We start from the raw sequence: 49080 nt of genomic DNA, 5'->3' as shown, positions 1-49080 counted from the left end.
GCGGAGTGGGCGCGGTCCGCCTCGCCGGCGAACAGCTCCGCCGCGGCCAGCGCCGCGCGCCGGGCCGCCACCTCGGCCAGCACCGCGGCCCAGTCGCACGCCTCCGGGGCGCCGGCGGCGGCAGCGCCCACAGCTCCGCCGGCACCCAGGGGTGGACGGGGCGGTCCGCCAGGGCCAAGGGCAGCCGCGCGACCACGGTCCACCCGCCCGGGGCCGCGTCGCCGGGCGCCACCCCCTCCCCGGCGTCCAGGCGCTCCTGCAGCGCGCCGGCGGCGCGCAGCAGGGCGGCTTCGTCGTCGTGGCGTTCGCTCCTCACGGTCGCGTCCCCCCGTCGCGGCGCCGCATGGGGACCGCCGTCAATACCGGCCGAGGCCAGTGGTGGGCAGATCGGGCACGCCGAAGAACGCCCGGGAACGAGCCTCCAGCGCGTTGACGCACTCCCGCGTGCCGGCGAGGCGGCCGGGGTCGTCCTCGCAGCGCTCAAGCGTCGCCCGCCGCGCCTCGCGGTCGCGCAGGAACCAAGCCACCGTGCCCTGCTCGGGATCCTCCGCCCGCGGCGGCCCCGGGCGGGGGCCGCTCCGCCGCCGGCGCCCGCGATCCCTGCCCGTCCGGGCGCTGACCCCGTGCCATGCCCGGCGCGGACACGGCCAAGGCCGCCGCCAGCAACGCCGGGCCCACGCCCTTCGCACGCCGCCCCATGCCTTGTCCCTCCGTTGGTTTTTCGGCGATGCCGGCGGCGCCGTTCACGCGTCGTCCTGCCACCCGCCACTCACGGACCAGGTCCGCGACGGCGCGCCGCGACGCGTCGGCCCGGCACCATGCTCCGGCAGAATATCCCATTTTGGGTTTTTCGCAACGCCGGCCGTAGCCGGGCGGTATCGACAGCAAAGCGCCGCCGCCCGATGCCACGCTCGCGCCGTTCGCCGCGCCGAGCGCGGCTGCAGGAACTGCTCATCGAAGGGCGCCGCGCGTCGGGCCTGACGCAAACGGACTTGGCGGCGCGCCTGGGCCGGCCGCAGAGCTTCGTCTCCAAGTACGAAACCGGCGAGCGGCGGCTCGACGTTGTGGAGTTCCTCGAGGTCGCCGAGGCGCTCCGGCTGGACGCGGCGGAACTGCTCGCCGAAGTTGCCCGCGACCCTACTTGACGCGGCGGAACAAAGCTTCGCGGGCCCTCTGAACCCATCGCCCGCGTCGGCGCCAAGTTACCGAAAGGTGAGCCGGCGCCGGCATGCGCGCGCAGAGCGTGGCCTGCACAGGGCGGAAATCCTCGGCATTGGGTAGCAGCCGCCACCAAACGCCTTCGGCGAACAATCGGCGCCTTTCGCGCGCCTTAAGTTCGCTCTGCGTAGGGGTGTTCGTCGTAGCCGGAAGCGGTGCCGTCGCGGCGGGCGCGGACGCAGAAGTTCGTCTAGCTGTCTGGTTGTGAGACCTCCTTGGCGGCTTCGGCGATGAGGCGAGCGTCCGCGATGGCGGCCCGTCGCGCCCGGCCCCGCCTGGCGGCGGTGCCCGGCGAGGCGGAGGTGCTGCAGGTAGGCGAAGGCGACGCGGCCCATCAGCGCGTGGCGGTGCAGCCCGGTCCGGGAGCGCCCCTCGAAGCGGCCCAGGCCCAGTTCCTGCTTGAGCTGCTGGTGCGCCTGCTCGCAAACCCAGCGCGCCTTGATGGCGGCGGCGAGGGCGCGCAGCGACGTCCCGGGCGGCAGGTTGGAGAGGTGGTATTCCCGCTCGCCCGACGCGCGGTGTTCGCCACCAGCCACGCCTCCCCGCCCGGCAGGTGGCGGTTGTTGCCCCAGGTGGCGCCGTCGCCGACGCGGACCCGGACCGCCGCGAACCGGGCGGCGAGCGTCCCCTTCGTGCCGCGCCGCTAGGCCACGCGCCGCCCGCCCGCCCGGCGTGCGCCGGGCTGGTTGGCAGGAATGAACGGCGGCAGCGCCGATTGCTGCCCGTCTAGAAGCCAGCCCAAGTTCGCCATCACCGCCCCCGCGGCGGCCACACGGGATCCCGATCGCCTTGGCGGATCGAGCCGCTGATTGGGCTCCGATCCTGGCCCATTCCGTGGCCACGGCCCGCGGCTCCAATGGGCACCCAACTCAGGGGCCGCCGGCGGCTGGTTGCCCACGCGGCGAGCAACCGATCCGTGACCACCCGCGCCTGAACGAGGCAACGTGAGTGTTTACGGTTCCCTGATTCAAGGATTTGGGTGCTCGCGTGATACTTTATGGTTCCCTCTAGACAAGCTCCCAGGGCCGAAACCCCCTACACGTCCAAATTCGCTACCTTCAACGCATTGGTCACGATGAAGTCGCGCCGCGGTTCCACGACATCGCCCATCAAGGTGGAGAACACCGTTTCCGCGTCCTCCACGTCCTCCACGCGCACGCGCAGCAGGACGCGCGCCTCGGGGTCCAACGTGGTCTTCCAGAGCTGGTCGGGGTTCATCTCGCCCAAGCCCTTGAAGCGATTGATGGCCAATCCCTTGCGGCCCTGCGCCAGCACGCGGTCGAAGGCCATGACCGGCCCGTGGACCGCGGCTTCGGCGCCGTCCAGCACCAGGGTCGCGGGGGCGGCGCCGAACTCGCGCGCCAGCACCTCGCGCCGCTCGTCGAGCCACCGCGCCTCGGCGCTGCGCAGGGCCGTCGGGGTGAGCGTGTGGCGCTCGGCCACGCCGCGCACCGTGCGGGCGATCTGCAGGCCGTCCGGGCCGGCGGCCACCTTCCAGCCGCGCTCCGCCGGCGGCGCCAACGCGTCCAGCCGCGCCGCGAGCGCTTGGCCGGCGGCCAGGGCGCGGTCCTCATCGGGCGTCAGCGCGCCCGCCACCGCCGCCTGCTCCACGATCTCCACCGGCACGTTCGCCGCCAAACGGCGCACCCGCGCGGCGAGCTGGCGCATCAGCTCCACCTCGGCCCGCAGTTCGTCGCCCGCGGCCTCGCGCCCGTCGGCCAAGCGCAGTCGCGCGCCGGACAGCGCCTTCTCCAGCAGGTAGTCCTCCAGCGCCCGGTCATCCTTCAAGTAGCGCTCCTCGTTGCCGCGCTTGGCGCGGTAGAGCGGCGGCTGGGCGATGTAGAGGTTCCCGCGCTCGATGAGCTGCGGCATCTGCCGGAAGAAGAAGGTCAGCAAGAGGGTGCGGATGTGGCTGCCGTCCACGTCCGCGTCCGTCATGATGACGATGCGGTGGTAGCGGAGCTTGTTCGGATCGAACCCGCCCTTGGCCGGCTCGCCCGGGCCGATGCCGGTGCCGAGCGCTGTGATGAGCGTGCCGATCTCGGCGGAGGACAGCATCTTGTCGATGCGCGCCCGCTCCACGTTCAGGATCTTGCCCTTGAGCGGCAGGATGGCCTGGAACACGCGGTTGCGGCCCTGCTTGGCGGAGCCGCCGGCGCTGTCGCCCTCCACCAGGAACAGTTCGCACTTGCTCGCGTCCTTCTCTTGGCAGTCGGCTAGCTTGCCGGGCAGGGTCGAGATGTCGAGCGCGTTCTTGCGCCCCACCTTCTCCCGCGCGAGCTGCGCCGCCTTCCGCGCCGCGGCGGCGAGCACGACTTGGTCGAGGACGTTGCGCGCCTCCTTCGGGTGCGTCTCGAACCAGTGCGAGAGCGCGTCGGCCACCGCCGCCTGCACTACCGGCTGCACCTCGGAGGAGACGAGCTTGTCCTTGGTCTGGGAGGAGAACTTGGGGTCCGGCACCTTCACGGACAGCACGCAGGTCAGGCCCTCGCGCATGTCCTCGCCGGACAGCTCGACCTTCTCCTTCTTCGCCAAGTCTTCGGCGTACTTCATCACCACGCGGGTCAGCGCCTGCCGGAAGCCGGCCTGGTGGGTGCCGCCGTCGCGCTGCGGGATGTTGTTGGTGAAGCACAGCGCCACCTCGCGCGGGCTGTTGTTCCACCACATCGCCAGCTCGACGCGGATGCCGACGTCGGTGTCCTTGCTGACCAGCGAGATGGGCGGCCGGAACAGCGGCTCCTTGCCCTTGTCCAGCCACTCCACGAAGGCGGTGAGGCCGCCGCGGAACTGGAAGAACACCTCCTGCGCCGGGACGTGCCGGTCGTCCTTGAGGTTGATCGCCAGGCCGGAGTTGAGGAAGGCCAGCTCGCGCAGCCGCCGCTCCAGCACGGCAAACTCGTACTCGGTCTTGGTGAAGGTGCCGGAGGAGGGCTTGAACGTGACCTCCGTGCCGGGGCGCTCGTCCGAAGGCCCAACCACCGCCAGCGGCTGCACGGTCTCGCCGTGGGCGAAGCGGATCAGGTGCTCCTTCCCGTCGCGCCAGATGCGGACGTCCATCGTTTCGGACAAGGCATTGACCACCGCCGCGCCGACGCCGTGCAGGCCGCCAGAGACCTTGTAGGAGTTCTGGTTGAACTTGCCGCCGGCGTGGAGGCGGGTCAGCACCACCTCGGCCGCCGAGACGCCTTCCTCGTGCATGTCCACGGGGATGCCGCGTCCGTCGTCGCGCACCGTCACGCTGCCGTCGCCGTTCAGGGTGACGTCCACCCGGGTGGCGTAGCCGGCCTGCGCCTCGTCCACGGCGTTGTCGATGATCTCGAAGGCCATGTGGTGCAGGCCCGAGCCGTCGTCGGTGTCGCCGATGTACATGCCGGGCCGCTTGCGGACGGCCTCCAGGCCCTTGAGGACGGTGATGGACGCGCTGTTGTAGTCGGCGCCCCCGTTGGCGCCTTCGGCACCGGGGAGGGCGGCCTCGGCGCGCGCGGCAGTGTTGCTCATGCCGGCGGCTAACTCCTTGGGAAATCGCTGCGGGAGACTATCGCCAATATAGTGATTCAGGACGCTCCCGGCACGGGAAAATCGCCGTCCGGAACGACGGCGCCGGGCGCGGCGCGGAAGGCCGCGGCCACGCCGCGGAGGGGGGCGAAGACGCCCGGATCGGTACCGGTCAGGAACACCTGGGCCGGCAGGGCCGCCAGGGCGGCGAACAGGGCTTCCCGCCGCGGCGCGTCCAGGTGGGCCGCCGCCTCGTCCAGCAGCAGCAGGGGCGCGAAGCCCCGGGCCGCGGCGATCAGCGCCGCGTGGGCCAGCACGATCGAGACCAGCAGCGCCTTCTGCTCGCCGGTGGAGCAGAGGGCGGCCGGCACCCCCTTGGCCGAGTGGGTGGCGCCCAGGTCGGCGCGGTGCGGCCCGGCCAGGGTGACGCCCGCGGCGGCGTCGCGGGGCCGGGACGCTTCCCACTCCGCCCGCAACCGGTCCTCCACCGCCAGGGCCGGCGCCCCGTCCAGCGCCGCCGCCACCGGGCAGAGCAGTTCCAAGAGCGCCACCGGGAAGGCGCCCGTGACGCCCTCCGCCAACGCCGCGTTGAGCCGGGAAACCAGGACGCGCCGCGCCGCCGCCAGCGCCACCCCGTGCCGCGCCATCCCGTCCTCCAGCGCCGACAGCCAGCCCGGGTCGGCGCGAGGGCCGCTCCCCGCCAGCAGCCGGTTCCGCTGCGACATGGCGCTTTCGTAGGCGGCGACTTGGCGCGCGTGGCCGGGCTCCAGCGCCCAGACCAGCCGGTCCAGGAAGCGGCGGCGGTCGCCCGCGCCGTCTTGGAAGAGCCGGTCCATCTGCGGCGTCACCCACACCGCCGCGACCCGCTCCGCGAGGTCGGCGCCGCCCCGCACCGGCTGGCCGTCCAGCCGGAAGCCCCGCCGCTCCAGCGGCCCGCCTTCCGGCGTGCCCGTGCCGATGTCGAACTCGCCCCAGGGCCCCCGGAACCGCCCGGCCGCCGCCCAAGGCATCCGCCCTTCCGGCGCGATCCGCGCCAGGTCGGCCAGCTTCGCGCCGCGGAGGCCGCGGCCGGGGCCGAGCAGGCTGACCGCTTCGAGGAGGTTCGTTTTGCCGGCGCCGTTCTCCCCCGCCAGCACCACCACGCGGCTGTCCAAGCCCAGGGTGAGCGCCGGGTAGCTGCGGAAATCCCGCAGCATCAACCGGGTCAGGGTGAGCGGGGGCGGGGGCGGCATCGCGGAGGGGCCGGTCCGCCCCGGATCGCCATCCGAGGAGGGCTCAGCCCTCCTCGTCGCGGTCGCCGCCGACCTCGATGTCCTCGTTGTCGTCCTCGAGCTCCTCGGCGTCCTCGATGGTCTCGTCGGCCTCCACGTCCTCGATCTCCACCTCGTCGGCCTCGAGTTCGGGCTCCGCGGCGCGCTTCTTCACCTTGTCCTCGGCCGGCAACGCGGCCGCGGCGCGGCGCAGCTTGGGCTGCTCGGCCGGCTGTTCGGTGCCGCATTTCGGACAAATGGCGGGGGCGCGGGTGAGGTCGTAGAACTTGGTGCCGCAGGCGACGCAGACGCGCTTGAGACCCAATTCGGGCTTGGCCATGGGTTGGATGCACCTTGATCGGTGTGCCCGGCGGCGCCCGCCGGAGCGCGTGGCGGCGACGGGGCGCCAAGCGGCTGGCTGGACGGGGGCCGGGCGGGGAAGCGCGGCGCATTGCCACGGGCCGGCGGGGCGTGTCAAACGCCGCCCCCATGCCCGATCCCGCGCCCGCGGCGGCCCACGCCGAGCCCCAGCCGAAACCGCTCCGCGGCGCCGCCCCGGGCTCCCCGCTCCGCGGCCGCGTCCGGATGCCGGGCGACAAGTCCATCAGCCACCGCGCCCTCATGTTCGGGGCGCTGGCCGTCGGGACCACGCGCATCGGGGGCCTCCTGGAAGGCGAGGACGTGCTCCGCACCGCCGCCGCCATGCGCGCGCTCGGCGCGTCGGTCGAGCGCGCCGGCCCCGGCGCCTGGGAGGTGGCCGGGCGCGGCATCGGCGGGCTGGCGGAGCCCGCGGACGTGCTGGACATGGGCAACTCCGGCACCGCTGCGCGGCTGCTCGCGGGGCTGCTCGCGGGGCACCCGCTCTTCGCGGTGATGACCGGCGACGCTTCCCTGCGGAAGCGGCCCATGCGCCGCGTGACGGAGCCGCTCGCCGCCACGGGCGCGCGGTTCTGGTCGCGCGAGGGCGGGCGGCTGCCCCTCGCGGTGCAAGGCGCCGCCGAGCCGCTGCCGCTCGACTACACCCTCCCCGTCGCGTCCGCGCAGGTGAAGTCCGCCTGCCTGCTGGCCGGCCTCTGCGCCCGCGGCACCACGCGCGTCACCGAACCCGAGCCGACGCGCGACCACACGGAGAACATGCTGCGCCACTTCGGCGCCGTCGTGCGCGTGGAGGACACCCCGGCGGGCCGCGTGGCGGAGGTGGAGGGCCAGCCGGAACTCGCCGCCGCGCCCGTTTCGGTGCCGGGCGACCCCTCCTCCGCGGCGTTCCTGGTGGTGGCGGCGCTGCTGGTGCCCGGCTCGCGCCTCACGGTGGAGGGCGTCGGGCTCAACCCGCTCCGCACCGGGCTGTTCGCCACCTTGCGGGAGATGGGCGCCGACCTCGCCGTGGAGAACGAGCGCACGGAGGGCGGCGAACCGGTGGGCGACCTGGTCGCGTCCCATTCGGCGCTGCGCGGGGTCGAGGTGCCGCCGGACCGCGCGCCCAGCATGATCGACGAATACCCGATCCTCGCCGTGGCCGCCGCCGCCGCCGAGGGCGAGACGCGGATGCTCGGCCTGCGCGAGCTGCGGGTGAAGGAAAGCGACCGCTTGGCCGCCACCGCGGCGCTGCTGGCCGCGAACGGCGTCCACGCCGCGGCCGGGGAGGACGAACTCGCCGTGCGCGGCACCGGCGGCGCCGTCCCGGGCGGCGGCGCGGTCGTCACCCACATGGACCACCGCATCGCCATGAGCGCGCTGGTGATGGGCCTGGCGGCGCGGGCGCCCGTCTCCGTGGACGACGCCTCGTTCATCGAGACCAGCTTCCCCGGCTTCGCCGCGCTGGTGAACGGGACGGCGGGCGGCGGCGCCATCGGCCCGGCATGAAGCCGCCCGTCATCGCCATCGACGGCCCCGCCGCGGCGGGCAAGGGCACGCTGGCGCGGCGGATCGCGGCGGAACTCGGCCTGCCGCACCTCGACACCGGCCTCTTGTACCGCGGCGTCGCCCGGCGCGTGCTGGACCGCGGCGCCGACCCGCGCGACGCCGCCGTCGCCGAGCGGGAAGCGCGCGCGCTGCTGGCCGCCGACCTCCGCCGCGGCGACCTGCGCGGCCCGGAAGCCGACATGGCGGCGAGCGCCGTCTCCGCCATCCCCGGCGTGCGTGCCGCGCTGCTCGACTTCCAGCGCCACTTCGGCCGCGAGGGCGCCGTGCTCGACGGGCGCGACATCGGCACCGTGGTGTTCCCGGACGCCCTGGTGAAGCTCTTCGTCACCGCCTCCGTCGAGGCGCGCGCCCGCCGCCGCTTCGAGGAGCTGCGGTCGAAGGGCGTCCCCACCGACCCTGAAACGGTGGAAGCGGAGCTGCGCCGCCGCGACATGCAGGACGCGGCCCGGAGCGTCGCGCCCCTGCGCGCGGCGCCGGACGCCCTCGTGCTGGACACCACGACGCTGGACATCGAAGCCGCCTTCGCCGCGGCGCTGGCGCTGGTGCGCGAGCGAATGGCAGTGGAAGCGCGCCCCGGCTGAACGACCGCCGGCCGGCACACGCCTCGGACGGCCCGGCCCCCTCACCGGCACAGCGGCCGGTTGCCGATGCCGGCGTTGCGCCGGCTGTCGTCGCGGTGACGTGACGTCCGAGCCGCCGTCACGCCCGCGACGCGCCGTGATTGGGGCCGGCCGGGCGCGCTAAAATCCGCGCCAAGCAGGCGGGCAGTCCTGCAGCGCGGGGAGGCGCTCAGGGCGCGCCTTTCCGGGGTCGGGCCCTTCCGCCGTGCAGGCCCTTTTCGCTGCGGCGGACGGCCGGCCCCGGCGCGCCCGCCGCAAACGCGACCGGCCTCGCGCGTGAGCCATTCACGGGCGAAGGGAGGTTGCGATGTCCGTCCACCAGACGATCCGCAAGGCGCTGCGGCCGGCCCTGCTGGCCTCGGCCTGCGCGCTCCTGCCGTTAGCGCCGGCGCCCGCCGCGGCCCAACCGCACCAGCAGCACGGCGACGCCGGGAATTTCGGCCGCGTGCATTTCCCGACCTCCTGCAGCCCGCAGGCCCAGGAACGCTTCCACCACGCGCTGGCGATGCTGCACTCCTTCCACTTCCCGGCCACGGGGCAGGCCTTCGCCGCCCTCGCGGAAGCGGAGCCCGACTGCGCCATGGCGTGGTGGGGCGTCGCGGTCAGCCAGCGCCTGAACCCGCTGGTCCCGCCCTTCCCGCCCGCGGCGCTCCAACGCGGCTGGCAGGCCATCGAGCGCGCCCGCGCCGCGCCGCCGCGGACCGAGCGCGAGCGCGACTGGATCGAGGCGCTGGCGGCCTTCTTCCAGGACCACGAGCGGGTGGACCAGCGCACCCGGACGCTCGCCTACGAGGCGGCGATGGAGCGCCTGGCCGCGAAGTACCCGGACGACGACGAGGCGCAAATCTTCTACGCGCTCGCCATCAACGAGGCCGTGGACCTTTCCGACAAGACCTACGCCCGGCAACGGAAAGCGGGCGAGATCCTCGAACGGGCCGACGCGCGCGTGCCGAACCACCCCGGCGTCGTGCATTACCTCGTCCACACCTACGACTTCGCGCCGCTCGCCGAACGCGGCCTGCCGGCGGCGCGGCGCTACGCCGCCATCGCGCCCGCCTCGGGGCACGCGCTCCACATGCCCTCGCACGTCTTCTCCACGCTCGGGCTGTGGAAGGAGGCGATCGCCGCCGACCGCGCCGCCATCGCCTCCTACACCGCGTATTTCGGGCGCCTCGACCCGCGCGTCGCCGGCAAGCCGGAGCTGATCGCGCGCAACTACCATTCGGTGGATTTCCTCACCAATGCCCACATGCAGATGGCGCAGGACAAGGCAGCGGCGGAACTCCTCGCGCCCTACCGGGCGGTTTCCGAGCCGCCGCCGCTGATCTATCCGTTCCACACCGGCTTCAACGCCGCCTTTGTCCGCCACGCCCTCGACCGCGGCGCCTGGGCGGAGGCCGCGGCGTTGCCGGTGCCGAAGACGCCCTACCCAATGGCGGAGGCCATACCGTGGTTCGGGAAGGCGCTGGGCGCGGCGCGCAGCGGCGACCCGGCCGCCGCGAAACCCTCCGTCGAACGGCTGCGCGAGCTGCGCGGCCGCTTGGCCGAGTCGCGCGAGCCCTACTGGGCCGAGCAGGCGCAGATACAAGAGACGGCCGCCACGGCTTGGATCTCGCTCGCCGAAGGACGGCGTGACGAGGCGTTGCGCCTGATGCGCGCCGCGGCCGATCTGGAGGACCGCACCGAGAAGCACATCGCCATGGAGAACCGCCTCTCGCCGATGCGCGAGCTGCTCGGCGAGAGGCTGCTGGAAACAGGCGACCCGGCGGCCGCGCTGCGCGAGTTCGAAGCCTCCCTGAAGGCGGCGCCCAACCGCTACCGCTCCTTCGCCGGCGCCGCGAAGGCCGCGGAGCGCAGCGGCGACCGCGGGGCCGCGCGCCTTTGATACGGGCGGCTGTTGGAGCTGACGGCCGAGGCCGACACCGAGCGGCCGGAGATGGCGGCGGCGCGGCGGTTCCTGGCGGAAACGGCCACGCGGGGCGGCTGAGGGCCGCAGCCACGAATGCTTCGGGGCCGCTCCGGAAGGGGGCGCCCCCGAAGCATCTGGCGCGGGAGGCCCGCGCAGTCTCCGGGGAGAACAACGTCAGTCGGGATCGCCCAACCGCATCCTCAACGCCCGGTTCTCCTCCTCCAGCGCTGCCATGCGCCCCCGCACCGGCGCCAGCGCGTCGCCCAGTTCGTCCAGGGTGAAGCGCTGCGGGATGTGCTGCGGGCAGTTCCAGTCGAAGCCGACCAGGCGCAGCACCGCCGCGCGGTCCGCCTTGGCGCGGTAGCCGGGCACGGCGAGGCGGGCGAGGAGGTCGGGCGCCTCCTCCGCGTCCGTGAACGACAGGTGGCCGAACAGCTTCAGCCGGCGCCGGTTGGGGTAGTCCATCAGGATCAGCGACGCGCGCCCGCCCCCGGCGGAGGCGTTGCCGGCGGACACGAATTGCTGGTTGCCACGGAAGTCCGCCCAGCCGAGCGCCCCTTCGTCCAGCACGCGCGCGAAGCCCGTCGGCCCGCCCCGGAATTGCACGTAGGGCCAGCCGGCTTCCGAGACGGTGGCGAGGTAGAAGCCGTCGCGCTCGCCGATGAACTGCGCTTCGCGCGGCCCGAAGCGGTCGTTCGGCGGGCGCTTGCCATCCGGGTCGGCGTAGGCGCCGCGGCTGCCGGCGCGCTCCTGCAAGCGGCGGACGGCAGGGGTGAAGGCGGTCTCGTGGTAGCGGTTCGTCATCGCGGCGGCTCCTCCATGCGCGAAACGGCGCGGCGGAACGCCGCGGTCGAGCCGGTGCCCCGCGCGAGCACCAGCGCCCCTTGCACGGCGGCGATGCGGTCCTCGGCCTCGTCGCCCGGCGAGCCGGCGCCCGCTTCGGCCAACGCCCCGGCGAGGGCCGCGCGCCAGCGGCCGAGCGCCGCCGCGATCGCCTCCCGCACCGGCTCCGGCGCCTCCGACGCGGCGAGCACGGCGAGCAGGCAGGCGAGCCGGCCGCCGGCGTAGTGGCGCCGGAGCCCCGCCGCGCTCTTCCGCAGCCGCGCCGCCGGATCGCCCGCGGCTTCCAGCGGCGCGACGACGTCCTGCCCGAAGCCCCCGGCCACCCGGTCCAGGGCGGCGAGCGCCATGTCGGCCTTCCCGCGCGGGAAGCGGTGGTAGAGGCTCGCCGACTTCAGCCCGGTCGCCTCGCATAGGTCGCGGACGGCGGCGCCCGCGTAGCCGTCGCGGCGGAAGGCCTCCACCAAGGCGTCCGCCACCGCCTCCTCGGCGACCTTGGCCGGGCGCATCAGGGCCGGCCCAGGGCCGGCGCACGGGAAAGAAGGGTCATGGCGGCCCTCTTGTTTGTCGAACGCTCAATAACTAAGTGGCTGAAGCCGGCGGTCAAGGGCGGCGCGCGCGGTCGAACGAACCGTGCCGGTCCGATTTTCCTTGACGCCCGCCCCGGTGCGGGCCTAGGCCGACCTTGCCGCGCCCTTTCCGGTGCGTGGCGCCCGCGTTCACGGGGGATTAGCGGTTCGCGCCGCCCCTTATTGCCGGGCCGGAACCGGGCGGGCCGACACGCCGCCCATTCAGCAGGGTCGTCGGGTATCGCGTCGGGGGGCGCATGCCGGACCAAGCCGTTCCAGCGCGGCGCCGGGGGGCGCACAGCGCGGGGGCGCAGAACCATGGCCGCGTCGGGACCACACCGGCGGGCCCACAGGAACAGAACGCTACATGGCATCAGCCACCAGCCTCGCCACCCGGGAACAGCCCGGGGCGGGCAGCATGACCGAGGACTTCGCCGCCCTCCTCGACGCCACCCTCGGCGCGGACACGGGTTTCGCCGGCTCCGTCGTGACCGGCCGCGTGGTCCGCGTGGACGACGACTTCGCCGTCGTGGACGTGGGCCTCAAGAGCGAAGGGCGCGTGCCCCTCAAGGAGTTCGCGCCCCCGGGCCAGAAGCCCGAGGTGAAGCCCGGCGACTCCATCGAATTGTTCGTCGAGCGCTACGAGGACCGGGACGGCTCCATCGTGCTGTCGCGCGAGAAGGCGCGGCGCGAGGAAGCCTGGACCAACCTCGAGAAGGCGTTCCAGGCGAACCAGCGCGTCAACGGCGTGATCTTCGGCCGCGTCAAGGGCGGCTTCACCGTGGACCTCGGCGGCGCCGTGGCCTTTTTGCCCGGCAGCCAAGTCGATATCCGCCCGGTGCGCGACGTCGGCCCGCTGATGGGCAGCCCGCAGCCCTTCCAGATCCTCAAGATGGACCGGGCCCGCGGCAACATCGTGGTGTCCCGCCGCGCCGTGCTGGAAGAGACCCGCGCCGAGCAGCGCTCCGAGCTGATCCAGGGCCTCAAGGAAGGCATGGTGCTCGACGGCGTGGTGAAGAACATCACCGACTACGGCGCCTTCGTGGACCTGGGCGGCGTGGACGGCCTGCTGCACGTCACCGACATCGCGTGGCGGCGCATCAACCATCCGTCCGAGGCGCTGACCATCGGCCAGCAGGTCAAGGTGCAGGTGATCCGGTTCAACCCGGAAACCCAGCGCATCTCGCTCGGCATGAAGCAGCTCATGTCTGACCCGTGGGACGGCGTGGCGCTCAAGTACCCGGTCAACGCCAAGTTCTCCGGCCGCGTCACCAACATCACCGACTACGGCGCCTTCGTGGAGCTGGAGCCGGGGGTCGAGGGCCTGGTCCACGTCTCCGAGATGAGCTGGACCAAGAAGAACGTCCACCCGGGCAAGATCGTCGCCACCTCGCAGGAGGTGGACGTGCTGATCCTGGACGTGGACGAGCCGAAGCGGCGCATCTCGCTCGGCCTCAAACAGGCCCAAGGCAACCCGTGGGAGCTGTTCGCCGAGGCGCATCCGCCCGGCTCCGTGGTCGAGGGCGAGATCCGCAACATCACCGAGTTCGGCCTGTTCGTCGGCCTCGGCCCGGACCTCGACGGCATGGTCCACATGTCCGACCTGTCCTGGGACGAGCCGGGCGAGACGGCGATGGCCAAGTACGAGAAGGGCCAGACCGTCAAGGCCAAGGTGCTCGACGTGGACGCGGAGAAGGAGCGCATCTCGCTCGGCGTCAAGCAGCTCGAGGCCGACCCGGCCGCGGACGTGCTGGACAAGGTGCGCAAGGGCGACATCGTCACCTGCGTCGTGACGCAAGTGCAGGCCAACGGCATCGAGGTGAAGGTGGAGGAGGTCCTCACCGGCTTCATCCGCCGCGCCGAGTTGGCCCGCGACCGCGGCGACCAGCGCCCCGACCGCTTCGCGGTGGGCGAGAAGGTGGACGCCAAGGTCACGGCCGTGGACCGCGCTGCGCGGCGCCTGGCCCTGACCGTGAAGGGCAAGGAAGTGGACGAGGAGCGCGAAGCGATGAAGGAGTTCGGCTCGACCGACTCCGGCGCGTCGCTCGGCGACATCCTGGGCGCGGCCATCCGGCGGCGCCGCGAGATGGCCGGCGAGGAGTAGGCCGATCCCGCGACCGCGTCGCCGCACCCCGAGCGGCGGCGCATGCATTGCAGAACCCCGGGCGGCGCGGCCGCCCGGGGTTTTTCTTTGGGCGCTGCCCCGGCACAACCCAAGATAGATTGTCCTCACCAGAGTATACTATATAAAGACAGGGCGGCGCCGAGGGCGCGCGGCTTGAGCCAAGGGGCGACAGCAGAGTGCCTAAACCACCCACGCCCGCGGCGGAGGGCCGCGGCTTGCGGACGCACCTTGTCGCCCTTGTCGCGGCGGCCCTCCTCCCGGCCCTCGCCGTCGGCGCCATCGCGGTCGGGGCGGCCGTGGACGCCTCGCGGCAGGCCTTCGAGGACCGGCTCGCGGGCACCGCCGCCGCGCTCGCCAGCGCCGTCGACACGGAGATCGCCGCCTCCGTCCTTGCCCTGTCCACCCTGGCGACGGCGCACAGCCTGGTGGACGACGAGGGCGACCTGGCCGTTTTCCATGCCCAAGCGAAGCGGACCGCCGCCATGCTGGGCGCCCGCATCTTCCTGGTCGCGCCGGACGCCGGCGTGGCCTTCAACACCGAAGAGGGATTCGGCACCCCGTCCCAACCGGTCCAGCCGCAGACGGCCGCCATGGTGCGGCGGGTGCTGGAGAGCGGCCGCCCGGCCGTGGGCGACCTCATCCGCAGCCGCCGGACGGGGGAAGCCGTCGCGCCCGTCCTCGTCCCCGTCCGGAAGGGAAGCGAGGTGGCCTACGCGCTCGGCAGCGTGGTGGAGGCCGCGCGCGTCTCGCGCCTGCTCGGCGAGCAGCCCTTCCGCGGCGGCGGCTACGCCTCGCTGATCGACGGCGCCGGCAAGATCGTCGCGCGCTCGGACTTCCAGGACCGCCACGCCGGCCAGCAGGTCCGCGATTGGGTGACGGACGGCGCGAAGGCCGGCCCGGCGGGCATCCTGCGCGGGCGGAACCTGAGCGGCGTGGAGATCGCCACCGCCTACCGCCGACTGTCCGCGGCGCCGGGGTGGATCGTCACCGTGGCCGAGCCGCGCTCCGCCTTCCTCGACGGCCTGCGGAGGCCGCTCGCGGCGCTCGGGCTGGGCGGGCTGGCGGCGCTGGCCATCGCCATGCTCGCCGCCGCCCGCATCGGCCGGCGCGTCCTGCGGCCGGTGCAATCGCTCACGGCGCGCGCGGAGGCGGTCGCGGCCAGCGGCGGGAACGCGCCGCCCATGGCGCCCGACGAGCCGGCGAGCGTGCGCGAGTTCGCCCGGCTACAGCAGGCCGTCGAAAGGGCGGAAGCGGCGCTCCGCGAGCGCGCGGCGGCGGTCGCCGCGGGCGAGGCGCGGCTGCGCGCCGTGGTGGACACCGCGGTGGACGCCATCGTGGTGATCGACGAGCGGGGCACCATCCGGTCCTTCAACCGGTCCGCCGAGGGCATCTTCGGCCACGCGGCGGAGGAGGCCATCGGCCGCAACGTGTCCATGCTGATGGGCGCCGGCGACGCGGGCCGGCACGACGCGTACCTCGCCGCGTACCTGCGGACCGGCGAACGGAGGATCATCGGCATCGGGCGGGAGGTGGAGGGCCGCCGCAAGGACGGCTCGCCCGTGCCGCTGGACCTCTCCATCGCGGAGTGGCGCGACGGCGAGGGCCGGCGCTTCTTCACCGGCACCATGCGCGACATCTCGGCGCGCAAGGCGGACGAGGCGCGGCGTTCCCTGCTCGTGGGCGAGGTGAACCACCGGGCCAAGAACGCATTGGCGGTGGTGCAGTCCGTGCTGCGGCTCACGCCCGCGGACGAGCCGCGCGCCTACGCGGCCGCCGTCGGCGCGCGCGTCGCCGCCCTGGCGCGCGCGCATTCGCTGCTCGCCGAGAGCGGCTGGTCCGGCGCCGACCTGCGCGCCGTCGCCGAGCGGGAGCTCGCCCCTTACGCCGCGCCGAAGGGATCGCCGAACGCGCCGCCCAGGGGCCCCGTCGTGTCGCTGGACGGGCCGCCCCTGCCGCTCGCCCCGTCCGCCGTGCAGCCCTTCGCCATGGTGCTGCACGAACTGGCCACCAACGCCGCGAAGCACGGCGCGCTCTCCGTCCCCGGCGGCCGGGTGGAGGTGCGCTGGCGCGCGGGCCGCAGGACGGGGGACGACGGGATGCTGCGGCTCCGCTGGGCGGAGAGCGGCGGACCGCCCTTGCGGGGCGCGCCGGCGCGCCGCAGCTTCGGGTCGCGGATGATCGAGGCCACCATCCGCGGCCAGCTCGGCGGCGCGGTGGAGCGGCATTGGGAAGCCGGCGGCTTGGTGGTCGAGATCGCCGTCCCCTTCCTGCGCGCGGCCGGGCGCGGCGCCGGCCTGCCCGACGACGCGGAGGCCATCCCGAGCGCGGCGTAGCGGGCCGCGCATTTGGCTGGCCAGAGCCGCCGGCCGCCGCATATACCGGCCTCCTTCCCGCAGAAGCCGACCCATGCCCCTCGAAGCCGACCTCCTGATCGACCGCCGCCGCCTCAAGCGCCGCCTCGCGCTCTGGCGCGCCTTGGCGGTGCTGCTCGTCGTCGCCGGCGCCGCCTTCGCCGCGTACCGGTCCGCCGGCGCGGGGCTGCCCGGCGCGGCGCACCTGTCGCGCCTCACCGTGGAGGGCGTCATCGGCGACGACCGCAAGGTGATCGAGGCGCTCGACCGCATGCGCAAGGACTCGTCCAACCGCGGCGTCATCGTCGCCATCGACAGCCCGGGCGGGAGCGCCGGCGGCGGCGAGGCGCTGTACGCCGCGCTGAACCGCGTGCGGCAGAGCGGCAAGCCGGTGGTGGCCGTGCTCCGCGGCACCGCCGCCTCGGCCGGCTACATGGCCGCGGTCGCCTCCGACCGCATCTTCACGCGCGAGGGCACCGTCACCGGCTCCATCGGCGTGCTGCTGCAATCCTTCGACGCCTCCGAGCTGCTGGACCGCCTGGGCGTCCGGCCCGAGCTGCTGACGTCCGGCCCCCTCAAGGCCCAGCCCAACCCCTTCCAGCCGCTCTCGCCCGAGGGGCGCGAGGCCATCATGCGCGTGATCTCCGACCTGCACGACCAGTTCGTGGCCAAGGTCGTCGCCGGCCGCGGCCTGGAAGAGGCCGCGGTGCGCGCCGTCGCCGACGGCCGCGTGCTGACGGGCCGGCAGGCGCTGGAGCGCAGGCTGGTGGACGCGATCGGCGGCGAGCCGGAGGCGCGGGCTTGGCTCGCGGCCGAGAAGGGCGTGCCGGAGAGCCTGCCCGTCAGGGATGTGGAAACCCGCTCCATGGCCGAGCGCCTCTTCCGCTCCGCCTTCCAGGGCGCAGCGAAAACCTTGCTTTCAGAATGGCTTGGCGTTGACTGGCCCTTCCCGGTCTGGCAGCTTCGCCCATGAGAGCGGGGGCTTGGGGATGACGAAGAGCGAGCTGATCGCGCAGTTGGCGGCGGAGAACCCGCACCTCCGCCAGCCCGACGTCGAGCTGATCGTGGCCACCATCTTCGACGAGATCACCGCGGCGCTCGCGCGCGGCGACCGGGTGGAGCTGCGCGGCTTCGGCGCCTTCTCCGCCAAGCGGCGCGACGCCCGCACCGGCCGCAACCCCCGCACCGGCGCCGCCGTGCCGGTGGCCGGCAAGGCCGTGCCCTACTTCAAGCCGGGCAAGGAGCTGCGCGAGCGGATCAACGGCGCGTCCGGCGGCGGCGGCGGCGCGGCGCCCCCGCGGAAGGCCGCCCAAGCCCCTGTGCGCGCCCCGGCGACGGTGGAATGATGGCCCGCATCCTCGGACTCCTCCTGCTGCTGCCCCTGCTGCTGGTGCTGGTGCTGTTCGGCCTGTCGAACCGCCAGGAGGTGGCGCTGGAGCTTTGGCCCTTCGACCTCGCCTGGGTGGTGCCGCTGTCCACGGCGATGCTGGTCCTCGCCGCCCTGGCCTTCCTGTTCGGCGCCGCCGTGACCTGGGCCAGCGCGCTCGCCGCGCGGCGCCGGGCGAGCCGCTACAGGGAAGCCGCGCGCGTGCTGGAAGCGGAACTCGCCGAGCACCGCGCGCGGGCCGCGAAGGACGTCGGCCCGGTGCCGCCCGTCACGAACTTCCCCCGCCTCCAGCGCCCCGCGGCGTGACCGCGGCGGCCCCGCCCCGCGGGCGCTGAACCTGCTCGCGCGCCCCTCCTCCCTCGCGGCGCGGATCGTCGCCGCGCTGGACACGCCCGACCTCCCCCGCGCCGAAGCCCTCGCCGCCGCGCTGGCCCCGCCGCGCTGCGGCGTGCTCAAGGTCGGGCTGGAGCTGTTCGGCGCGGCCGGGCCGGAAGCGGTGCGCCGCGTCGGCGCCCGCGCGCCGGTGTTCCTGGACCTGAAGCTGCACGACATCCCGAACACCGTCGCCGGCGCGGTGTGCGCGCTGCTGCCGCTCCGCCCCGCGATGCTGACGGTCCACGCCGCCGGCGGCGCGGCGATGGTGGAGGCGGCGCGCGAAGCCGCGGAGTCGCAGAGCGCGGAACGCCCCGTCCTGCTCGCGGTCACCGTGCTGACCAGCCTGGGCGCCGAGGCGCTGGCCGAAACCGGCGTCGCCGGCGCCCCGGAGGAGCAGGTGCTGCGCCTCGCGCGCCTCGCCTTGGAGAACGGCGCCGACGGCTTGGTCTGTTCGCCGCGCGAGGTCGCAGCGATCCGCGAGGCGTTCGGCCCGGCGCCCCTGCTGGTGGTGCCCGGCGTGCGCCCCGCGGGCAGCGCCGCGGGCGACCAGGCGCGCACCGCGACGCCCGCCGAGGCGGTGGCGGCCGGCGCCGATTGGATCGTGCTCGGCCGCCCCCTGACCGGCGCGCCCGACCCGGCCGCGGCCGCGGCGGCCGTCGCGGCGGGGCTGCCCGGATGAGCGCCGCCGTGCGCGTGAAGATCTGCGGCGTGAACAGCCCCGTCGCGCTCGACGCCGCCGCCTCCGCCGGCGCCGACATGCTGGGTTTCGTGTTCTTCCCGCCCTCGCCGCGCGCCTTGACGCCCGCCGACGCCGCCGCGCTCGGGGCGCTCGACACCGGCGGCGCGGAGCGCGTCGGCCTGTTCGTGGACCCGGACGACGACGCCATCGAAGCGGTGCTCGCCGCGCTGCCGCTCGACGTGATCCAGCTCCACGGCGGCGAAACGCCCGAGCGCTGCGCCGCCGTCCGCGCCCGCTTCGGCCTGCCGGTGATGAAGGCGCTGGGCGTTTCCTCGCCCTCCGACCTCGACGCCCTCGCCGCCTACGCGCCCGCCGTGGACCGCTTCCTGCTCGACGCCAAGCCGCCCGCCGGCGCCGAACTGCCCGGCGGCAACGCCGCCGCCTTCGACTGGAGCCTGGTCGCGGGCCGCGCCGTGCCCCGCCCCTGGCTGCTCGCGGGCGGCCTGACGCCGGACAACGTGGCGCGGGCGCTCGCCGAAACCGGCGCCCCAGGCGTGGACGTGTCCTCAGGCGTGGAGAAGGCGCGCGGGGTGAAGGACCCGGCGCTGGTCCGGGCCTTCGTGGCGGCGGCGAAGGGCAACTGAGGCGTTTCAAGCGCGGTCAGCGCTGCACGATCTCGACGTGTCGGTTTTGCGGTTCCACGGCGCCATCCCGCGTCGGCACCATGGGGCGGCCTTCGCCAAAGCTTTGTACCGCGATGTTCTCGGGCCGGATGCCCTGGTGCACGAGTTCAGCCGCGACCGCCTCCGCGTGGCGTTGGCTGAGGCGCTGGTTGTAGCTCGGCCCGCCGGAACGGTCGGCGTGGGCGCGCAAATCGATCCGGGCAATCACCTTGTCCGTGACAAGACGCTCGACCGCGTCGGCGACAAGGCCCCGATGCCGCTCGCTGAGTTCGGCGCTGTCCCTGTCGAAGAACAGGAGCGGCCAGCCCCTGCTCACGATCGGCGCCATCGGGACGGACGGCGCCGCTTCCGTTGGTGCCCGCGGCGCACATGCCGCGATCGCTACCAACAACGGGATGAACCGGAGCGGCGGGGCGGACCGCGCTTCCGAGTTTGGGCCGGCAACCGTCAAACAGCCCTCACCGCAGCACGATCCAAACGCCCCGGTTCTGCGCCTCGCGCACCTCATCGCGCGTCGGCACGAAGTTCCGGTCCTCGCCGAAGGCTTGGACGGCGATGCGCTCGCGCCGCACGCCCTGGCGCGCCAGCTCCGCCGCCACCGCCTCGGCGCGGCGCTCGCTGAGGCTCTGGTTGCGGCTCGCCCGGCCGGAGCGGTCGGCGAAGGCCTGCAACTCGACGCGGCCGCTCCCCTCCGCCCCGCCGGCGTTCCGGGCCGCCTCGGCGATGACCTCCCGCCCGCGCGGCCCGATCCGGGAACTGCCCCAGTCGAAGAACACGATGTAGGCCCTTTCCCCGGGTGCGGGCCGCGGCGCCGGGGCGGCGGCTTCCGGGGCCGGGGCGGCGCAGGACGCCGCCAGGGCGGCGATGGCCCCCAGCGGGAGCAGCCGGAGCGCCCCGCGGCGGGCCCTGTCGGGCGGAGGTTCCATCCGTGCACCATACCGCCCGGCCGGCCGTCGGGGCGAGGCCCTTCGGGCGCGCTCGGCCACGGCCGCGGGGGTTACCGCAGCCCCGCCCCGACGCTATGTCCCGTGCTCGATCCGGGGCGCCTCCGCCGCCCCGCAAGGAACGCCGATGGACACGCCGCTGCCGAACTCCTTCCGCCAGGGCCCCGACGCAGCGGGCCGCTTCGGCCCGTTCGGCGGGCGCTACGTCGCCGAAACGCTCATGCCCCTCATCCTGGAGGTGGAGCAGGCCTACAACGAGGCGAAGCGCGACCCGGCCTTCGACGCGGAGTGGCGCCGCCTACTCACCCACTACGTCGGCCGCCCCAGCCCGCTCTGGTTCGCCGAGCGGCTGACGGCGCACCTCGGCGGGGCCAAGGTCTACTTCAAGCGCGACGAGCTGAACCACACCGGCGCGCACAAGATCAACGCGGTGCTCGGCCAGATCCTGCTCGCCAAGCGCATGGGCAAGCGCCGCATCATCGCCGAGACCGGCGCCGGCCAGCACGGCGTCGCCACCGCCACCGCCTGCGCGCTGTTCGACCTGCCCTGCACCGTGTTCATGGGCGCGACCGACGTGGAGCGGCAGCAGCCCAACGTGTTCCGCATGAAGCTGCTCGGCGCCGAGGTGGTGCCCGTCTCGTCGGGCGCCGCCACGCTCAAGGACGCGATGAACGAGGCGCTGCGCCACTGGGTCGCCCACGTGGACGACACCTACTACTGCATCGGCACCGTCGCCGGCCCGCACCCCTACCCGGTCATGGTGCGGGACTTCCAGAGCGTGATCGGCGAAGAGGTCCGCGAGCAGATCATGGCCGCGGAAGGCCGGCTGCCGGACGCGCTGGTGGCCGCCATCGGCGGCGGCTCCAACGCCATGGGCCTATTCTTCCCCTTCCTCGACGACCGGGAGGTGCGGATGTTCGGCGTGGAGGCGGCGGGGCGGGGCCTCGACAGCGGCGAGCACGCGGCCTCGCTCAGCCGCGGCCGCCCCGGCGTGCTGCACGGCAACCGCACCTACCTGCTGCAGGACGCGCACGGCCAGATCGACGAGGCGCACTCCATCTCCGCCGGCCTCGACTACCCCGGCATCGGCCCGGAGCACTCCTGGCTGCACGAGCTCGGCCGCGTCGAGTACGTCGCCGCGACCGACGACGAGGCGCTGGAGGCCTTCAAGCTCTGCTCCAAGCTGGAGGGCATCATCCCGGCGCTGGAGCCGGCGCACGCCTTGGCGCAGGTGGTCCGCATGGCGCCGGGCCTGCCGCGCGACTTCCTGATCGTGATGAACCTGTGCGGCCGCGGCGACAAGGACATCTTCGCCGTCGCGCGGCACCTCGGGGTCGCGCTGTGAGCCGCATCGCCGCCCGCTTCGAGGCGTTGAAGCGCGAGGGCCGCGCCGGGTTCGTCACCTACCTCCAGGCGTACGACCCCGACCCGGCCTGCTCCATGGCGATCCTGCGCGGCTTGCCCGGCGCGGGCGCCGACCTGATCGAGGTCGGCGTGCCCTTCACCGACCCGATGGCGGACGGCCCCTCCATCCAAAGGGCGGCGCAACGCGCCCTGAAGGCCGGCGCCACCCTCGCCGGCGTGCTCGCCATGGTGCGCGACTTCCGCGCCGAGGACGACGAGACGCCCATCGTCCTGATGGGCTACTACAACCCCGTCCTCTCCTACGGCGTCGAGCGCTTCTGCTGCGACGCCGCGGCGTCCGGCGTGGACGGCCTCATCGTGGTGGACGTGCCGCCCGAGGAGGCCGGGGAGATCGCGCCCCACGCCCGCGACGCCGGCCTGGACCTGATCCGCCTGATCGCCCCCACCACGGGCGAGGCCCGCCTGCCGCGCGTGCTCGCCGCGACCTCCGGCTTCGTCTACTACGTCTCCATCGCCGGCATCACCGGCACCCGCAGCGCCACCGCGGAGCACCTGGCGGAGGCGGTGCCGCGCATCCGCCGCCACACGGACCTGCCCGTCGCCATCGGCTTCGGCATCCGCACGCCGCAGCAGGCGGCGGAGGCGGCGCGCCTCGCCGACGCCGTCGTGGTCGGCTCCGCGCTGGTGGACACGCTCGCCGCCGGCCTGGACGAGGACGGCCGCGCGCGGCGCGAGACGCGGCGGCAGGTGCTGGACCAGGTGCGCGCCTTGGCGGACGCGGTGCACGGCGCGCGGCACGAAGGGGGCCGCGACGACCGATGAACTGGATCAGCGAGTGGGCGCTGCCCAAGATCAAGACGCTGTTCGGCGCCCCGCGCGAGGTGCCGGACAACCTTTGGGACAAGTGCCCGAACTGCGAGCAGATGATCTTCCACCGCGACCTGGAGCGCGCGCTCCACGTCTGCACCCACTGCGGCCACCACATGCGGATCGGCGCGCGGCAGCGGCTCGACATCACGCTCGACCCCGGCTGGCAGCGCATCGAGCTGCCGCGCGCGCCCGCCGACCCGCTCCGCTTCCGCGACCAGCGCCGCTACGCCGACCGCCTGAAGGACGCGCAGTCGCGCTCCGGGCAGGAGGACGCGGTGCTGGTGGCGCACGGCGCCATCGACGGCCACCGCGCCGTCGTCGCGGCCTTCGAGTTCTCCTTCCTCGGCGGCTCCATGGGCGCGGGCGTGGGCGAGGCGCTGGTCACGGCCGCGCGCCTCTCGGTGCTGCAGGACAGCCCGCTGGTGGTCTTCACCGCCTCCGGCGGCGCGCGGATGCAGGAGGGCGCGGTCTCGCTCATGCAGATGCCGCGCACCGTGATCGCCACGCGCATGGTGAAGGAGGCGGGGCTGCCCCTCATCCTCGTGCTGTGCGACCCGACCACGGGCGGCGTCACGGCCTCCTTCGCCATGCTGGGCGACGTCCAGATCGCCGAGCCGGGCGCGCTGATCGGCTTCGCGGGCGCGCGGGTGATCGAGCAGACGGTGCGCGAGAAGCTCCCCGAGGGCTTCCAGCGCGCCGAGTACCTGCTGGAGCACGGCATCCTCGACATGGTGGTGAAGCGCGGCGAGATGCGCGCCACCCTGGCGCGGGTGATCGGCCTCCTGCGCGTGCCGGAGGGCGCCGCCGAAGCGGCGGCGCGGCAGGATCTGGAAGCGGACGCCGCCCCGCCGCCCGCGCCGGCCCTCCTCGCGCCACCGGCGGCCGAGCGCGCCGCGCCCGCCGGGTAGCGCCGGCGCCCCGCGCAGAGGCCCCGCCGCCATTTCCCGCGCCGAAGCCATCGTCGAGCGCCTGCACGGCCTCCACCCGAAGCTGATCGACCTCAGCCTCGGCCGGATGCGCCGCGCCCTGGAGGCGCTGGGCCGCCCGGAGCGCGCCTTGCCGCCGGTGGTCCACGTCGCAGGCACCAACGGCAAGGGCTCCTGCTGCGCCTTTCTGCGCGCGGTCGCGGAAGCGGCCGGTCGGCGCGTCCACGTCTACACCTCGCCGCACCTGGTCCGCTTCCACGAGCGCATCCGCTTGGCCGGCGAGCCGGTGGACGAGGAAACCCTGGAGGCCGTGCTGGAGGAGGTGGAAACGCGCAACGCCGGCGCCGAGATCACCGTTTTCGAGATCACCACCGCCGCGGCGCTCCTGCTGTTCAGCCGCGTGCCGGCAGACCTCCTGGTGCTGGAGACCGGCCTCGGCGGCCGCTACGACGCGACCAACGTGGTGGACCGGCCGGCGGCGACCGCCGTCACCTCCATCTCCATGGACCACATGGAGTTCCTGGGCGACACCCTGGAGAAGATCGCCGGCGAGAAGGCCGGCATCATCAAGCCCGGCGTCCCCTGCGCCGTCGGCGCGGTCGGGCCGCTCGCCGTGCTGGAAGCCGCCGCGGCGGAGGCGGGCGCCCCCTTGCTGGCGCGCGACCGCGACTGGCGGATCGGCCCCGCCCCGGGCGGCGCCGGCGGCCTGCGCTACGCCGACGCCGCGGGCGCGCTGGATCTGCCGCCGCCCTCGCTCGCCGGGCCGCACCAAGCGGAAAACGCCGGCATCGCGATCGCCGCGCTCCGCGCCTGGAACCCGCCCTGGCTCACCGCGGAAGCGGTCGCCGCCGGGGTCGCCTCCGCCGAATGGCCGGCGCGGCTGCAGCGCCTGCGCGGCCGCCTCGCCGCCTCGCTGCCCGGCGGCTGGGAGCTGTGGCTCGACGGCGGCCACAACCCCGGCGCCGGCCAGGCCCTCGCCGCGCAGCTCCGCGCTTGGCGCGACGCGGCGCCCGAGCGCCCGATCCACCTCGTCGTCGGCATGAAGCAATCGAAGGCCGCGGCGGGGTTCCTGGCGCCGCTGCTCCCGCTCGCGGACACGACCTGGGCCGTGGCCGAACCGGGCCAGCACCTCGCCATGCCGGTGGAGGGCATCGTGGCGGCGAGCGGCGGCGCCGCGCGGCCTGGGCCGACCGTGGCGGCGGCGCTGGCCGCGTTGCCACGCGGCGGCCCGCCGGCGCGGGTGCTGGTCTGCGGCAGCCTCTACCTGGCGGGCGAGGTGCTGAAGGCGGAAGGGTGAAGGCCGGCCATCAGCCCCCGCTCACGGGCGTCCCGACCAAGCGCGCCGCCGGCGGCCACGCAGCGGCTATTTCGTGGCGGAAGGTCCACAGCGCGCCGAGCGCCAGCAGCACCAGCAGCACGGAGCCTATCCACGCCGCCCGCAAGACGAGGTCGCCGCGCCCGCGGAACCCGGCGGCGTCGTCCACCGGCGGCAGCGGGGGGTCTATCACCTGCGGCGGGCGGCGCAGCATCGGGCGCGTCGGCGGGGGCACGGCCTGGGGCGGCTCGGGCGTCGGCGCGTAGGTGTAGGCGGGCGGGGGCGGGGTGACCGGCATCGCCCCCGACGGCGAAGCCGGCAGCGCGGACGCCGTCGGGGCTGGCGCGGGCTCCGCTTGCAGCAGGGTCCATTCGTGGCCGCAGTTCGCGCAACGCAGGCGGCGGCCGGAGCCGACCAGCCGGTCGGGTATTTCGTATACGGCTTCGCAGGACGGGCAAGTGGCGCGCATGGCGGCCGGACTCTGGTGAAGCGCCGCCGCGGTCGCAAGCAGCCGGACGGCGGGCAGCGGAGTCGTGTTCAGCCGCTCCCGTTCGGCGGTGCCGGGCGGCGCGCCGCCCCGGCCTGAACCACGAGGCAGGAGGAACCCGATGGTGGAAACGGTCTGGCATTGCAACGTGGCCGCCTCGCTGGACGGCAAGATCGCCCGCCCGGACGGCGGGGTGGACGACTGGTTGGCCGCGGAGTACCCGGCCGAGAACTTCGGCTTCGATGCCTTCCTGGCGGACGCCGGCGCGATCCTGATGGGCCGCGCGACCTACGACGCCCTCCGCCGCCTCGGCGACTGGCCCTACCCCGGCAAACCGACGATCGTGGTGACGACCCGGCCGCTGCCCGATCCGCCGCCCGCGGTGGAAGCGCGGTCCGGCGACATGGCCGGGGTCGCCGGGGAGTTGGAAGGCCGGGGCCACCGCCGCGTGTGGATCGCGGGCGGCGGACGGGTGATCCGTTCCATGATCGCCATCGGGAAGTTCGACGTGCTCGAGATGGCCTTGATCCCGACCGTCCTGGGCGAGGGCATACCGCTGTTCCCGCCGGGCACGGGCGGGCTGGACCTCCGGTTGGTCAAGTGCGAGGCCAAGGCCAGAGGGGCGCTGCACCTCGTCTACGAGCGCGTGGCCTGAGGCGGCGGAGCGACGCTCTTTCGGTCCGCCGCCCCCACCGGCGGGCTCCTGAACGGCCCCGTTCCCCGGGCCGGATCGGGGCTGTCCGCCCAAGGCCGCCGTTGCGCGGAGCCGGCCAAGGTGAATAGGCCGTGGCGGTCGCGCACCGGTTCGGAACGGCTTCGACGGCGGCGGCCCGGAAGCCGCCGGCCCGCGGCGGCGCCCACGCTCAGGCACGACCGGCACCAAGGGTCCGGGCGGCGACGCCCGGCGCGGGCCCCGCCGGCCCGGCTTCCCGGCCGCGTGCGGGACGGCAACGCCCCGCCGCGGGCCCGGCGGCGCCCGTCGCGCGGCACCACCCGCGCCCGGTGCACCGCCGCCGCGGCGCCGCGGACGGGCGGACGGCCACCACGTTGCCGTGGGGCTAGGCGCCGCGGAACACCGCGCGCCTTTCCGAGCGTTCTGTGCCGCGCGACCTTTGGGACCAAACATGACGTTCGCAGGCCATCCACCGCGGGTCCGTCGCCGCGCCCCCGAGGCCAAGGCCGGGGCGGAACGGCGCGGCGATGGACCATCGGCCGGACCGGGCCGCACCCCCGGGCCGAGGCGGTCCGGTCAGCGCCGCGCCGTCGCGCGGGCGGCGGCGGCGTTGCTGGCCATCCTGCCGCTGCTTCCGGCCTGCGACGGGAGCGGCGCGCGGCTTTCCCTGGTCGGCCGCGACGGCATCGAAAGGCGGGCCACGGTGGACCGCCCCGCCGCGCCGCCGGCCGCGGCCGGCCCGCGCCCCCTGATCGTCGTCCTGCACGCGGGGCTGCTCAGCGGGGCGCAAACCCGCGACGAGTTGGAGCCGCTGCCGGCCATGGCGCGCCAAGCCGGGGTCGCGCTCGCCTTCCCCGACGCCCAGAGCCTGTTCTGGAACGACGGCTCACTGTCCCGGGCGCTGCCGCCGGCGCTCTCGCCGACCGGCGACGACCTCGCCTTCCTCGACGCGCTGATCGCCGCCCTGGTCGCGGACGGCACCGCCGACCCGGCCGCGGTCCACATCGCGGGTGTCTCCAACGGCGGCATGATGGCGCTGCGCTATGCCTGCGCGCGCGCCGACCGCCTCGCCTCGGTGGCCGTGTTCATGGCGACCATGCCGCTCGGGGCCGAGCGGGGCTGCCGGCCGGCGCGGCCGCTGCCCGTCCTCATGGTGGCCGGCACCGCCGACCCGTTGGTGCGCTGGACGGGCGAGGTGAATCTGGGCGGCATCGTGGGCCTGGAGCGCCGCATGTCCGTGCCCGCAAGCTTCGAATTCTGGCGCCGTGCGAACCGCTGCGCCGGAACGGCTCCGGCGCGGCCGCTGCCCCGGCGGGGGCTGGGCACGCAACCCGACGCCCTGGTCCACGCGGCGACCGGCTGCGCCGGGGGCGTCCAAACGCTGCTGTACGAGGTGCGCGGCGGCGGCCACCGGCTGACCGCGGGCGACGACTGGACCCTGCTCCGGCTCCTCGGCCGCGCCACGCCCGACATCGACCCCGGCGTGCTGCTGCTCGATTTCGTTCTCGAACCAAGCCGCGTGCCGGGGCTGGGGCGCGCCGACCGGCCGCTGGCCCTGGACCGCGAGGGGCCGAGGACCGCCCCGTGACGGCGCTCGGCTCGGTTCGAGAACGCTCGCGTTTCCCGGCCGAAACGCGGCGAAATACAAGCGCCAGCGCCCGAACGGCGTCTTCCACCCGGCACCCGCGAAGGCCCGGAAAGCAAGATGGCAAGCCGTTGAGGCAGTAAGGCGCCGCCCCTCCGCCCGCCCGGTGGTTGGCGCGCCCCGCCCGCGGCGGCATTGTCCGCGCCATGGTCCGGTTCGACCGCGTCGGCCTCCGCTATCCCGTGCCCCCCGGGCCGGAGGGGACGGGGCCGGAGGCGCTGCGCGACGTCTCCTTCGCCCTGCCGGAAGGCAGCTTCCACTGGCTCCTCGGCCCTTCCGGCGCCGGCAAGTCCAGCCTGCTGCGCTTGATGCACCTCGCGCTCCGGCCGAGCCGGGGCGAGGTGGAGCTGTTCGGCGCCCGCCTGTCGCAAACGCGCCGCGCCGCCCTGCCCCGGCTCCGGCGGCGGATCGGCGTGGTCCACCAGGATTTCCGCCTGCTGCCGCACCTGCCCGTGGCGGACAACCTCGCCCTCCCGCTCCGCATCGCCGGCCGGGCGGAGGCGCAGGTGCGCGCCGACGTGGAGGAGATGCTCCGCTGGATCGGCCTGGTGAACCGCGCCGACGCCCTGCCGGCGGCGCTCTCCGGCGGCGAGCAGCAGCGGGTGGCCATCGCCCGCGCCGTGGTGATACGCCCGGCGCTGCTGGTGGCGGACGAGCCGACCGGCAACCTGGACGCGGCGCAGACCTGGCGCGTGCTGCGCCTCTTGGGCGAGATGCACCGCATGGGCACCACGGTCGTGGTCGCCACCCACGACGAGGTGCTGGTGCGGGCCCACGCGGCGCCCGCGCTGCGGCTGGAAGGCGGGCGGCTGGTTTCGCATGGCTGACGGCGCGCGGCGGCAGCGCTTGCGCCGGAGCCGGGGGCGCGACCCGCTCGGCCTGCGCCGCGCGTTGGCGGACCGGCTCTTGCCCGGCTTGGTGGCGGCGATGGCGCTGCTCGGCGCCGTGGCGCTGGGCGGCGCCGAGGGCGCGGCGGAGCTGGCCCGGCGCTGGCAGGGCGGCGCCGGCTCGGCGGTGCTGGTGCAGTTCCCGGCCGAAACGCCCCCGGCGCGGCGGGACGCGGCCCTGGCGGCGCTACGCGCGCTGCCCGGGGTCGTGGACGCGCGAGCCATGGACCGCGAGCGCATGGCGGCGCTGCTCCGCCCCTGGCTGGGCGAGGTCCCTTCGCTGCCGCTGCCGGTGGTGATCGAGCTGCGCTTGGCGTCCCTGCCCGCCTCGCCCGCCGGCTTCGCCGAGCGCGTCGCGGCCGCGGTGCCGGGCGGCGGCGCGTCCGTGGAGGCGCACGGCGTTTGGCTGGCGCGGTTGGCGGCGCTGGCGCGCAGCCTCCAAGGCGTGGCGATGGCGGCCCTGCTGCTGGTGGCCGGGATCGCCGCGGCGGTGGTGGCGGTCGCGGTGCGCGCGGGCATCGCGGCGCGGCGGCAGGCCATCGCCATCCTGCATGAGCTGGGCGCGACCGACTCCGATATCGCCGGCCGCTTCGCGCGCCGGGTGGCGCTGCTGGCGGGCGCGGGCGCGCTCGCCGGGACGACCCTGGCGGTGCCGGTGCTGGCGGCGCTGGCCGGGCTCGCCGCGCCGCTGGTCGGCGGGGAAGCGGCAGTCGCCGAGGGCCTGCCGTGGCGGGGCCTGCCCTGGACAGGCTTGGCGCTGCTGCCCGCGATCGGCGCCGGCATCGGCTGGCTCACCGCGCAGATCGCCGTCCGCCGATGGTTGCGGCTGCTGCCGTGAGCCGGCGGGGACGGCGCCGCGCGGCGGCGGCGGCCCTCGGGGCCGTGGCGTTGCTGGCGCTCGCCCTGCCGGTGGCGGGCTTCCTGTGGTTCCTCCAAGCCGCCGCCGCGCCACCGGCCGGCGGCGCGCTCCGGGCCGAAGGGATCGCGGTGCTGACGGGGGGCGCCGACCGGGTGGAAACCGGGCTGCGCCTGCTGCTGGCGGACGGGGAAGCGCGCCTCATCGTCTCCGGCGCGCACCGGGACGCGACCTTGCAGGATCTGGTGCGCGTCGCCGGGCTGCCGCCGGACGTGGCAGACGCGGTCGCCGGCCGCGCCACGGTCGGCCACGACGCCGCCTCGACCCGGGGCAACGCGGCCGAGATCGCGGCCTGGGCGCGGCGGGAGGGCATCGGCTCCGTCCGGGTGGTGACGGCGGGCTACCACATGCCGCGCGCCCTGCTGGAACTGCGCCGGGCCTTGCCGCCCGGGGTGGCGCTGCTGCCGCACCCGGTGACGCCGGCGCCGATGCGCGGACGCGCCGGCTTGCGGGAATGGCGGCTGCTGGCGGGCGAATACCTCAAGCTGCTCGGGGCTTGGCTCGGCCTTTCGCGGCCCGGCCCGGCCCTGAACCCCGAACGGGGCCTTGCGCCCCGCCCCGGCGCGACGCAGGACGCGCGCCCATGATGGTCTGGTTGCGCTCCGCCCTGTTCAACGCGTTCTTCTTCGGCTTCAGCGCCACCTACGCGACGCTGATCCTTCCCGCGATGCTGCTGCCGCGGCGCCTGCTGCTGGTGCCGATCCGCTTCTGGGCCGGGGTCGTGGTCGGGGCGCTCCGGGTCATCTGCGGCGTGCGGACGGAGGTGACGGGCCGGGAGCACCTGCCGAAGGAGGGCGCGGCCCTGATCGCGGCCAAGCACCAATCGGCTTACGACACCATCGTCTGGCTCTGGCTGCTGCCCGACCCGGCCTACGTCGTGAAGCGGGAGCTGCTCAACATCCCGGTCTGGGGCTGGCTGATGCGCGGCAGCGGCCAGATCGGGGTGGACCGCTCGGCGGGCGCCAGCGCCATGCGCCACCTGCTCAGGGCCGGGCAGCGGGCGGCGGCCGAAGGCCGGCAGTTGGTGATCTTTCCCGAAGGCACCCGAGTCCACCCCGACGAATACCGGCCCTACCAACCCGGCATCGCCGCGCTGGCCGCCGCCACCGGCCTGCCGGTGATCCCGGTCGCCACGGACAGCGGCCTGCGCTGGGGGCGCCGCGCCTTCCACAAGCGGCCCGGCGTGATCCACGTCCACATCATGCCGCCCCTGCCTGCGGACCTGCGGCGGGAGGCCCTGGTGCGGCGGCTGGAGGACACGATCGAGGGCGCGGTGAAGCGCCTGCCGGCCTCCGGCCAACCTGTGGATAAATCCGTGGATTGAGTGCGGAAAGGGCTTCGACTCGGACTCCAAGAAGGCGCATTAAGCCGCTGCGAAGGGACGGTTTTCCCCGCCGTGCGACGTTCTACATCGAATCCATCCACACCCGACACACACACTAATGCATTGTAAAATAAGGGTATTTTGAACTTGTGCCGCCGCGGCTCGGATTCCCGGTCCGTTCCCGTGGCCCGAGGCCGCCGATGTTCTCCCGGTCCCCGGCCGCGCTGTGGATGAACAGAGGGAAAACGCCGGCTCAGCCCGGCGGCGGCAGCAGCGCGGCGATGCGGTCGAGCCCGGCGTCGCGCACGCCCATCGCGCGCAGGTGGGCCACCGTGTTGAGCAGGTATTCGCGGTTGCACCCCATCTGCCCGCGGCCCCGCGCGATGGTCGCCGCTGCGGCGGGGGCTTCCGGCCGGCAGTAGCTGGCGCGCGTCCGGTCGGCGACGAAGGCGACGGCCCGCACCTCCCGGCCGCTGTCGAGCAGGGTCACGCGGAGCACCCGGCGCTCGTACACCGCCTCCTCGCTCGGCGGCATCTCGCGTTCCTGGAGGTAGTCCAGCACGGCCGCCGCGTCCGCCTCCGGCACCCGGAAGGCGACGCCCCGGCACGACCCGCCGCGGTCGAGGCCGAGCACCAGCCCCGGCGCCTCCGGCGTGCCACGGTAGCGCCGGCTCCAGATGCAGAAACGGCGGTGGAAGCCGCGCAGCAGGGCGGGGTGCATCCCGGTGTAGGCGAAGCCCGGCCGCCAGATCAGGGAACCGTAGGCGAAGACGTAGAGGGCGCCGTCGGCGTCCAAGGGCGGCGGTGCGGGAACGGTCATGCGCGGCGGGGAAGGGGGTTGTCCGGACCGCGGCGCGCCTCGCGCGCGGTGCGGGAGGCCCCTATACCGGCCGGCACGATGCCCGCCAAGCCGAGACGGGCTTGGCGGTCCGCCCCCGGCGCCCTCCTCGCCATCGCATTCCTCGCCGCCGCCGGCCACACGGCGGCGTGGCTCTGGCTGTGCGGCAGGCTGGAGGATGGTTTCGCATCCTGGGCCGCGACCCGAGGAGCGGAGGGCTGGCGCGTGGAACACGGGCCGCCCCGGCGCGGCGGCTGGCCCTTTTCCGCCTCCCTGGCGCTGCCGGGTTTCCGCATGGAGGGAGGCGCCGGCCTCCTGCCGGGCGGCGTGGACTGGCGGACGGAAGCGCTGACGCTGCGCGTGTCCCCGTCGCGCCCGGACCGGCTGGCGCTGGAAGCGCCGGGCCGCCACCGCCTGCGCCTGGGCGAGGCGGAATTGCCGCCGTTCACCGCCGGCCGCCTCGACGCGGCGTTGCCCTTGCGGCCCGACGGCGACGGACCCCCGGACGAAGCGGGCGCGACGGCGCGCGCCCTGCGCGTCGGGGCGGTCGAGGTCGCCTCGGCTTCGGTGGACCTCGACGCGCGGCGCGGCGGGGCCTCCGCCGGCACGCTGCGCGCGTCGGCCGCGGGCGTCGTCCTGCCGCCCGCCCTTCCGGGCACGGACCGGCTCGGGCGCGTCGTGCACAGGATCGGGTTGGACCTCGCCCTGACCGGCGCGGTCCCGCCCGGCGGCGACCCGGCCCGGCGCGCGGCGGCGTGGCGAGACGGCGGCGGCGCGCTGGAGGTCCGGGCGGCGGACGCGCGCTGGGGCGAGGCTGCGGCCTCCGCGTCCGCGACCCTGGCGCTCGACGGCGCCTTGCAGCCCGCGGGCACCGGGGTTTTGCGGCTCGCGGGCGGCGAAGCGCTGCTGGAGGCCGCGAGCGCCGCCGGCCTCCTGTCCCCCTTCAACGCCGCCGCCGCCGGCGTCGCGCTGCGGGCGCTGAGCCGCCCGCCGCCGGAGGGCGGGCCGGCCCGGGCGGAGCTGCCGCTGGCGCTGCGGGACCGCACGCTGAGGCTCGGCCCCATCGCCCTGGTGCGCTTTCCGGCCTTGGACTGGACTCGGGCGGGGCCGGGGATCGGGGCCGGCCGGCCTTAGCCGCTTCGTCATGGGGCTTGGAAACCGCGCCGCGCGCGCCTAACATGTCACCGATGCAGCCCCTCCGGCTCCTTTCCGCGCGAATTACCGGCCCGGCCGCCTGAGCCGCGCCGCGGGTTGCGGCGCGTGCCGCGCCGCCGGGTAGCCACCCCGCCTTTCGCGCCTTCGCCGGAGCCCGCCCGCAATGTCCGATCCGTCGCCGTCCGACCGTTTCGTTTCCGCCAGCTTCCACGTGCTCGCGGACACCTGCCCCGGCCTGTTGCCGCGGCTGCTGCAACCCCTCGCCAAACGCGACCTCGTCGCCGACGACTTCCACGCCCGGCGCGAGGGCGACGACACCTTCGTCGAGATGGCGCTGCGCGCCATGCCGGCGGAGATGGTGCATCTCGTCGCCGGCAACCTCGGCCAGGTCGTGGGCGTGCGGGAGGTGCGTGTCGTGCGGCACCACCGCCCGCAGGAAACCTTGCGCGTCGCCGCTTGAACGCGGGCGCGCGGTTGGCGCGCGCGCCGCGGCGGATTATGTGAGCGGCAACCAACGTCGGGACAGCCGCTCATGCTCTGGGACGCCTTGCCGAGCGCGCTCGACCTCGCGCGCTTCCAGTTCGCCTTCACCGTCACCTTCCACTTCCTGTTCCCGGCCTTCACCATCGGGCTGGCGAGCTACCTCGCGGTGCTGGAAGGGCTGTGGCTGTGGACGGGGCGCGAGGCGTACCTCGACGTGTTCCGCTACTGGCTGAAGGTCTTCGCGGTGGCCTTCGCCATGGGCGTCGTGTCGGGCTTGGTGATGTCCTACCAGTTCGGCACCAACTGGTCGGTCTTCGCAGACCGCACCGGGCCGGTGCTCGGGCCGGTGATGGCCTACGAGGTGCTGACGGCGTTCTTCCTGGAGGCGGGCTTCCTCGGCATCATGCTGTTCGGCCTCGGGCGCGTGGGGAAGTGGCCGCACTTCGCCGCCACCTGCCTGGTCGCCGTGGGCACGCTGATCTCCGGCTTCTGGATCCTCTCGGCCAACTCCTGGATGCACACGCCCGCCGGCTACTCCATCGCGCCCGACGGCCGCTTCATGCCGGAGGACTGGTGGGCGATCGTCTTCAACCCGTCCTTCCCGTTCCGCTACCTGCACACCATCACCGGCGCCTTCCTCACCACGGCGATGATCGTGGGCGCGGTGGGAGCGTGGCACATCCTGCGCGAGCGCCGCGACGTGCTCGGCCGCAAGAACGAGCGCGCGCGCATCATGTTCTCCATGGCGATGTGGATGGCCGCCGCCGTGGCGCCGGCGCAGGCCTTCTTCGGCGACATGCAGGGCCTTTGGGCGCTGGAGCACCAGCCGCAGAAGGTCGCCGCCATGGAGGGCCACTGGGAGACGCAGCGCGGCGCGCCGCTGATCCTGTTCGGCATGCCCGACATGGAGCGCGAGGAGACGAAGCTGGCGTTGGAGATCCCCTACCTCGGCAGCATGATCCTGCGCCACGATTGGAACGCGGAGATCAAGGGGCTGAAGGACTTCCCGCCCGACCAGAGGCCGACCAACGTGCCGCTGGTGTTCTGGTCCTTCCGCATCATGGTGGGGATCGGGCTGCTGATGATCGCGCTCGGCGCGGTGTCGCTCTGGCTGCGCTGGAGGCGCGCGCTCTACGACACGCCCTGGTTCCTGCGCTGGGCGGTGGCGATGGGGCCGTCCGGCCTGTTCGCCGTGACCTTCGGGTGGATCACCACGGAGGCGGGCCGCCAGCCCTTCACCGTGTACGGGCTGGTGCGCACCGCCGACAGCGTGTCGCCGATCGCCGCGCCGGCGGTGGCGACGTCGCTCGCCATGTTCGTCGTGGTCTACTTCGTCGTTTTCGGCGCCGGCACCTGGTACCTCTTCCGCCTGTTCGGCCACCCGCCGGAGGCGCACGAGGAGGGGCCGCGCGGCGGCGAGGCGCTCCGCACCGCGGGCATCACGCCGGCGCCCGCCGTCGCGCCCGACGCGATGCGCGACGCGCGGCCGGCGGAGTAGGCGCGATGGACGCGGAGACGGTCGCCACCATCTGGGCCTTCATCATCGCCGCGGCGGTGTTCCTCTACGTCTGCATGGACGGGTTCGACCTCGGCCTGGGCGTGCTGTTCCCGTGGATCTCGGGGAAGGACGAGCGCGACACGGCGGTGAACACCGTGGCGCCGGTGTGGGACGGCAACGAGACCTGGCTGGTGCTCGGCGGCGCCGGCCTCTACGGGGTGTTCCCGCTCGCTTACGCCACCATCCTGCCGGCGCTCTACATGCCGCTCATCCTGATGCTGCTGGCGCTGATCTTCCGCGGCGTGTCCTTCGAGATGCGCTTCCGCTCGGAGACGCCGGGGCAGCTCCTGTGGTGGGACCGCGCCTTCTCCCTCGGCAGCATCGTCGCCGCGTTCTTCCAAGGCATCGCCTTGGGCGCGCTGGTGCAGGGCATCCGCGTGGAGGACCGCGCCTACGCCGGCGGCTGGTGGGACTGGCTCTCGCCCTTCTCCTTGCTGACCGGTGTGGCGCTGCTGGCTGGCTACGGGCTGCTCGGCGCGTGCTGGCTGGTGTGGAAGACGGAAGGCGGCTTGCAGGAGCAGGCGCGCAGGCTGGCGCGGGTGTTCGCCTTGCTGACCCTGGGGTTCATCGCGGTGGTGAGCGCCATCATGCCGTTCCTGATGCCGGAGTTCCGGGCGCGCTGGTTCGACTTCCCCGCCATCCTCGCCGCCCTGCCGGTGCCGGTGCTGGTGGTGTTCCTCGCCTGGCGCCTGTTCCGCGCCCTGGACGAGAGCGGCCGCGTCGCGCTGGCGCGGACGGAACCCACGCCGGTCGGCCAGACGGCGTGGGCCGACAAGCTGCCCTTCGCCTGCGCGCTCGGGCTGTTCTTCCTGTCCTACACCGGCCTCGGCATCTCCATGTGGCCGCTGATCGTGCCGCCGGAGATCACCATCTGGGACGCCGCCGCCCCGCGCTCGTCGCAGATGTTCGTGCTGGTGGGGGCGGCGGTGCTCATCCCGACCATCCTCGCCTACACCGGGTACACCTACTGGCTCTTCCGCGGGAAGATCCAGCCGGGCAAGGGCTACCACTGATGCCGGAGGCGGGGCGGCGGCTGCTCTGGTTCGTGGGGCTGTACGCCGCGGGCGTGGCGGCGGTGGGCGCGGTGGCGTTCGTGATGCGGCGGTTGTTGTTTTGACGCCGTAGTCGTCAAGCCGCGCGCACGGTCCGCAACGCTTCGTCGAGCGGCAGCGGCGCGCGCATGCCCTCGGACAGGGCAGCCGTTTCCCGCTCCCGCTGGCAGCCGAGGACGCCGACGACCCGCCCCTCCTTCACGAGGAACGCCACGAAGGCGTGCTCGGCCGTGTCGCCCTCCACCACCACGTCGTCCCATTCGGTGGCGTGGCCGAGGTAGTCGAAGCGCTTGCCGAAGTGGTAGGTCCAGAAATAGGGCACGCCGTCGTAGCGCCCGCCCCCGCCCAGCATGTTCCGGGCCGCGACGCGCGCGTGCTGCTGGGCCACCCGCCAGTGCTCTATCCGCGTCGGCTTCCCTCCGCCGGGCAGGGGGAACAGCGCGACGTCGCCGGCCGCGTAGAGCCCGTCGGCGGCGCGCATGCCCGCGTCCACCGGGATGCCGCCGTCCTCGGCGAGCGCGAGGCCTTGGACGAAGCCGGTGGCCGGCCGCACGCCGACGCCCGCGAGCACCAGGTCGGCCTGGAGCCGCGTCCCGTCCTCCAGCACCACGGCCTCGACCCGGTCGGCGCCTTCCAGCCGCGACGCCTGCGCGCCGGGGCGGAACGCGACGCCGTTCGCCTCGTGCAACCCCTTGAACACGGCGCCCAGGCGCGGGCCGAACTGCTTGCCGAAGGGCGCGGTCTCCGGCGAGACCACCGTGACGTCCACCTTCCGCTTGCGGAGCGCCGAGGCCGCCTCCAGGCCGATGAAGCCGGCGCCGAGGACGACGGCGCGCGCGCCTTCGGGAGCGGCCGCCAGGATGGCCGCCGCGTCCGGGCGGTCGCGCAGCACGAAGACGCCGGGCAGGTCGGCGCCCGGGACGCCGAGCCGCTTCGGCACGCCGCCCGTGGCGATCAGCGCGGCGTCGTAGGGCAGGGCACGCCCGTCGTTCAGGTGGACGCGCCTGGCCGGCGCGTCGAGGCGGACGGCCTCCGCTTCGATCCGCTCGATCCGCCGCTCCTCGAAGAACCCCGGCGGCAGCAGCGGCGGCACCTCGCCGGGCGCCATCTCGCCCGACACCACGAACTTGCTCAGCGAGGTGCGGTCGTAGGGGAGGCCGGGTTCCCGGCCGACCAGGACGACGCGGCCGCCGAAGCCGAACTCGCGCAGCGCCGCGGCCGCGGCGGCGCCGGCCGCGCCCGCGCCGACGACGACCATGGCGCGCGCGTCGGGGGCTTCTCGCGGCCGTTCGGGCGGGATCTTCCCGGGGGAGACCAGGACGGCGCCGCTCTCGTCCACGCGGACCGGGTAGCGCGAGAGCCCGTCGAGGGCGGGCGGCTCCAGCAGGGCGCCGTCGGACACGCGGAACGCCCCCTTGTGCCATGGGCAGACGATGCGGCCGCCGCACACCGCCCCTTCGTCGAGCGGCGCGCCGGCGTGCGGGCAGGTGGCGGCGTAGGCGCGGACGGCGCCGCCGTCGCGGACGAGGAGGATCTTCTCCTCGCCGATTCCGACGCGCTTGCCGCGCGCTTCGGCCAGCTCGCCGATCTCGGCGACCTTCCGCATGGCGCCCGCCGCGCCGCTCACCCCGCCTTCTCCGCTTCCGGCCCGCGCGAGGCGTCGAGGCCCTGCACCGGCTCCATCGTCACCGGCTGCCCCGTCGCCGCGGAGCGGTAGATCGCTTCCATCGCCAGATGGTCGCGCAAGCCCTCTTCGCCCGGCGTGCGGGGGCGGCGGTCCTCCAGGATGCAGCGCGCGAAGTGGTCCATCTCCAGCGCGAACTGGTTGCGCTCGCGGATGCGGGGCTGCTCCACCACCTGCCGCTCGCCGTCGCGCTTGGCCACGCGGAGCTGCTGGCCGCGGTAGGCATAGGCGTTCTCCAGGTCCGCCCACCCGCGCTCGAACTGGACGCGCATGTCCTTCGAGTTGAAGGCGCTGTAGGAGGTGGCGCAGTTGGCGATCGTGCCGGAGGGGAAGCGGAGCATGAAGGAGACGGTGTCCTCCACCTCCGCGAAGCGCGGGTCGTTCGGGGGCGTGTGGATGCGCGCGAAAACTTCCACCGGCTCCTCGCCGGTGTAGGCGCGGGCGGTGTTGAGGCAGTAGATGCCGATGTCCGGCAGGGAGCCGCCGCCGGCGAGCGCCTTCTTCATCCGCCACTGCGACGGGTCGCCCTGCACCTGGCAGTTGTTGGTCTCGATCAGCCGCGCGGCGCCCAGCTCGCCGGAGCGGAGGAGGCGGATGACCTCGCGGTTGTGCGGCTCGTACTGGACGCGGTAGGCGACCATCAGCTTCACGCGCGCCCGGTCGCACGCGGCGATCATGGCGCGGGCCTCGGCCGAACTCACCGCCATCGGCTTCTCGCACAGCACGTGCTTGCCCGCCGCCGCCGCGGCCTCCACCTGCTCGCGGTGCAGGCTGTTCGGGGTGACCACGTAGGCCGCGCGCACCTCCCCGTTCTCGCGCAGCCGCGGGATGTCGGCGTAGCCGTAGATCGCCTCCGGCTTGATGCCGTACTGCGCCGCCACCAGCCTCGCCTTCTCCGGCGTGCCGGAGACGAGGGCGACCGGGCGGGCGTAGCGGCATTCGGCGAAGGCCGGCAGCAGCTCTTCGAGCGTCAGGCGGCCGAGGCCGACCAGCGCGAAGCCGACGCGCTCGCCCGGCGGCAGCGGGGCCGGCGGGGGCGGGGAGGGCGGCTCCGCCTCCCCGCGCCAGTTCGGGAAGGACACGCGGCCGTCGCGCACGACGCCCGTGTCGATCGGGGGCGGCGAGGATTGCGCCGATGCGGAACCCCCGCCGCCGGCCGCGGCGGAGAGAGCGAGGCCGGCGGTGCCGGCGGCGAAGAGGGTGCGGCGGCCGAGGGCGGCCGGGTCGTCGTTCGTCATGGCGGCGGTGCCCGCGTCCCGTTGAGGAGGAACCGGGCCAACGCGCGCGGCGCGGGGCCGTTCGTTGGGCGCGGGGATCAGCCGCCCGGCGCGCCCTGCGCGTTCACGTAGAGCGAGAACAAGGACTGCGCCGCCGTCATCAGCAGGCGGTTGCGGTTGCGTCCGCCGAAGCACAGGTTCGCGCAGCGCTCCGGCAGGTGGATGTGGCCGATCGGCGCGCCGGCGGCGTTGAAGACGCGCACGCCGTCGCGGCCCTCGCCCATGCCCCAGCCGCACCACAGGTTGCCGTCCGTGTCCACGCGGAAGCCGTCGGGCGTCTCGCCCGGTTCGCAGCGGATGAAGGTCCGGCGGTTGCGGAGCGTCCGGCCGTCCGGGCCGACGTCGAAGGCCAGGATGTTGCGCGGGTCGCTGCGGCTCTCGACGATGTAGAGCACGCCCTCGTCCGGGCTGAAGGCGAGGCCGTTCGGGTGGTCGATGCCGTCGGCCACCAGCGCGATCTCGCCGCTCGCGCCGTCGATGCGGTAGACGTTGGTGTGCGGCAGTTCCGGCTCGGCCTTCATGCCCTCGTAGAAGGCGTAGAGGCCGAAAGGCGGGTCGGTGAACCAGACCGAACCGTCCGACTTCACCACCACGTCGTTCGGGCTGTTGAGCCGTTTGCCCCCGTAGCTGTCGGCCAGCACGGTGGTGGAGCCGTCGTGCTCGAAGCGCACCACGCGGCGGCCGTAGTGCTCGCAGGCCACGATGCGGCCCTGCCGGTCGCGCGTGTGGCCGTTGGCGTTGTTCGAGGGGCGCTGCCAGACGCTGACGGCGCCGGTCTCCTCCTCCCACTTCAGCACGCGGTTGTTCGGGATGTCGGACCAGAGCAGGCAGCGCAGGTCGCCGATCCAGACCGGCCCTTCGCCCCAGCGCCCGCCGGTCCACAGCCGCTCCACGGCGGAGAGCGCCAGGTGGTACCGCTTGAAGCCCGGGTCCAGCGCGACGATGGCGGGGTCGGGGTAGCGCGCGCTCTGGGTCCAGGCGGCTTCGGCCATCGGTCGGTCCCTCCGGTGTTCAGGCGTCCTTCAGCGCGGCGGCCGCGTTCTTCGCCGCCTCGCCCAGGGTCGGGTGGATGTGGACCGCGTCCAGCATCGTGTCCACCGCGGCGCCGGCGTTCATCAGCTCGATGAAGAGCTGCACCACTTCGGACCCGGACTCGCACAGGGCGGCGGCGCCGAGCACGCGCCGGCTGCCCGCCTCCGCCACCACCTTGATGAAGCCGCGCGTGCGGCCGATCTCGCGCGCCTTGCCGCTCTCGGTCATGGGCTGGCGGCCCACCAGGACGCGGTGCCCGGCCTCGCGCGCCTGCGCCTCGGTCATGCCGACGCGGCCCAGCTCCGGCTCGGTGAAGATGGCGTAGGGCAGGATCCGCTCCGTGGTGCGGGAGCCGTCGCCGAGGATCTGGCTCTCCAGCACGCGGTGGTCGTCGTAAGCGGTGTGGGTGAACTGGCCGCCGCCGCGGATGTCGCCGGCGGCGAAGAGGCCGGGGACCTTCGTGCGGAGGCGGCCGTCCACCTCGATCTCGCCGCGCTTGCCGGGCTCCAGGCCCACCGTGTCCAGGCCGAGGTCGTCCGTGTTGGCCCGCCGGCCGGTTGCGACGAACAGGTGCGTCGCTTCCAGCGTCCCGCCGGCCCCGAGATGCAGGCGGACGCCGCCGCCCGTCGGCTCCGCGCGCCCTGCCTTCGCGCCGCAGCGCACGGAAACGCCCTCCGCTTCCAGCGCGTCGCGGAGTTCGGCCGAGACCTCCTCGTCCTCGCGGTCGGCCAGGCGCGGGCCGCTCTCCACGATCGTCACCGCCGCGCCGAAGCGGCGCCAGGCCTGCGCCATCTCCAGCGCGATGGTGCCGCCGCCGAGAAAGACGACGCTTTCCGGCAGTTCGCGCCGGTCGATCCAGTTCTCGGCGTCGATCAGGCGCTCCGGCGGCAGGCGGTCCAACCCCTCGACCGGCGGCCGGGCGCTGCGCGTGCCGGTGTCCAGCACCACCTCGCGCGCGAGCAGAGTTTCGTCACCCACGCGCAGGCGGAAGCGGCCGTCGCCCTCGCGCCCGTCCAGCCGGGCGTGGCCCCGCACCAAGCGGAGGTTCGCCTGGGCGGCGAGGCTCTCCTCCAGCTCGCCGCGCGCCCCTTCCACCATGCCGCGCGCGCGGTCCATCACCGCGGCGAAGTCCACCTCCACCCGCGGGACGCGGATGCCCCACTCGGAGGCGCGCCGGGCCTGCGCCGCCAAGCGTGAGGAGGCGATCATCGCCTTGCTCGGCGTGCAGCCCCAGTTCACGCAGGAGCCGCCGGGGTGGTTGCGCTCCACCAACGCCACTTGGCGGCCCGCCCCGGCCAAGGCGCGCGCCAGGGGCACGCCGGCCTGCCCGGCGCCGATGATGGCGGTCTCGATCTCCAATGCGGCCATGCGAGCCTCTGTTGTTCCGGTCCGTAACGTGAGGCCGGGGCCGCGGATGCCAAGGCGGTTGGAACCGGGGCGGGGCGGGAGCATGCTGCACGGTCAAGCATCGCGGAGCCGCGCGAGCGCCCACCATGCCCGACGACGACACACAGACCCTTTCGCCCCGCGCCGCGGCCACGCGCCAGCGCATCCTCGACGCGGCGCTGGCGGAGTTCGCGGCCAAGGGCCTGGCCGGCGCGCGGGTGGACGAGATCGCGGCGCGCGCCGGCGCCAACAAGCGGATGCTCTACGCCCACTTCGGCAACAAGGAGGACCTTTGGCTGACGGTGCTGGAGCGCGCCTACGCCGCCAAGCGCGAGGAGGAGCGCGCGCTCAGGGTGGACGCGCTGCCGCCAGCGGAGGCGATGCGGCGGCTGGTGGAGTTCAACCTCCGCTACACGGCGGCGCACCCGGAGTTCGTGTCCCTGCTCAACCAGGAGAACATCCACCGCGCGGAGCACCTCAAGCGCTCCTCGCGGGTGCCGGCGCTCTACTCGCCGCTGCTGGAGAGCCTGCGCGCGGTGCTGGCGCGGGGCGAGGCGGAGGGCGCGTTCCGCCGGGGCGTGGACGCGCTCCAACTCTACATCACGGTCTTGGCGCTCGGGCACTTCTACGTGGCCAACCTGCACACGCTCTCGGTCATCTTCGGCGCCGATCTGGGCTCGGAGGCGGCGCTGCGGGAACGCGAACGTCATTGCGTGGAGGTGGCGCTCGGCTTCCTCCGGCCTTGACCGGCAGGCGGGCGCGGGCGCAGGGTAACCAAACGGTTACTCAGCGGAGGATGGCGGCCATGGCGGAGCGGCGCGTCGGGCTCATCATGAACGGCGTCACCGGGCGGATGGGCACCAACCAGCACCTGATCCGCTCGGTCGCCGCCATCCGCGCCGACGGCGGCGTGCGATTGCGGAACGGCGACCGGCTGATGCCGGACCCGGTGCTCGTGGGGCGGAACCGGGAGAAGCTGGAAGCGCTGGCGCGCGCGCACGGCGTGGAGCGCGTCTCCACCGACCTCGACGCCTGCCTGGCCGACGCGCGCGACGAGCTGTTCTTCGACGCCGCGACGACGCAGCTCCGCGCCGGGCTGATCCGCCGCGCCATCGAAGCGGGCAAGCACGTCTACACGGAGAAGCCCTCCGCCGCGACGCTGGAGGAGGCGCTGGAGCTGGCGCGCCTCGCCAAGCGCGCCGGCATCAAGCACGGCGTGGTGCAGGACAAGCTGTTCCTGCCGGGGCTGCGCAAGCTGAAGATGGCGATCGACAGCGGCTTCTTCGGCCGCATCTGCTCGGTGAAGGGCGAGTTCGGCTACTGGGTGTTCGAGGGCGACCTGCAACCGGCGCAGCGCCCCTCCTGGAACTACAAGCTCGCCGAGGGCGGCGGCATCATCCTCGACATGCTCTGCCACTGGCGGTACGTGCTGGACAACCTGTTCGGCGAGGTGGAGGCGGTGTCCTGCCTCGGCGCCACGCACATCCCCGAGCGGATCGGCGAGGACGGCAAGCCCTACAAGGCCGACGCCGACGACGCCGCCTATGCCACCTTCATGCTGCGCGGCGGAATCGTGGCGCACATCAACTCCTCCTGGGTGACGCGCGTGCGGCGCGACGACCTCGTGACCTTCCAGGTGGACGGCACGCACGGCAGCGCGGTCGCCGGCCTCCAGAAGTGCTGGACGCAGAGCCGGGTGAACACGCCGAAGCCGGTGTGGAACCCCGACGTGCCGCAGAGCATCGACTTTTACGCGAGCTGGCAGGAGGTGCCGGACACCGACGCCTACCCGAACGGCTTCCGCGTCCAGTGGGAGATGTTCTTCCGCTACCTCGCCGGCGAGGCGGAGAGCTTCCCCTGGGACCTGCTGGCCGGCGCCAAGGGCGTGCAGCTCGCGGAAGCGGGCTTGCGGAGCTGGCGCGAGCGGCGCTGGATCGACCTGCCCAAGCTGGAGGCCTGAGCCATGCCGGCGATCGACCTGCCGCTGGAAGGCGGCCGCACCGAGTCCTACCGCACCGGCGCCCCGCGCGAGTTCCCGCGCGCCGCGCCGCCCTTCCCGCGCGTGGCGCTGGCGGCGGCGCACGTGGTGGCGGACCCGCTGGCGGCGCACGACCCCTGGACCGAGACCAGCATCGATTGGGACCGCACCATCGCGTTCCGGCGGCACCTGTGGTCGCTCGGCCTCGGCGTCGCCGAGGCGATGGACACGGCGCAGCGCGGCATGGGCCTCGACTGGGCGGCGGCGCAGGAGCTGATCCGGCGGTCGCTGGACGCGATGCGCGACTTCCCGGGCGCGGTCATGGCGAGCGGCGCGGGCACGGACCACCTCGCGCCCGGCCCGGGCGTGACCGTGGACGACGTGGTCCGCGCCTACGAGGAGCAGTGCGAGGCGGTGGAGCGCATGGGCGGGCGCATCATCCTGATGGCCTCGCGCGCCTTGGCCCACGCCGCCCGCGGTCCCGCGGACTACGAGCGGGTATACGCCCGCATCCTGGAGGGCGTGCGGGAGCCGGTCATCATCCATTGGCTCGGCGAGATGTTCGACCCGGCGCTGGCGGGCTACTGGGGGGACGGCGACCACATGCGCGCCATGGAGACGGCGCTGGCGGTGATCGGCGCGCACGTGGACAAGGTGGACGGCGTGAAGATCTCGCTCCTCGACAAGGAGAAGGAGATCGCCATGCGGCGGCGCCTCCCGGAGGGGGTCCGCATGTACACGGGCGACGACTTCGCCTACGCGGAGCTGATCGCCGGCGACGGGCACGGGCATTCGGACGCGCTGCTCGGCATCTTCGACCCGATCGCGCCGGCGGTGGGCGGGGCGCTGGCCTGCCTTTCGCGGAACGACCTCGCCGGCTTCCACGACATCCTGGCGCCGACCGTGCCGCTCTCGCGCCACATCTTCCGCGCGCCCACGCGCTTCTACAAGACGGGCGTGGTGTTCATGGCCTGGCTGAACGGGCATCAGGACCACTTCACGATGCTCGGCGGGCAGCAGTCGGCGCGCTCCGTCCTGCACTTCGCCGAGCTGTTCCGCCTGGCCGACCGCGCCGGGCTGCTCGCCGACCCGGAGCGGGCCTGCTCTCGGATGCGGACGCTGCTCGCGCTGCACGGGGTCGCGGGCTGATGCCGAAGCCGGGGCCGCTCTCCCTCAACGCCGCCACCGTGCGGGAGCGCTGGGGCCTGCCCGGGTGCATAGAGGGCTGCGCGCGGCACGGCATCCCCGGCATCTCGCCCTGGCGCGACATGCTGCACGACATGGGCGTGGCGCGCGCCGCGCGGCGCATCCGCGACGCCGGGCTGGCGGTGACGGGCCTCTGCCGCGGCGGCATGTTCCCGGCGGCCGACGCAGCCGGGCGGCGCGCGGCGGTCGAGGACAACCGGCGCGCGGTGGCCGAGGCGCACGAGTTGGGCGCGGCCTGCCTCGTGATGGTGTGCGGCGGCCTCCCGCCCGGCTCCAAGGACCTGCCGGGCGCGCGGGGCATGGTGCGGGACGGGCTGCACGCCCTCATGGACGAGGCGCGCGCGGCCGGCGTGACGCTCGCGCTGGAGCCGCTGCACCCGATGACCTGCGCCGACCGCTCGGTGCTCTCCACGCTGGCCCAGGCGCTCGACCTGTGCGCGGAGCTGGGGGAGGGGGCGGGCGTCGCGGTGGACGTGTACCACGTCTGGTGGGACCCGGACCTGGAGCGGCAGATGCTCCGGGCGCGCGGTCGGATCGCGGCCTTCCACGTCTGCGACTGGCTGGTGCCGACGACCGACCTCGTCTTCGATCGGGGCATGATGGGCGACGGGGTGATCGACATCCCGCGCATCCGCGCCATGGCGGAGGCGGCCGGCTACGGCGGGTTCGTCGAATGCGAGCTGCTGTCGCGCCGCTGGTGGAAGGAAGACCCGGACACCGTTCTGCGGGTGGTGAAGGAACGGCACGCGACGGCGTGCTGAACGCCCGGGGATAGGAGGAACGCCATGCCGCTGCGCCGCCGCCACCTGCCGCTCGCCCTCGCCGGCCTTTCCGCACCCGCGCCGGCGCGCGCGCAGGCGGGGTGGGCGCCCTCGCGGCCGCTGCGCTTCGTGGTGCCCTTCCCGGCCGGCGGCGCCACGGACGTCGCGGCGCGCATCCTGGCGGAGCGGCTGACGGAGACGCTCGGCCAGCCCGTCGTCGTGGAGAACCGCACCGGCTCCAGCGGCAACATCGGCATGGAGAACGTGGTCCGCAGCGCGCCGGACGGGCACAGCCTGCTGATGGGCACCACCGGCGCGCTGACGGTGAACCCGCACCTCTTCCCGAACCTCGGCTTCGACCCGGCGAAGGACCTGGCGCCGGTCTCGCTCGTCTTCACCACCGACAGCGCGCTGATCGTGAACCCCAACATGCCGGCGCAGAGCCTGGCCGAGTTCCTGGCGCTAGCGCGGTCGCGGCCGGGGGCGTTCTCCTACGGCTCGGCCGGCGCCGGCTCCTCCACCCACATGGCGGCGGAGCTGTTCCGCTTGGCCGCGGGCATCCAGGTGCTGCACGTGCCCTACCGCGGCAGCGCCCCGGCGCTGAACGACACGGTGGCGGGCAACGTGCAGTTCATGCTGGACCAGCTCCCCTCCTGCATCGGGCAGGTGCAGGCGGGGCGGGTGCGGGCGCTGGCCGTGACCGGGCCGCGCCGCTCGCCGTTGCTGCCGGAGGTGCCGACGGTGGCGGAGGCCGGGCTGCCCGGCGCCGAGAGCACCTCCTGGGGCGCGGTGCTGGTGCCGGCGGGCACGCCGGATGCGGCGATTGGGCGCCTCCACGCGGCGGTGCGCGAGGCGCTGGCGGTGCCGGCGGTCAAGGAGCGCATGGCGCAGGCCGGGGCGGACGCGGCCTCGTCCACGCCCGCGGAGCTGGCGGCGTTGATGCGCCGCGAGACGGAGCGCTGGGGCAAGGTGGTGAAGGACGCCGGCATCTCCCCCGCCGGGTAGACGGGGCGCCCCGGCCGGCGCGCGCCCGGCAGCCCGATGCGGCCGTCCCCGGCCCCGGGCAGGTTCCGCTCGCGGCCGGGCGCGGTGCGATCCGCGGCGAGTTTCCCGGCATTTTGTCGCTTTCGGACAAATGCCTTTCGCGTCGCCGAGGGGCCGACATCGAAGCGGCGTCGGCTCGTCCGCCACTTTTGCCGTTTCCGGACAAATCCCCCGCCGGGTGCCGGGAGGTCGGGTCGGGGCGCTGTCGCCTCCCCCAGATTTTGCCGCTTTCGGACGAATCCTCTGCCGGGTGCCGAGGGGCCAGCATCGGGGCGCGGCCGTCGGCCGGTCGGGCGCTGGCGTTTTCGGACGAATGCGTCTGGTGCGCCCGGCGGGGCTGTGGCTGCGGGTCGGGATGGCTGGAGAGGCGACGCATTCCTAGGAAAATATACCGAGTGGGCGTGCCGGGTCAACAATGTCCTGGCCCCGCGGCGCCTCCGCTCTACATCTTGGGCGTCTCAGTAGGAGCATCCCGCCCGTGGTGCAGGTCACTTCGCCCGCCTTCAAGCAGAACGCCGCCCGCGCCATGGCGGACGTTGGCCTCCAGAAGGCGCTCGGCACCGCCAAGGGCGCGTTCCTCCAGCGCCGGGCCGTGGCCGTCGCCAACCTGCCGGAGTTCGAGCGGCTGCGGGATATCGGGCGGGACATAAAGGACCACGCCCTCGCTAACCTCGACCACTACCTGGAACGGTACGCCCAGGCGGTGGAGCGGGCCGGGGGCAAGGTGCATTGGTGCTCCTCGGCGGAGGACGCCCGAGCGGCGATCCTGAGGATCTGCCGCGACGCCGGCGCCCGCACCGTCACCAAGGGCAAGTCGATGATCTCCGAGGAGATCGGGATCAACGAGCACCTGGAGGCGCACGGCATCGCGCCGGTGGAGACGGACCTCGGCGAGTACATCCTCCAGCTCCGGCGGGAGCACCCGTCGCACATCATCGCCCCCGCCTTCCACCTCAACCGGGAGGACTGGGAGGCCGACTTCCGCCGGATGCACACCGATCTGCCGAAGGACCGGGTCTTCGCCGAGCGGCGCGACATCATGGTGGAGGCGCGGACCAAGCTGCGCGACCGCTTCCTCGCCGCGGACGTGGGCATCACCGGCGCCAACTTCCTGATCGCCGAGACGGGCAGCAGCGTCATCGTCACCAACGAGGGCAACGGCGACCTGACGCAGACCCTGCCGCGGGTCCACATCGCGCTGGCCTCCATCGAGAAGGTGGTGCCGACGCTGGAGGACGCGACCTCCTTGCTGCGCCTCTTGGCGCGGAGCGCGACGGGGCAGGACTTTTCGGTCTACACCACCTTCTCCACCGGCGCCCGGCGCGAGGGCGACCTGGACGGGCCGGACGAGTACCACGTCGTCCTGCTCGACAACGGCCGCTCCAACATGCTCGGCACCGAGTTCGGCGACATGCTGCGCTGCATCCGCTGCGCCGCCTGCATGAACCATTGCCCGGTCTACGGCGCCATCGGCGGGCACGCCTACGGCTGGGTGTACCCGGGGCCGATGGGCAGCGTGCTGACGCCGGCGCTGGCAGGCATCGAGCGCACGGCGAACCTGCCCAACGCCTCCACCTTCTGCGGCAAGTGCGAGAGCGTCTGCCCCGTGAAGATCCCGCTGCCCAAGATGATGCGCCACTGGCGCGAGCGGGAGTTCGAGCGGCACCTGACGCCGGCCGCGCAGCGGCGCAACCTGGCGCTCTGGCGCTACGTGGCGCAGCGGCCGGCGCTGTACCGGATGGCGACGCGCGCGGCAGTGGCGGCGCTCGGGCTGTGGGGCCGCGGGCGCGGCGCCGTGAAGTCCCTTCCGTTGGCCGGCGGCTGGACGGAGGGGCGCGACCTTCCCTTGCCGGAGCGGAGCGGCGCCGGCGGCACCTTCATGGCGGCCTATGCCAAGCAGCGGCGGCAGAACGGCCACGCCCGATGAGCAAGGACGCCATCCTCAACACCATCCGCCGCAACCTGCGGCGCGGCCCGCTGCCGGCCGACCAAGCGGCGATGCTCGACGGGCGGATGGCGACGCACCCGCGCCACCTCATCCCCGCGCGGTCGCGGCTGCCGCGGCCGGAGCAGGTGGCGCTGTTCGTGCGGAACCTGGAGAAGGAATTCGCCACGGTGGAGCGCGTGCCGGAGCCTGCCGCGGTGCCGGCCGCGGTCGCCGACTACCTGGCGGCGCAGAACCTGCCCTCGCGCTTCGCCATGGCGCCGCACGAGGAGCTGGACGCCATCCCCTGGGACGACCGGCCCATGCTGGAGGTCGAGCGGCGCCGGGCCGCGGCCAGCGACCAGGTCGGCGTGCAGCACGGCTACGCCGGCGTCGCCGAGACGGGCACCTTGATGCTGCCCTCGGGGCCGGGGCGGCCCACCACGCTCAACCTCCTGCCCGACACGGAGATCGTGGTGCTGCGCGCGACCCGCGTGGTCGGCGCCTACGAGGAGGCGTGGGACCTGCTGCGCGCGGAGCACCGGGACGCGCTGACGGGCGGGCACATGCCGCGCAACGTCATGTTCGTCACCGGCCCCTCGCGCAGCGCCGACATCGAGCAGACCCTGGAGCTCGGCGCGCACGGGCCGCGGCGGCTGCACGTGGTGCTGGTGGACGACGACCCCGCGGCCCTGCCGATGGCCGAGGCTGCGCCGGTGCCGCCGCGCACCGCCGAGCCGGGCGGGCGCCCGGCGCCGGGGGATTGAGGTGTTCCTGCGGACGGCGGCGCGCAAACGGGGGCTGACCGAGGCGGACCGGGCGCTCTGGCAAGCCTACACGGCGCGGGCGGCGGTGCGGCCCCTGCCCGGTCGGGCGGCCGCTGTGACGCCCGCCGCCCCAGCCGCGGCCCCGCCCGCCGCCGTCGC

General features: G+C 74.4%; 47 protein-coding genes and 1 pseudogene. 33 read left to right on the top strand and 15 right to left on the bottom strand.

The window, feature by feature from the left end; translation table 11 throughout:
- Positions 1 to 356: 356 nt before the first annotated feature.
- On the bottom strand, positions 357 to 527 hold the full coding sequence (locus ABD067_RS23225; protein ID WP_343897788.1) for a hypothetical protein: 171 nt from the start codon (positions 525 to 527) through the stop codon (positions 357 to 359).
- 375 nt (positions 528 to 902) lie between these two features.
- On the opposite strand from ABD067_RS23225, the gene ABD067_RS23220 reads away from it, so the two are divergent.
- Positions 903 to 1145 carry a helix-turn-helix domain-containing protein gene (locus ABD067_RS23220; RefSeq protein ID WP_343897787.1) on the top strand — a complete coding sequence of 81 codons (243 nt, stop codon included), beginning with the start codon at positions 903 to 905 and terminating at the stop codon, positions 1143 to 1145.
- Between the two features lie 294 nt (positions 1146 to 1439).
- On the opposite strand, the pseudogene ABD067_RS23215 reads toward ABD067_RS23220, so the two are convergent.
- From ABD067_RS23215 to ABD067_RS23200, 4 genes and pseudogenes are all read right to left on the bottom strand, one after another.
- Positions 1440 to 1861 (bottom strand): annotated as a pseudogene (locus ABD067_RS23215) (IS701 family transposase); the annotation flags it as partial.
- 392 nt (positions 1862 to 2253) lie between these two features.
- Positions 2254 to 4716, bottom strand: a complete 2463-nt coding sequence (gene gyrB / locus ABD067_RS23210) for a DNA topoisomerase (ATP-hydrolyzing) subunit B (RefSeq protein WP_343897786.1) — start codon at positions 4714 to 4716, stop codon at positions 2254 to 2256.
- A 56-nt stretch (positions 4717 to 4772) separates the two neighbouring features.
- Positions 4773 to 5945 (bottom strand): DNA replication/repair protein RecF, encoded by a 1173-nt coding sequence (gene recF / locus ABD067_RS23205; RefSeq protein ID WP_343897785.1) that lies wholly within the window; start codon positions 5943 to 5945, stop codon positions 4773 to 4775.
- A gap of 43 nt (positions 5946 to 5988) precedes the next feature.
- Complete coding sequence (locus ABD067_RS23200; RefSeq protein WP_343897784.1) at positions 5989 to 6303, bottom strand: TIGR02300 family protein; 315 nt, start codon at positions 6301 to 6303, stop codon at positions 5989 to 5991.
- 149 nt (positions 6304 to 6452) lie between these two features.
- Between ABD067_RS23200 and aroA the strand changes: the two genes are divergently transcribed.
- The 3 genes from aroA (at position 6453) to ABD067_RS23185 (ending at position 10391) form a co-directional block, all read left to right on the top strand.
- Entirely contained in the window at positions 6453 to 7826 is a 1374-nt protein-coding gene (aroA, locus tag ABD067_RS23195; protein ID WP_343897783.1) for a 3-phosphoshikimate 1-carboxyvinyltransferase, read from the top strand.
- Entirely contained in the window at positions 7823 to 8467 is a 645-nt protein-coding gene (gene cmk / locus ABD067_RS23190; RefSeq protein WP_343897782.1) for a (d)CMP kinase, read from the top strand. Before aroA ends, cmk begins: the two co-directional genes overlap by 4 nt.
- Positions 8468 to 8813: 346 nt before the next feature.
- Positions 8814 to 10391 (top strand): hypothetical protein, encoded by a 1578-nt coding sequence (locus tag ABD067_RS23185; RefSeq protein ID WP_343897781.1) that lies wholly within the window; start codon positions 8814 to 8816, stop codon positions 10389 to 10391.
- A gap of 198 nt (positions 10392 to 10589) precedes the next feature.
- Here ABD067_RS23185 and ABD067_RS23180 read toward each other — a convergent pair whose 3' ends face one another.
- Entirely contained in the window at positions 10590 to 11219 is a 630-nt protein-coding gene (locus tag ABD067_RS23180; RefSeq protein ID WP_343897780.1) for a pyridoxamine 5'-phosphate oxidase family protein, read from the bottom strand.
- Positions 11216 to 11764, bottom strand: a complete 549-nt coding sequence (locus tag ABD067_RS23175; RefSeq protein WP_343897779.1) for a TetR/AcrR family transcriptional regulator — start codon at positions 11762 to 11764, stop codon at positions 11216 to 11218. The genes ABD067_RS23180 and ABD067_RS23175 overlap by 4 nt, the downstream gene beginning before the upstream one ends.
- A 427-nt stretch (positions 11765 to 12191) precedes the next feature.
- Here ABD067_RS23175 and rpsA point away from each other — a divergent pair, with 427 nt between their 5' ends.
- From rpsA to ABD067_RS23140, 7 genes are all read left to right on the top strand, one after another.
- A complete protein-coding gene (rpsA, locus tag ABD067_RS23170; RefSeq protein ID WP_343897778.1) occupies positions 12192 to 13928 on the top strand; it encodes a 30S ribosomal protein S1 in 1737 nt (578 codons plus the stop codon).
- A gap of 236 nt (positions 13929 to 14164) precedes the next feature.
- Positions 14165 to 16282, top strand: coding sequence for a PAS domain S-box protein (locus ABD067_RS23165; protein ID WP_343897777.1), 2118 nt, complete (start codon positions 14165 to 14167; stop codon positions 16280 to 16282).
- Between the two features lie 73 nt (positions 16283 to 16355).
- Positions 16356 to 17273, top strand: coding sequence for a signal peptide peptidase SppA (gene sppA / locus ABD067_RS23160; RefSeq protein WP_343897776.1), 918 nt, complete (start codon positions 16356 to 16358; stop codon positions 17271 to 17273).
- 16 nt (positions 17274 to 17289) lie between these two features.
- Positions 17290 to 17646, top strand: a complete 357-nt coding sequence (ihfB, locus tag ABD067_RS23155) for an integration host factor subunit beta (RefSeq protein WP_343897774.1) — start codon at positions 17290 to 17292, stop codon at positions 17644 to 17646.
- Positions 17643 to 17993 (top strand): lipopolysaccharide assembly protein LapA domain-containing protein, encoded by a 351-nt coding sequence (locus ABD067_RS23150; RefSeq protein WP_343897773.1) that lies wholly within the window; start codon positions 17643 to 17645, stop codon positions 17991 to 17993. The genes ihfB and ABD067_RS23150 overlap by 4 nt, the downstream gene beginning before the upstream one ends.
- Before the next feature lie 25 nt (positions 17994 to 18018).
- Positions 18019 to 18741 (top strand): orotidine-5'-phosphate decarboxylase, encoded by a 723-nt coding sequence (gene pyrF / locus ABD067_RS23145; protein ID WP_343897790.1) that lies wholly within the window; start codon positions 18019 to 18021, stop codon positions 18739 to 18741.
- Positions 18738 to 19385 carry a phosphoribosylanthranilate isomerase gene (locus tag ABD067_RS23140; protein WP_343897772.1) on the top strand — a complete coding sequence of 216 codons (648 nt, stop codon included), beginning with the start codon at positions 18738 to 18740 and terminating at the stop codon, positions 19383 to 19385. The genes pyrF and ABD067_RS23140 overlap by 4 nt, the downstream gene beginning before the upstream one ends.
- A 16-nt stretch (positions 19386 to 19401) precedes the next feature.
- Here the strand turns inward: ABD067_RS23140 and ABD067_RS23135 are convergent, their stop codons facing one another.
- Entirely contained in the window at positions 19402 to 19752 is a 351-nt protein-coding gene (locus ABD067_RS23135) for an OmpA family protein (RefSeq protein ID WP_343897771.1), read from the bottom strand.
- Positions 19753 to 19882: 130 nt separating this feature from the next.
- The gene (locus ABD067_RS23130; protein ID WP_343897770.1) at positions 19883 to 20350 is read right to left on the bottom strand and encodes an OmpA family protein; all 468 of its coding nucleotides are present in this window, start codon (positions 20348 to 20350) and stop codon (positions 19883 to 19885) included.
- Between the two features lie 145 nt (positions 20351 to 20495).
- Between ABD067_RS23130 and trpB the strand changes: the two genes are divergently transcribed.
- Genes trpB through ABD067_RS23110 form a run of 4 tightly spaced genes read left to right on the top strand, consistent with a single transcriptional unit; the run spans position 20496 to position 24826 of the window.
- Positions 20496 to 21713, top strand: coding sequence for a tryptophan synthase subunit beta (gene trpB, locus ABD067_RS23125; RefSeq protein WP_343897769.1), 1218 nt, complete (start codon positions 20496 to 20498; stop codon positions 21711 to 21713).
- Positions 21710 to 22555 carry a tryptophan synthase subunit alpha gene (trpA, locus tag ABD067_RS23120; RefSeq protein ID WP_343897768.1) on the top strand — a complete coding sequence of 282 codons (846 nt, stop codon included), beginning with the start codon at positions 21710 to 21712 and terminating at the stop codon, positions 22553 to 22555. The genes trpB and trpA overlap by 4 nt, the downstream gene beginning before the upstream one ends.
- Complete coding sequence (gene accD / locus ABD067_RS23115) at positions 22552 to 23511, top strand: acetyl-CoA carboxylase, carboxyltransferase subunit beta (RefSeq protein WP_343897767.1); 960 nt, start codon at positions 22552 to 22554, stop codon at positions 23509 to 23511. The genes trpA and accD overlap by 4 nt, the downstream gene beginning before the upstream one ends.
- Before the next feature lie 31 nt (positions 23512 to 23542).
- Positions 23543 to 24826 carry a bifunctional folylpolyglutamate synthase/dihydrofolate synthase gene (locus tag ABD067_RS23110; RefSeq protein WP_408871591.1) on the top strand — a complete coding sequence of 428 codons (1284 nt, stop codon included), beginning with the start codon at positions 23543 to 23545 and terminating at the stop codon, positions 24824 to 24826.
- A gap of 10 nt (positions 24827 to 24836) precedes the next feature.
- Here ABD067_RS23110 and ABD067_RS23105 read toward each other — a convergent pair whose 3' ends face one another.
- Positions 24837 to 25313 (bottom strand): zinc-ribbon domain-containing protein, encoded by a 477-nt coding sequence (locus ABD067_RS23105; protein ID WP_343897765.1) that lies wholly within the window; start codon positions 25311 to 25313, stop codon positions 24837 to 24839.
- A gap of 139 nt (positions 25314 to 25452) precedes the next feature.
- Between ABD067_RS23105 and ABD067_RS23100 the strand changes: the two genes are divergently transcribed.
- The 6 genes from ABD067_RS23100 (at position 25453) to ABD067_RS23075 (ending at position 30776) form a co-directional block, all read left to right on the top strand.
- Complete coding sequence (locus ABD067_RS23100) at positions 25453 to 25986, top strand: dihydrofolate reductase family protein (RefSeq protein WP_343897764.1); 534 nt, start codon at positions 25453 to 25455, stop codon at positions 25984 to 25986.
- Between the two features lie 628 nt (positions 25987 to 26614).
- Positions 26615 to 27592: an alpha/beta hydrolase family esterase gene (locus tag ABD067_RS23095; protein WP_343897763.1), complete on the top strand. Its 978-nt coding sequence runs from the start codon at positions 26615 to 26617 to the stop codon at positions 27590 to 27592.
- A gap of 203 nt (positions 27593 to 27795) precedes the next feature.
- The gene (locus tag ABD067_RS23090) at positions 27796 to 28476 is read left to right on the top strand and encodes a cell division ATP-binding protein FtsE (RefSeq protein WP_343897762.1); all 681 of its coding nucleotides are present in this window, start codon (positions 27796 to 27798) and stop codon (positions 28474 to 28476) included.
- A complete protein-coding gene (locus tag ABD067_RS23085; protein WP_343897761.1) occupies positions 28469 to 29374 on the top strand; it encodes a cell division protein FtsX in 906 nt (301 codons plus the stop codon). The genes ABD067_RS23090 and ABD067_RS23085 overlap by 8 nt, the downstream gene beginning before the upstream one ends.
- Entirely contained in the window at positions 29371 to 30039 is a 669-nt protein-coding gene (locus ABD067_RS23080) for a YdcF family protein (RefSeq protein ID WP_343897760.1), read from the top strand. The genes ABD067_RS23085 and ABD067_RS23080 overlap by 4 nt, the downstream gene beginning before the upstream one ends.
- Positions 30036 to 30776, top strand: coding sequence for a lysophospholipid acyltransferase family protein (locus ABD067_RS23075; RefSeq protein WP_343897759.1), 741 nt, complete (start codon positions 30036 to 30038; stop codon positions 30774 to 30776). The genes ABD067_RS23080 and ABD067_RS23075 overlap by 4 nt, the downstream gene beginning before the upstream one ends.
- 253 nt (positions 30777 to 31029) lie before the next feature.
- Here the strand turns inward: ABD067_RS23075 and ABD067_RS23070 are convergent, their stop codons facing one another.
- A complete protein-coding gene (locus tag ABD067_RS23070; RefSeq protein ID WP_343897758.1) occupies positions 31030 to 31572 on the bottom strand; it encodes a gamma-glutamylcyclotransferase in 543 nt (180 codons plus the stop codon).
- Between the two features lie 102 nt (positions 31573 to 31674).
- Between ABD067_RS23070 and ABD067_RS23065 the strand changes: the two genes are divergently transcribed.
- The 5 genes from ABD067_RS23065 to ABD067_RS23045 all read left to right on the top strand — a co-directional run bounded on the left by ABD067_RS23065 (position 31675) and on the right by ABD067_RS23045 (position 35927).
- The gene (locus tag ABD067_RS23065) at positions 31675 to 32748 is read left to right on the top strand and encodes a DUF2125 domain-containing protein (RefSeq protein WP_343897757.1); all 1074 of its coding nucleotides are present in this window, start codon (positions 31675 to 31677) and stop codon (positions 32746 to 32748) included.
- A gap of 184 nt (positions 32749 to 32932) precedes the next feature.
- Positions 32933 to 33229, top strand: coding sequence for a hypothetical protein (locus ABD067_RS23060; RefSeq protein ID WP_343897756.1), 297 nt, complete (start codon positions 32933 to 32935; stop codon positions 33227 to 33229).
- Between the two features lie 72 nt (positions 33230 to 33301).
- On the top strand, positions 33302 to 34750 hold the full coding sequence (locus ABD067_RS23055; protein WP_343897755.1) for a cytochrome ubiquinol oxidase subunit I: 1449 nt from the start codon (positions 33302 to 33304) through the stop codon (positions 34748 to 34750).
- 5 nt (positions 34751 to 34755) lie between these two features.
- Positions 34756 to 35823 carry a cytochrome d ubiquinol oxidase subunit II gene (gene cydB, locus ABD067_RS23050; RefSeq protein ID WP_343897754.1) on the top strand — a complete coding sequence of 356 codons (1068 nt, stop codon included), beginning with the start codon at positions 34756 to 34758 and terminating at the stop codon, positions 35821 to 35823.
- Positions 35823 to 35927, top strand: a complete 105-nt coding sequence (locus tag ABD067_RS23045) for a DUF2474 family protein (protein ID WP_343897753.1) — start codon at positions 35823 to 35825, stop codon at positions 35925 to 35927. The genes cydB and ABD067_RS23045 overlap by 1 nt, the downstream gene beginning before the upstream one ends.
- An 11-nt stretch (positions 35928 to 35938) precedes the next feature.
- On the opposite strand, the gene ABD067_RS23040 is transcribed toward ABD067_RS23045, so the two are convergent.
- The 4 genes from ABD067_RS23040 to ABD067_RS23025 all read right to left on the bottom strand — a co-directional run bounded on the left by ABD067_RS23040 (position 35939) and on the right by ABD067_RS23025 (position 41223).
- Positions 35939 to 37489, bottom strand: a complete 1551-nt coding sequence (locus tag ABD067_RS23040) for an FAD-dependent oxidoreductase (RefSeq protein ID WP_343897752.1) — start codon at positions 37487 to 37489, stop codon at positions 35939 to 35941.
- Positions 37486 to 38784 carry a Gfo/Idh/MocA family protein gene (locus ABD067_RS23035; RefSeq protein WP_343897751.1) on the bottom strand — a complete coding sequence of 433 codons (1299 nt, stop codon included), beginning with the start codon at positions 38782 to 38784 and terminating at the stop codon, positions 37486 to 37488. Before ABD067_RS23035 ends, ABD067_RS23040 begins: the two co-directional genes overlap by 4 nt.
- A 77-nt stretch (positions 38785 to 38861) precedes the next feature.
- Entirely contained in the window at positions 38862 to 39815 is a 954-nt protein-coding gene (locus tag ABD067_RS23030; protein WP_343897750.1) for an SMP-30/gluconolactonase/LRE family protein, read from the bottom strand.
- 19 nt (positions 39816 to 39834) lie between these two features.
- Positions 39835 to 41223: a mercuric reductase gene (locus tag ABD067_RS23025; protein ID WP_343897749.1), complete on the bottom strand. Its 1389-nt coding sequence runs from the start codon at positions 41221 to 41223 to the stop codon at positions 39835 to 39837.
- A gap of 125 nt (positions 41224 to 41348) precedes the next feature.
- Between ABD067_RS23025 and ABD067_RS23020 the strand changes: the two genes are divergently transcribed.
- The 7 genes from ABD067_RS23020 to ABD067_RS22990 all read left to right on the top strand — a co-directional run bounded on the left by ABD067_RS23020 (position 41349) and on the right by ABD067_RS22990 (position 48921).
- Positions 41349 to 41987: a TetR/AcrR family transcriptional regulator gene (locus ABD067_RS23020; protein ID WP_343897748.1), complete on the top strand. Its 639-nt coding sequence runs from the start codon at positions 41349 to 41351 to the stop codon at positions 41985 to 41987.
- Between the two features lie 59 nt (positions 41988 to 42046).
- Positions 42047 to 43201 carry a Gfo/Idh/MocA family protein gene (locus tag ABD067_RS23015; RefSeq protein WP_343897747.1) on the top strand — a complete coding sequence of 385 codons (1155 nt, stop codon included), beginning with the start codon at positions 42047 to 42049 and terminating at the stop codon, positions 43199 to 43201.
- A gap of 3 nt (positions 43202 to 43204) precedes the next feature.
- On the top strand, positions 43205 to 44368 hold the full coding sequence (locus ABD067_RS23010) for a dihydrodipicolinate synthase family protein (RefSeq protein WP_343897746.1): 1164 nt from the start codon (positions 43205 to 43207) through the stop codon (positions 44366 to 44368).
- The gene (locus ABD067_RS23005; protein ID WP_343897745.1) at positions 44368 to 45186 is read left to right on the top strand and encodes a sugar phosphate isomerase/epimerase family protein; all 819 of its coding nucleotides are present in this window, start codon (positions 44368 to 44370) and stop codon (positions 45184 to 45186) included. Before ABD067_RS23010 ends, ABD067_RS23005 begins: the two co-directional genes overlap by 1 nt.
- Before the next feature lie 24 nt (positions 45187 to 45210).
- A complete protein-coding gene (locus ABD067_RS23000; RefSeq protein WP_343897744.1) occupies positions 45211 to 46191 on the top strand; it encodes a Bug family tripartite tricarboxylate transporter substrate binding protein in 981 nt (326 codons plus the stop codon).
- A gap of 517 nt (positions 46192 to 46708) precedes the next feature.
- The gene (locus ABD067_RS22995; RefSeq protein ID WP_456305263.1) at positions 46709 to 48157 is read left to right on the top strand and encodes a LutB/LldF family L-lactate oxidation iron-sulfur protein; all 1449 of its coding nucleotides are present in this window, start codon (positions 46709 to 46711) and stop codon (positions 48155 to 48157) included.
- On the top strand, positions 48154 to 48921 hold the full coding sequence (locus ABD067_RS22990) for a LutC/YkgG family protein (RefSeq protein WP_343897743.1): 768 nt from the start codon (positions 48154 to 48156) through the stop codon (positions 48919 to 48921). The genes ABD067_RS22995 and ABD067_RS22990 overlap by 4 nt, the downstream gene beginning before the upstream one ends.
- Positions 48922 to 49080: the final 159 nt, after the last annotated feature.

The sequence above is a fragment of the Craurococcus roseus genome (genome assembly GCF_039523795.1).
GTDB classification, from domain to species: Bacteria; Pseudomonadota; Alphaproteobacteria; order Acetobacterales; family Acetobacteraceae; genus Craurococcus; species Craurococcus roseus.
The sequence above is the reverse complement of the archived record's forward strand: the minus strand, read 5'-3'. Positions and strand labels throughout refer to the sequence as shown.

Coding starts and splice junctions, on each gene's coding strand:
- ABD067_RS23220 (WP_343897787.1), top strand. CDS start 903: ATGCCACGCTCGCGCCGTTCGCCGCGCCGAGCGCGGCTGCAGGAACTG.
- gyrB (WP_343897786.1), bottom strand. CDS start 4,716: ATGAGCAACACTGCCGCGCGCGCCGAGGCCGCCCTCCCCGGTGCCGAA.
- recF (WP_343897785.1), bottom strand. CDS start 5,945: ATGCCGCCCCCGCCCCCGCTCACCCTGACCCGGTTGATGCTGCGGGAT.
- ABD067_RS23200 (WP_343897784.1), bottom strand. CDS start 6,303: ATGGCCAAGCCCGAATTGGGTCTCAAGCGCGTCTGCGTCGCCTGCGGC.
- aroA (WP_343897783.1), top strand. CDS start 6,453: ATGCCCGATCCCGCGCCCGCGGCGGCCCACGCCGAGCCCCAGCCGAAA.
- cmk (WP_343897782.1), top strand. CDS start 7,823: ATGAAGCCGCCCGTCATCGCCATCGACGGCCCCGCCGCGGCGGGCAAG.
- ABD067_RS23185 (WP_343897781.1), top strand. CDS start 8,814: ATGTCCGTCCACCAGACGATCCGCAAGGCGCTGCGGCCGGCCCTGCTG.
- ABD067_RS23180 (WP_343897780.1), bottom strand. CDS start 11,219: ATGACGAACCGCTACCACGAGACCGCCTTCACCCCTGCCGTCCGCCGC.
- ABD067_RS23175 (WP_343897779.1), bottom strand. CDS start 11,764: ATGCGCCCGGCCAAGGTCGCCGAGGAGGCGGTGGCGGACGCCTTGGTG.
- rpsA (WP_343897778.1), top strand. CDS start 12,192: ATGGCATCAGCCACCAGCCTCGCCACCCGGGAACAGCCCGGGGCGGGC.
- sppA (WP_343897776.1), top strand. CDS start 16,356: ATGCCCCTCGAAGCCGACCTCCTGATCGACCGCCGCCGCCTCAAGCGC.
- ihfB (WP_343897774.1), top strand. CDS start 17,290: ATGACGAAGAGCGAGCTGATCGCGCAGTTGGCGGCGGAGAACCCGCAC.
- ABD067_RS23150 (WP_343897773.1), top strand. CDS start 17,643: ATGATGGCCCGCATCCTCGGACTCCTCCTGCTGCTGCCCCTGCTGCTG.
- ABD067_RS23140 (WP_343897772.1), top strand. CDS start 18,738: ATGAGCGCCGCCGTGCGCGTGAAGATCTGCGGCGTGAACAGCCCCGTC.
- ABD067_RS23135 (WP_343897771.1), bottom strand. CDS start 19,752: ATGGCGCCGATCGTGAGCAGGGGCTGGCCGCTCCTGTTCTTCGACAGG.
- ABD067_RS23130 (WP_343897770.1), bottom strand. CDS start 20,350: ATGGAACCTCCGCCCGACAGGGCCCGCCGCGGGGCGCTCCGGCTGCTC.
- trpB (WP_343897769.1), top strand. CDS start 20,496: ATGGACACGCCGCTGCCGAACTCCTTCCGCCAGGGCCCCGACGCAGCG.
- accD (WP_343897767.1), top strand. CDS start 22,552: ATGAACTGGATCAGCGAGTGGGCGCTGCCCAAGATCAAGACGCTGTTC.
- ABD067_RS23105 (WP_343897765.1), bottom strand. CDS start 25,313: ATGCGCGCCACTTGCCCGTCCTGCGAAGCCGTATACGAAATACCCGAC.
- ABD067_RS23100 (WP_343897764.1), top strand. CDS start 25,453: ATGGTGGAAACGGTCTGGCATTGCAACGTGGCCGCCTCGCTGGACGGC.
- ABD067_RS23090 (WP_343897762.1), top strand. CDS start 27,796: ATGGTCCGGTTCGACCGCGTCGGCCTCCGCTATCCCGTGCCCCCCGGG.
- ABD067_RS23085 (WP_343897761.1), top strand. CDS start 28,469: ATGGCTGACGGCGCGCGGCGGCAGCGCTTGCGCCGGAGCCGGGGGCGC.
- ABD067_RS23075 (WP_343897759.1), top strand. CDS start 30,036: ATGATGGTCTGGTTGCGCTCCGCCCTGTTCAACGCGTTCTTCTTCGGC.
- ABD067_RS23065 (WP_343897757.1), top strand. CDS start 31,675: ATGCCCGCCAAGCCGAGACGGGCTTGGCGGTCCGCCCCCGGCGCCCTC.
- ABD067_RS23060 (WP_343897756.1), top strand. CDS start 32,933: ATGTCCGATCCGTCGCCGTCCGACCGTTTCGTTTCCGCCAGCTTCCAC.
- ABD067_RS23055 (WP_343897755.1), top strand. CDS start 33,302: ATGCTCTGGGACGCCTTGCCGAGCGCGCTCGACCTCGCGCGCTTCCAG.
- cydB (WP_343897754.1), top strand. CDS start 34,756: ATGGACGCGGAGACGGTCGCCACCATCTGGGCCTTCATCATCGCCGCG.
- ABD067_RS23045 (WP_343897753.1), top strand. CDS start 35,823: ATGCCGGAGGCGGGGCGGCGGCTGCTCTGGTTCGTGGGGCTGTACGCC.
- ABD067_RS23035 (WP_343897751.1), bottom strand. CDS start 38,784: ATGACGAACGACGACCCGGCCGCCCTCGGCCGCCGCACCCTCTTCGCC.
- ABD067_RS23030 (WP_343897750.1), bottom strand. CDS start 39,815: ATGGCCGAAGCCGCCTGGACCCAGAGCGCGCGCTACCCCGACCCCGCC.
- ABD067_RS23025 (WP_343897749.1), bottom strand. CDS start 41,223: ATGGCCGCATTGGAGATCGAGACCGCCATCATCGGCGCCGGGCAGGCC.
- ABD067_RS23020 (WP_343897748.1), top strand. CDS start 41,349: ATGCCCGACGACGACACACAGACCCTTTCGCCCCGCGCCGCGGCCACG.
- ABD067_RS23015 (WP_343897747.1), top strand. CDS start 42,047: ATGGCGGAGCGGCGCGTCGGGCTCATCATGAACGGCGTCACCGGGCGG.
- ABD067_RS23010 (WP_343897746.1), top strand. CDS start 43,205: ATGCCGGCGATCGACCTGCCGCTGGAAGGCGGCCGCACCGAGTCCTAC.
- ABD067_RS23005 (WP_343897745.1), top strand. CDS start 44,368: ATGCCGAAGCCGGGGCCGCTCTCCCTCAACGCCGCCACCGTGCGGGAG.
- ABD067_RS23000 (WP_343897744.1), top strand. CDS start 45,211: ATGCCGCTGCGCCGCCGCCACCTGCCGCTCGCCCTCGCCGGCCTTTCC.
- ABD067_RS22990 (WP_343897743.1), top strand. CDS start 48,154: ATGAGCAAGGACGCCATCCTCAACACCATCCGCCGCAACCTGCGGCGC.